The sequence below is a fragment of the Lentzea terrae genome (assembly GCF_003265345.1).
In the GTDB taxonomy this organism is placed as follows: Bacteria; Actinomycetota; Actinomycetes; order Mycobacteriales; family Pseudonocardiaceae; genus Lentzea; species Lentzea terrae.
In genome coordinates this window covers 43437-100193 of the sequence record NZ_QFWW01000033.1, presented here as the reverse complement: position 1 = coordinate 100193, position 56757 = coordinate 43437, and the positions used below count along the sequence as shown (strand labels likewise).

General features: G+C 69.9%; 52 protein-coding genes and 4 pseudogenes (1 of these 56 cut by a window edge). 29 read left to right on the top strand and 27 right to left on the bottom strand.

Annotation, left to right across the window (positions count from 1 at the left end; translation table 11 throughout):
• Positions 1-1759: the 3' portion of a TIM-barrel domain-containing protein gene (locus tag DI276_RS41520; RefSeq protein ID WP_112274260.1), read on the top strand. The gene continues 1193 nt to the left of window position 1, outside the view; only the last 1759 of its 2952 coding nucleotides appear in the window; the start codon falls outside the window, past its left edge; it ends in the stop codon at positions 1757-1759.
• Positions 1760-1774: 15 nt separating this feature from the next.
• Here DI276_RS41520 and DI276_RS41515 read toward each other — a convergent pair whose 3' ends face one another.
• Positions 1775-2476, bottom strand: coding sequence for a FadR/GntR family transcriptional regulator (locus tag DI276_RS41515; protein ID WP_112274258.1), 702 nt, complete (start codon positions 2474-2476; stop codon positions 1775-1777).
• A 126-nt stretch (positions 2477-2602) separates the two neighbouring features.
• Between DI276_RS41515 and DI276_RS41510 the strand changes: the two are divergent.
• The 3 genes and pseudogenes from DI276_RS41510 to DI276_RS41500 all read left to right on the top strand — a co-directional run bounded on the left by DI276_RS41510 (position 2603) and on the right by DI276_RS41500 (position 6653).
• A pseudogene (locus DI276_RS41510) lies at positions 2603-3956 on the top strand (SLC13 family permease).
• A 2-nt stretch (positions 3957-3958) separates the two neighbouring features.
• Positions 3959-5362, top strand: coding sequence for an acyl-CoA synthetase (locus tag DI276_RS41505; protein WP_112274256.1), 1404 nt, complete (start codon positions 3959-3961; stop codon positions 5360-5362).
• Positions 5346-6653 carry a carboxyl transferase domain-containing protein gene (locus DI276_RS41500; RefSeq protein ID WP_198681238.1) on the top strand — a complete coding sequence of 436 codons (1308 nt, stop codon included), beginning with the start codon at positions 5346-5348 and terminating at the stop codon, positions 6651-6653. The genes DI276_RS41505 and DI276_RS41500 overlap by 17 nt, the downstream gene beginning before the upstream one ends.
• Here DI276_RS41500 and DI276_RS41495 read toward each other — a convergent pair.
• Positions 6643-7221, bottom strand: a complete 579-nt coding sequence (locus DI276_RS41495) for a helix-turn-helix domain-containing protein (protein WP_112274254.1) — start codon at positions 7219-7221, stop codon at positions 6643-6645. The genes DI276_RS41500 and DI276_RS41495 overlap by 11 nt on opposite strands.
• 68 nt (positions 7222-7289) lie before the next feature.
• On the opposite strand from DI276_RS41495, the gene DI276_RS41490 reads away from it, so the two are divergent.
• On the top strand, positions 7290-8207 hold the full coding sequence (locus DI276_RS41490; protein WP_112274252.1) for an alpha/beta fold hydrolase: 918 nt from the start codon (positions 7290-7292) through the stop codon (positions 8205-8207).
• On the opposite strand, the gene DI276_RS41485 is transcribed toward DI276_RS41490, so the two are convergent.
• Together DI276_RS41485 and DI276_RS41480 are read right to left on the bottom strand one after the other, a co-directional pair.
• Complete coding sequence (locus tag DI276_RS41485; RefSeq protein ID WP_112274250.1) at positions 8197-9669, bottom strand: amidase; 1473 nt, start codon at positions 9667-9669, stop codon at positions 8197-8199. The genes DI276_RS41490 and DI276_RS41485 overlap by 11 nt on opposite strands.
• A 4-nt stretch (positions 9670-9673) precedes the next feature.
• Complete coding sequence (locus DI276_RS41480) at positions 9674-10618, bottom strand: patatin-like phospholipase family protein (RefSeq protein ID WP_112274248.1); 945 nt, start codon at positions 10616-10618, stop codon at positions 9674-9676.
• A gap of 190 nt (positions 10619-10808) precedes the next feature.
• Here DI276_RS41480 and DI276_RS41475 point away from each other — a divergent pair, with 190 nt between their 5' ends.
• Complete coding sequence (locus tag DI276_RS41475; RefSeq protein ID WP_112274246.1) at positions 10809-12419, top strand: ABC-F family ATP-binding cassette domain-containing protein; 1611 nt, start codon at positions 10809-10811, stop codon at positions 12417-12419.
• A gap of 137 nt (positions 12420-12556) precedes the next feature.
• On the opposite strand, the gene DI276_RS41470 is transcribed toward DI276_RS41475, so the two are convergent.
• Positions 12557-13309, bottom strand: coding sequence for a class I SAM-dependent methyltransferase (locus tag DI276_RS41470; RefSeq protein ID WP_157985298.1), 753 nt, complete (start codon positions 13307-13309; stop codon positions 12557-12559).
• A gap of 56 nt (positions 13310-13365) precedes the next feature.
• On the opposite strand from DI276_RS41470, the gene DI276_RS41465 reads away from it, so the two are divergent.
• From DI276_RS41465 to DI276_RS41455, 3 genes are all read left to right on the top strand, one after another.
• The gene (locus tag DI276_RS41465; RefSeq protein ID WP_112274244.1) at positions 13366-14562 is read left to right on the top strand and encodes a GNAT family N-acetyltransferase; all 1197 of its coding nucleotides are present in this window, start codon (positions 13366-13368) and stop codon (positions 14560-14562) included.
• Between the two features lie 131 nt (positions 14563-14693).
• Entirely contained in the window at positions 14694-16010 is a 1317-nt protein-coding gene (locus tag DI276_RS41460) for a cytochrome P450 (RefSeq protein WP_112274242.1), read from the top strand.
• 136 nt (positions 16011-16146) lie between these two features.
• Positions 16147-17073 carry a hypothetical protein gene (locus tag DI276_RS41455; protein ID WP_112274240.1) on the top strand — a complete coding sequence of 309 codons (927 nt, stop codon included), beginning with the start codon at positions 16147-16149 and terminating at the stop codon, positions 17071-17073.
• Between the two features lie 46 nt (positions 17074-17119).
• Here DI276_RS41455 and DI276_RS41450 read toward each other — a convergent pair whose 3' ends face one another.
• Together DI276_RS41450 and DI276_RS41445 are read right to left on the bottom strand one after the other, a co-directional pair.
• Positions 17120-19600, bottom strand: a complete 2481-nt coding sequence (locus DI276_RS41450) for an ABC transporter permease (protein ID WP_112274238.1) — start codon at positions 19598-19600, stop codon at positions 17120-17122.
• Between the two features lie 3 nt (positions 19601-19603).
• Positions 19604-20335 (bottom strand): ABC transporter ATP-binding protein, encoded by a 732-nt coding sequence (locus DI276_RS41445; RefSeq protein ID WP_112274236.1) that lies wholly within the window; start codon positions 20333-20335, stop codon positions 19604-19606.
• 165 nt (positions 20336-20500) lie between these two features.
• On the opposite strand from DI276_RS41445, the pseudogene DI276_RS41440 reads away from it, so the two are divergent.
• The 3 genes and pseudogenes from DI276_RS41440 to DI276_RS41430 all read left to right on the top strand — a co-directional run.
• Positions 20501-21844: pseudogene (locus DI276_RS41440) on the top strand (serine hydrolase domain-containing protein); the annotation flags it as partial.
• Positions 21845-22951 (top strand): M20 family metallopeptidase, encoded by a 1107-nt coding sequence (locus DI276_RS41435; protein WP_112274232.1) that lies wholly within the window; start codon positions 21845-21847, stop codon positions 22949-22951.
• Positions 22952-22978: 27 nt separating this feature from the next.
• Entirely contained in the window at positions 22979-24496 is a 1518-nt protein-coding gene (locus DI276_RS41430; protein ID WP_112274230.1) for an MDR family MFS transporter, read from the top strand.
• Here the strand turns inward: DI276_RS41430 and DI276_RS41425 are convergent.
• Positions 24479-25615 carry a winged helix DNA-binding domain-containing protein gene (locus tag DI276_RS41425; protein WP_112274363.1) on the bottom strand — a complete coding sequence of 379 codons (1137 nt, stop codon included), beginning with the start codon at positions 25613-25615 and terminating at the stop codon, positions 24479-24481. The two genes, DI276_RS41430 and DI276_RS41425, sit on opposite strands and share 18 nt — an antisense overlap.
• A gap of 202 nt (positions 25616-25817) precedes the next feature.
• Here DI276_RS41425 and DI276_RS41420 point away from each other — a divergent pair, with 202 nt between their 5' ends.
• A complete protein-coding gene (locus DI276_RS41420; RefSeq protein ID WP_112274228.1) occupies positions 25818-27932 on the top strand; it encodes a glycoside hydrolase family 27 protein in 2115 nt (704 codons plus the stop codon).
• Positions 27933-27946: 14 nt separating this feature from the next.
• A complete protein-coding gene (locus DI276_RS41415) occupies positions 27947-30250 on the top strand; it encodes a glycosyl hydrolase family 95 catalytic domain-containing protein (protein ID WP_112274226.1) in 2304 nt (767 codons plus the stop codon).
• Here DI276_RS41415 and DI276_RS41410 read toward each other — a convergent pair.
• Positions 30234-30554: pseudogene (locus DI276_RS41410) on the bottom strand (LacI family DNA-binding transcriptional regulator); the annotation flags it as partial. The gene DI276_RS41415 and the pseudogene DI276_RS41410 overlap by 17 nt on opposite strands.
• A 38-nt stretch (positions 30555-30592) precedes the next feature.
• Here DI276_RS41410 and DI276_RS41405 point away from each other — a divergent pair.
• The 3 genes from DI276_RS41405 to DI276_RS53180 are packed head-to-tail and all read left to right on the top strand — an operon-like array spanning position 30593 to position 31437.
• Positions 30593-31066, top strand: a complete 474-nt coding sequence (locus DI276_RS41405) for an RICIN domain-containing protein (protein WP_112274222.1) — start codon at positions 30593-30595, stop codon at positions 31064-31066.
• Positions 31053-31268, top strand: a complete 216-nt coding sequence (locus DI276_RS41400; protein ID WP_112274220.1) for an acyl carrier protein — start codon at positions 31053-31055, stop codon at positions 31266-31268. Before DI276_RS41405 ends, DI276_RS41400 begins: the two co-directional genes overlap by 14 nt.
• A 34-nt stretch (positions 31269-31302) precedes the next feature.
• Positions 31303-31437 (top strand): hypothetical protein, encoded by a 135-nt coding sequence (locus DI276_RS53180; RefSeq protein WP_269814357.1) that lies wholly within the window; start codon positions 31303-31305, stop codon positions 31435-31437.
• Between the two features lie 89 nt (positions 31438-31526).
• Here DI276_RS53180 and DI276_RS41395 read toward each other — a convergent pair.
• Positions 31527-31957, bottom strand: a pseudogene (locus DI276_RS41395) (DUF2231 domain-containing protein).
• On the opposite strand from DI276_RS41395, the gene DI276_RS52795 reads away from it, so the two are divergent.
• Positions 31875-32402, top strand: a complete 528-nt coding sequence (locus tag DI276_RS52795; protein ID WP_232837280.1) for a hypothetical protein — start codon at positions 31875-31877, stop codon at positions 32400-32402. The pseudogene DI276_RS41395 and the gene DI276_RS52795 overlap by 83 nt on opposite strands.
• A complete protein-coding gene (locus DI276_RS51625) occupies positions 32399-32557 on the top strand; it encodes a hypothetical protein (protein WP_198681236.1) in 159 nt (52 codons plus the stop codon). The genes DI276_RS52795 and DI276_RS51625 overlap by 4 nt, the downstream gene beginning before the upstream one ends.
• 683 nt (positions 32558-33240) lie before the next feature.
• Here the strand turns inward: DI276_RS51625 and DI276_RS41385 are convergent.
• From DI276_RS41385 to DI276_RS41375, 3 genes are all read right to left on the bottom strand, one after another.
• A complete protein-coding gene (locus tag DI276_RS41385) occupies positions 33241-33510 on the bottom strand; it encodes a hypothetical protein (RefSeq protein ID WP_112274216.1) in 270 nt (89 codons plus the stop codon).
• 82 nt (positions 33511-33592) lie between these two features.
• Positions 33593-34183, bottom strand: coding sequence for a DUF3618 domain-containing protein (locus DI276_RS41380; RefSeq protein WP_112274213.1), 591 nt, complete (start codon positions 34181-34183; stop codon positions 33593-33595).
• Positions 34159-34434 carry a phage holin family protein gene (locus DI276_RS41375; protein WP_112274211.1) on the bottom strand — a complete coding sequence of 92 codons (276 nt, stop codon included), beginning with the start codon at positions 34432-34434 and terminating at the stop codon, positions 34159-34161. Before DI276_RS41375 ends, DI276_RS41380 begins: the two co-directional genes overlap by 25 nt.
• 29 nt (positions 34435-34463) lie before the next feature.
• Between DI276_RS41375 and DI276_RS41370 the strand changes: the two genes are divergently transcribed.
• The gene (locus DI276_RS41370) at positions 34464-34775 is read left to right on the top strand and encodes a transposase (protein WP_112274209.1); all 312 of its coding nucleotides are present in this window, start codon (positions 34464-34466) and stop codon (positions 34773-34775) included.
• Positions 34772-35689: an IS3 family transposase gene (locus DI276_RS41365; RefSeq protein ID WP_112274207.1), complete on the top strand. Its 918-nt coding sequence runs from the start codon at positions 34772-34774 to the stop codon at positions 35687-35689. The genes DI276_RS41370 and DI276_RS41365 overlap by 4 nt, the downstream gene beginning before the upstream one ends.
• Before the next feature lie 27 nt (positions 35690-35716).
• Here the strand turns inward: DI276_RS41365 and DI276_RS41360 are convergent, their stop codons facing one another.
• From DI276_RS41360 to DI276_RS41350, 3 genes are all read right to left on the bottom strand, one after another.
• On the bottom strand, positions 35717-35869 hold the full coding sequence (locus tag DI276_RS41360) for a phage holin family protein (RefSeq protein WP_232837279.1): 153 nt from the start codon (positions 35867-35869) through the stop codon (positions 35717-35719).
• Between the two features lie 16 nt (positions 35870-35885).
• Positions 35886-36485: a hypothetical protein gene (locus DI276_RS41355; protein ID WP_112274205.1), complete on the bottom strand. Its 600-nt coding sequence runs from the start codon at positions 36483-36485 to the stop codon at positions 35886-35888.
• A 111-nt stretch (positions 36486-36596) separates the two neighbouring features.
• Positions 36597-36956 (bottom strand): STAS domain-containing protein, encoded by a 360-nt coding sequence (locus tag DI276_RS41350; RefSeq protein WP_112274203.1) that lies wholly within the window; start codon positions 36954-36956, stop codon positions 36597-36599.
• Between the two features lie 262 nt (positions 36957-37218).
• Here DI276_RS41350 and DI276_RS41345 point away from each other — a divergent pair, with 262 nt between their 5' ends.
• Positions 37219-37968 carry an alpha/beta hydrolase gene (locus tag DI276_RS41345; RefSeq protein WP_112274201.1) on the top strand — a complete coding sequence of 250 codons (750 nt, stop codon included), beginning with the start codon at positions 37219-37221 and terminating at the stop codon, positions 37966-37968.
• Positions 37969-37972: 4 nt separating this feature from the next.
• On the opposite strand, the gene DI276_RS41340 is transcribed toward DI276_RS41345, so the two are convergent.
• The 3 genes from DI276_RS41340 to DI276_RS41330 all read right to left on the bottom strand — a co-directional run bounded on the left by DI276_RS41340 (position 37973) and on the right by DI276_RS41330 (position 40261).
• A complete protein-coding gene (locus DI276_RS41340; protein ID WP_112274199.1) occupies positions 37973-38395 on the bottom strand; it encodes a DUF6292 family protein in 423 nt (140 codons plus the stop codon).
• A gap of 75 nt (positions 38396-38470) precedes the next feature.
• Positions 38471-38848, bottom strand: a complete 378-nt coding sequence (locus DI276_RS41335; RefSeq protein WP_112274197.1) for a hypothetical protein — start codon at positions 38846-38848, stop codon at positions 38471-38473.
• A gap of 54 nt (positions 38849-38902) precedes the next feature.
• Complete coding sequence (locus tag DI276_RS41330) at positions 38903-40261, bottom strand: M14 family zinc carboxypeptidase (protein ID WP_112274195.1); 1359 nt, start codon at positions 40259-40261, stop codon at positions 38903-38905.
• A 128-nt stretch (positions 40262-40389) separates the two neighbouring features.
• On the opposite strand from DI276_RS41330, the gene DI276_RS41325 reads away from it, so the two are divergent.
• The gene (locus DI276_RS41325; RefSeq protein WP_112274193.1) at positions 40390-43002 is read left to right on the top strand and encodes a helix-turn-helix transcriptional regulator; all 2613 of its coding nucleotides are present in this window, start codon (positions 40390-40392) and stop codon (positions 43000-43002) included.
• On the opposite strand, the gene DI276_RS53340 is transcribed toward DI276_RS41325, so the two are convergent.
• A complete protein-coding gene (locus tag DI276_RS53340) occupies positions 42995-43798 on the bottom strand; it encodes a Dabb family protein (protein ID WP_112274191.1) in 804 nt (267 codons plus the stop codon). The genes DI276_RS41325 and DI276_RS53340 overlap by 8 nt on opposite strands.
• Positions 43798-44925, bottom strand: a complete 1128-nt coding sequence (locus tag DI276_RS41315; protein WP_232837278.1) for an MFS transporter — start codon at positions 44923-44925, stop codon at positions 43798-43800. The genes DI276_RS53340 and DI276_RS41315 overlap by 1 nt, the downstream gene beginning before the upstream one ends.
• 59 nt (positions 44926-44984) lie before the next feature.
• Here DI276_RS41315 and DI276_RS41310 point away from each other — a divergent pair, with 59 nt between their 5' ends.
• Entirely contained in the window at positions 44985-45734 is a 750-nt protein-coding gene (locus DI276_RS41310) for an alpha/beta fold hydrolase (protein WP_112274189.1), read from the top strand.
• Here DI276_RS41310 and DI276_RS41305 read toward each other — a convergent pair.
• Positions 45725-46708 (bottom strand): TDT family transporter, encoded by a 984-nt coding sequence (locus DI276_RS41305; protein ID WP_232837277.1) that lies wholly within the window; start codon positions 46706-46708, stop codon positions 45725-45727. The two genes, DI276_RS41310 and DI276_RS41305, sit on opposite strands and share 10 nt — an antisense overlap.
• Positions 46709-46817: 109 nt before the next feature.
• On the opposite strand from DI276_RS41305, the gene DI276_RS41300 reads away from it, so the two are divergent.
• A complete protein-coding gene (locus tag DI276_RS41300) occupies positions 46818-47747 on the top strand; it encodes a LysR family transcriptional regulator (RefSeq protein ID WP_112274187.1) in 930 nt (309 codons plus the stop codon).
• The gene (locus tag DI276_RS41295) at positions 47731-48090 is read left to right on the top strand and encodes an HNH endonuclease (RefSeq protein ID WP_198681234.1); all 360 of its coding nucleotides are present in this window, start codon (positions 47731-47733) and stop codon (positions 48088-48090) included. Before DI276_RS41300 ends, DI276_RS41295 begins: the two co-directional genes overlap by 17 nt.
• Before the next feature lie 22 nt (positions 48091-48112).
• Here the strand turns inward: DI276_RS41295 and DI276_RS41290 are convergent, their stop codons facing one another.
• The 3 genes from DI276_RS41290 to DI276_RS41280 are packed head-to-tail and all read right to left on the bottom strand — an operon-like array spanning position 48113 to position 50428.
• Positions 48113-48697, bottom strand: coding sequence for a hypothetical protein (locus DI276_RS41290; protein ID WP_112274185.1), 585 nt, complete (start codon positions 48695-48697; stop codon positions 48113-48115).
• Between the two features lie 26 nt (positions 48698-48723).
• Entirely contained in the window at positions 48724-49986 is a 1263-nt protein-coding gene (locus DI276_RS41285) for an MATE family efflux transporter (protein WP_198681233.1), read from the bottom strand.
• Entirely contained in the window at positions 49976-50428 is a 453-nt protein-coding gene (locus DI276_RS41280; RefSeq protein WP_112274183.1) for a hypothetical protein, read from the bottom strand. The genes DI276_RS41285 and DI276_RS41280 overlap by 11 nt, the downstream gene beginning before the upstream one ends.
• A 156-nt stretch (positions 50429-50584) precedes the next feature.
• On the opposite strand from DI276_RS41280, the gene DI276_RS41275 reads away from it, so the two are divergent.
• Together DI276_RS41275 and tsaA are read left to right on the top strand one after the other, a co-directional pair.
• A complete protein-coding gene (locus DI276_RS41275; protein WP_232837276.1) occupies positions 50585-51985 on the top strand; it encodes a protein adenylyltransferase SelO in 1401 nt (466 codons plus the stop codon).
• Positions 51982-52380 carry a tRNA (N6-threonylcarbamoyladenosine(37)-N6)-methyltransferase TrmO gene (gene tsaA / locus DI276_RS41270; protein WP_112274181.1) on the top strand — a complete coding sequence of 133 codons (399 nt, stop codon included), beginning with the start codon at positions 51982-51984 and terminating at the stop codon, positions 52378-52380. The genes DI276_RS41275 and tsaA overlap by 4 nt, the downstream gene beginning before the upstream one ends.
• Before the next feature lie 249 nt (positions 52381-52629).
• On the opposite strand, the gene DI276_RS41265 is transcribed toward tsaA, so the two are convergent.
• Positions 52630-54462, bottom strand: a complete 1833-nt coding sequence (locus DI276_RS41265) for a transketolase (RefSeq protein ID WP_112274180.1) — start codon at positions 54460-54462, stop codon at positions 52630-52632.
• A 3-nt stretch (positions 54463-54465) separates the two neighbouring features.
• Positions 54466-55542 carry a transaldolase gene (tal, locus tag DI276_RS41260; protein ID WP_112274178.1) on the bottom strand — a complete coding sequence of 359 codons (1077 nt, stop codon included), beginning with the start codon at positions 55540-55542 and terminating at the stop codon, positions 54466-54468.
• Positions 55543-55599: 57 nt separating this feature from the next.
• Between tal and DI276_RS41255 the strand changes: the two genes are divergently transcribed.
• Positions 55600-56757: cbb3-type cytochrome c oxidase subunit I (locus DI276_RS41255; RefSeq protein ID WP_232837275.1), on the top strand; the 1158-nt coding region annotated here is incomplete at its 3' end.

Genomic DNA, 56757 nt, shown 5'->3' with positions numbered 1-56757 from the left:
GCTCGGCGGCTACCGGCGCTCGTTGGACGGCTACACCGGCACCAGCGGCGATCCGCGGCTCTACCCGGGGTTGTTGTACCGCGACGGCTGGTACCTGCTGGACGACACGAACTCCGCGCTCTACAACGGGAGTACGCCCACGCCTCGGGCGGATCGCGGGGCCGGTGCGTACCAGGACGGGTACTTGTTCGGGTACGGGCAGGACTACAAGGCGGCGCTGGGTGATCTGGCGCGGCTGACCGGTGGGCCGAAGTTGTTGCCGCGCTGGGCTTACGGCGTCTGGTACTCCGAGTACATCGACCGGACCGCGGCCGACTACCGCGACCGGATCCTGCCCGCGTTCCGGCAGCACGGCGTGCCGCTGGACGTCCTGGTGGTCGACACCGACTTCAAGGCGCACAACACGTGGAACGGCTGGCGGGTCGACCCGAACAAGTTCCCCGACCCGCAAGGGTTCCTGGACTGGGTGCATCGCGAGGGGTTGCACAGCACGCTCAACATCCACCCGAGCATCCAGGCCGACGACCCGGACTTCGCCCGTGCGCAGGCCATTGCGAAGGGCAAGCTGGCTCGGGGTTCCTGCGCGAACTGCTACGTGTTCGACTGGGGCGACCCGGACCAGCTGCGGGCGTACCTGGAGCTGCACCGGCCCATGCCGACCGATTTCTGGTGGCTCGACTGGTGTTGCGACGGCTCGGGCTCGTCGTTGCGCGGCGTCACGCCGGACTCGTGGATCAACGAGCAGTACGCGAAGCTGGGCGGGTTCGCGTTCTCGCGCGGGTTCGGGTCGTTGCAGGCCGGCGGGTACAGCGGCGCTGGGCCGCTGCAGACCGGGCCATGGGCGGAGAAGCGCAACACGCTGCACTTCACCGGCGACACGTCGTCGACGTGGGGCGCGATGAAGGGGACGATCGGTTACACGTCGGCCGAGGGCGTGTCGACCGGGATGTCCGCGATCAGCCACGACATCGGCGGGCACAACGACGTGTACGGGCTGCGCGGGTCGGAGACGTACCTGGACAACGGCCAGGTCCGGTACACCACCAAGCTGCCGGACGACCTGTACGCGCGGTGGGTGCAGCTCGGTGCGTTCCAGCCGATCACGCGCCTGCACAGCAACCACGGTGACCGGCTGCCGTGGCAGTACGGACCGGCCGCGCAGGCGTCCGCGACGAAGTTCCTGAACTTGCGCGAGCGTCTGGTGCCGTACCTCTACACGTTGGCTGAGCAGGCTCACCGCACCGGTCTGCCGATGGTGCGCCCGGCTTATCTGGAGTATCCCGGGAGCCCAGAGGCCTACTCCACTGTGGACAGTCAGTTCCTGCTCGGGTCGGACGTGCTCGTCGCGCCGATCACTTCGCCCGGCGAGGTCGGCGAGACGCGGGTCTGGTTCCCGCCCGGTCAGTGGACCGACTACTTCACCGGCCGCGTGTACGAGGGCAACACCTGGGCGACGGTTCAGGCCGGCTGGGACACCATGCCGGTGTTCCTGCGGGCCGGCGGGATGCTGGTCGAGCGCAGCGGGAACGTGTCGAACGATCGTGGTTCGGCCGACGCGTTGACCGTGCACGTGACGGCGGGCGCTCGGGGTGAGTTCACGTTGTTCGAGGACGGCCGCCGCACGCGGATCGTCCAGCACAACGAGGTTCTCGTGGTGCACTCGCCGTCCAAACGGGACTGGACGGTCGTGGTCCACGAGGCGGACGGAACCAGCCGCACGATCCAGGCCGGTCGGCGGGCGGTGATCAACCTGCGCTGATCAGTCCGCTGTCGCTCAGTCTTCCGGTACCCAGTCGAGGAGGCGGACCTTGGCGACCGTGCGGACGTGCTTGCGCATGGCCGCCGCCGCCTTCTTCGGGTCGCCGGCGGCGATGGCCTCGTAGATCGCCGTGTGCTGCGCCAGCGAACGGTGCGGGCGACCTGGCTGGCGCAACGACTCGTTGCGGCTCTCGGTGATCTGGCCGGCGATGGTCTTCATGAAGTCGGCGAGCAGCGAACTGTGCGCGGCGGCGGTGACGGCGGCGTGGAAGCGGCGGTCGCCTTCCACGCCGAAGCCGCCGCCGATGATCTCGTCGCGCATGAAGTCCAGCGAGTCGCGGATGTCGGCCAGCTCGTCGTCGGTGCGGCGCTCGGCGGCGAGCTCGGCGAGTTTGGTCTCCAGTGCCTCGCGCGCCTCCAGGACCTCCGGGAGGCGCTTGCGGCGTTCGACGAGCTGCTCGACGGGTTCGACGTCGAGGGTGTCGCGCACGAGGTAGGTGCCGCCGCCGTGCCGTGCCTCGACCAGGCCCTGGACCTCCAGCACGACGATCGCCTGCTTCACCGACGCGCGGCTCACGCCGAGGCTCGCGGCCAGCTCCCGTTCGGCCGGCAGCTTGTCGCCTGCTTTCAGGCCCGCCTCGCTGACGTACGCGCGCAGCCGTTCGAGCACCTGCTCGTACAGGCGGGACTTGACCATCGGCCGCAGTGCCTCTGACATCGGCCCAGGATATCGCTCCAAGTGGCTCAGCCACTAGGCCACCTCTTGACAGCTGGTGGACAGAGGACGGAAAGTGGCTCAGCCACTTAGCCACTGTCTGGGATCGCCCAACGACGGGAGCCCTGCATGTCCCCCGAACTGATCTCGATACTCGTGCTCGTCGTGGTCTTCGTCATCGCCACGACCAGGTCGATCAACATGGGTGCGCTCGCCTTCGCCGCGGCCTTCGGGGTCGGGACGCTGGTCGCGGACATGAAGACCGACGACATCTTCAAGGGCTTCCCCGGCTCGCTGTTCGTCGTGCTGGTCGGCGTGACGTTCCTGTTCGCCATCGCGCGGGCCAACGGCACCACGGACTGGCTGGTGTACATGGCCATCCGCCTGGTCGGCGGCCGGATCGCGTTGATGCCGTGGGTGATGTTCGCGATCACCGGCGTGCTCACGGCGATCGGCGCGGTGAGCCCGGCGGCAGTCGCGATCGTGGCGCCGATCGCGATGGGCTTCGCCGCGAAGTACCGGATCAGCCCCACTCCTGATGGGCGTGATGGTGGTGCACGGCGCGCAGGCGGGCGGCTTCTCGCCGATCAGCATCTACGGCACGATCGTCAACGGCATCGTGGCCAAGGAGGGCTTGCCGGGCAACGAGATCGTGCTGTTCCTGGCGAGCCTGGTGGTGAACCTGCTGATCGCCGGCGTGGTGTTCGTGGCACTCGGCGGGATGAAGCTGGCGCGGCAGCCGCTGGAGACGGATGCGCTGGTCAGGGCCGGTGCCGGGGCAGGCGCAGCGGAGGTGGACGCGCGGTCCGGCGGGGGAAGCGACGTGGTGGGTGGCGGCACGACTTCCGGTAGCGGCGACGCGGCCGACGCCGACGAGCGGGTCTCCCTGACCGCGCCCCGCCTGGCCACCCTGGCCGGTCTCGCCGCGCTCGTCGTGGCCGCCCTCGTCTTCGACCTCGACGTCGGCCTGGCCGCGATCACCGTGGCCGTGCTGCTCAGCATCGTCTGGCCGGAGCAGAGCAAGCAGGCGATCACCCAGATCACCTGGCCGACCGTGCTGCTGATCTGCGGCATCCTCACCTACGTCGCCGTGTTGCAGACGATGGGCACGATCAAGTGGGCCGGCGACTCGGTGGCGGGCGTCGGCGCTCCCCTGCTGGCCGCGTTGCTGATCTGCTACATCGGCGCGATCGTGTCCGCGTTCGCGTCGTCGGTGGGCATCATGGGCGCGCTCATTCCGCTGGCGGTGCCGTTCCTGCTGCGCGGCGACGTCAGCGCGGTCGGGCTGATCGCGGCCCTTGCGGTTTCGGCGACCGTGGTCGACGTCAGCCCGTTCTCCACCAACGGCGCGCTTGTGCTGGCGGGGGCGCAGGACGTCGACCGCGACAAGTTCTTCAAGCAGCTCATGGTTTACGGCGGGATCATGGTCGCGGCGGCACCGCCGTTGGTCTGGCTCGCCCTCGTCGTCCCCGGAATCTGGTGAGCATGTTCCCCTTGTCCTCTGACCGCGTCGCACTCCGCTTCGGCGACCGCACGCTGACCCACGCCGAACTGGCGGCATCAGCGGGAGCTCTGGCGCAGCAAATCGCCGGCCTGCCTCGGGTGGCGGTGTGGGCCACGCCGACCATCGAGACCTGCGTCGCCGTGGTGGCCGCGCTGCTGGCGGGCGTGCCTGCCGTGCCGCTCAACCCGAAGGTCGGCGAGCGCGAGCTCCAGCACATCGTGAACGACAGCGCGCCCGCCAACGTCCTCGCGGCGCCCGGTACGAAGCTGCCGGAGGGCCTGCAGGGGGTGCCGCGCCGCGATGTCACGCTCGACGGCGGGCCGGCGAGCCGGTTGCCGGAGCCCGATCCCGAGGCCGCGGCGTTGATCGTCTACACCTCGGGAACCACGGGCGCGCCAAAAGGTGTCGTGCTGCCGCGGCGCGCACTGGTGTCTACGTTGGACGCCGTGGCCGAGGCGTGGGAGTGGACGGCGAAGGACGTACTGGTGCACGCGCTGCCGTTGTTCCACGTGCACGGCTTGATCCTCGGCGTGCTCGGCCCGTTGCGGCGCGGCGGGACCCTGCACCACCTGGGCAAGTTCTCCACGTCCGCGCTCGCCGGGGCGCTCAACGACGGCACGATGCTGTTCGGGGTGCCGACGATGTACCACCGCATCGCCGAGGAGGTCGGAGACGACCCCGAACTCACCGCGGCACTGCGCCGGGCGCGGCTGCTCGTGTCGGGTTCGGCGGCGTTGCCGGTGCACGACCACGAGCGGATCGCGGCGGCGACCGGACAGCGGGTCGTCGAGCGTTACGGCATGACCGAAACGCTGATGAACACCAGCGTGCGCGCCGACGGCGACCGCCGCCCCGGCACCGTGGGCGTACCGCTGCCCGGCGTCTCGGTGCGGCTCACCGACGACGACGGCGCAGTGCTGGACGAACCCGGCTCCATCGGCGAGATCCAGGTGCGCGGCTCGAACCTGTTCACCGAGTACCTGAACCGCCCGGACGCCACCGCCGAGGCGTTCGCCGACGGGTGGTTCCGCACCGGCGACGTCGGCATGCGCGACCCCGACGGCTACTACCGGATCGTCGGCCGCAAGGCCACCGACATCATCAAGAGCGGCGGTTACAAGATCGGTGCGGGCGAGATCGAGAACGTCCTGCTGGAACACCCGGCCGTGGCCGAGGTGGCGGTGACCGGCGAGCCCGACGACGACCTGGGCGAGCGGATCGTCGCCTGGGTGGTCCCCGCCGGAGCGCCGCCGGAAGCTGCCGAGCTGGTCGGCCACGTGGCCCGCCTGCTCACCCCGCACAAGCGTCCGCGTCAGGTGCGGTTCGTCGAGTCGTTGCCGCGCAACGACATGGGCAAGGTCGTGAAACGTGCGCTCCGGGCCTGAGTCCGCCCGCGAGCTGATCGCCCGCCTGGCGCCGGAGTTCAAGGAGCTACCGGAATCCGGCCCACCGGCGGGCGACGGACCGCTCGACTGGCCCGGCTACGGCGACCTGGTGGCGCGAGCGACCGAACGAACCGGCGAACAAGAGTCCGTCGTGTGCGGGATCGCGGAAATCGGCGGCATCACCGCGATGCTCGTTTCGTTCGAGTTCGGCTTCTTCGGCGGCTCCCTGGGCACCCGCACCGGCGCACGCATCGAACAAGCCTTCACCCAGGCCCGCGACTCAGGAGTCCCGATCGTGTCGCTGGTGCGGACCGGCGGCAGCCGCATGCAGGAAGGCACCCCAGCTCTCCTGCAGCTGCACCGAATCGCGCGTCAGATCGCCCTGACTCGGCAGGCAGGACTGCCCCACATCGCCGTCCTGCGCGACCCCACCACGGGCGGCGGCTGGGCGACGCTGGGCGCAGGCGCCGACGTGGTGCTGGGCCTGCACGGCGCCCAGGTCGGGTTCGCCGGCTCGCGCGTTCGGCCGCCGGGTTACTCGGTCACACAACAGTTCGCGGCCGGCCTGGTGGATCAGCTGGTCCAGCCGGACGAGCTGAAAACCCGGCTCACCCGTTGGCTGCGCCTCGTCACCGCACCCGCGACAGACGCCCCCGCGCCAAAAGCGTTGGGAGCAACGACCCTGCCGGAAACCGGCTGGGAGGCTGTGCAACGCGCCCGCGCACCGGACCGTCCGAAAGCGAGCACCTACCTGGCCGCCTACTTCGACTGGCACGAACCGATCAGTGGCGACCGCGCAGGCGGTGTCGACGACGGAGTGCTGTGCGGTTTCGGGCACCGCGACGGCAAAACCATCGCCTACGCGGCACAGTGCGGCACGGCCACGCAGCCGGCCGGGTTCCGCACGGCCGCGCGCCTCGTGCGGCTGGCAGACCGGCTCGGCATTCCGGTGCTGACCCTGGTCGACACTCCCGGTGCCGCCAACGACGAAGCCGCCGAGAAGGCCGGAGTCGGTGCAGCGATCGCAGACCTGTTCACGGCCATCGCGTCGGCAACGACACCGATCACGACGTTGCTGATCGGCGAGGGCGGGTCCGGCGGCGCACTGGCGTTCGCCGCTCCCGGCCGGCTGTGGGCCACGCCCGACAGCTACCTCGCGGTCATCTCGCCCGAGCTGGCGGCGGCGATCCTCAAGCGCGAGCCGGAGCAGGCGCAGGCCACCGCGGACCAGCTGCGGTTGCGGCCGCAGGACCTCGTCGAGCTCGGGATCGCGAACGGGATCACCGCTTAGGGTCCGGGTGGACGTGCGTGCGCAGCCCCTGCGGATCGAACAGGATCAGCAGCTCGACCGCCCCGCCGTCCGCGCTGCCCAGCCAGTGCGGCAACGACGTGTCGAACTCGGCGGCCTCACCTGGCGCCACGACGAGGTCCAGGTCGTCGAGCACCAGCCGCAACTGTCCATTGAGGACGTAGAGCCACTCGAACCCGTCGTGCGTCTGCAAGGTGGGCTCCAGCGGTGCACCAGACGGGATGAGCATCTTGAACGACTGCACCCCGCCCGGCCGCCGCGACAACGGCACGAACGTCATCCCGAACCGGTGGATCGGCTTGAGGTGGATGCGCGGATCACCGGTCCGAGGCGCGCCTACGAGGTCGTCCAGCGGCACGTTGTAGGTACGTGCCAGCGGTAGCAGCAATTCCAGAGTGGCCCGCCGCTGGCCGCTTTCCAGCCTGGACAACGTGCTCTCCGAGATGCCGGTCGTCGTCGCGAGATCGGCCAGCGTGATCCCGCGATGTCGTCGCAACGTGCGCAGCCGAGCCCCCACGCCGTCCAGGACTTCTTCCGTTTCGCGGTGCACGAGCCGGCATCTTGCCAGACCGGCAAGTTTTCGTGCCAACTTCAGCACGACGCAGCCACGCTGAGCCCATGAAACGCGTCCTAGCTCTGCTACTGCTGATCACGGCCTGCACGCCCACCCCGGAAACGACGCTCGACCAGACCTTCCGGCACGAGTACGCCGGCGTCGACGGCATCCGCATGCACTACGTCAAAGGCGGCAGCGGCACCCCGGTCGTGCTGATCCACGGCTGGCCCCAGACCTGGTACGGCTGGTGGCCGATCATGCCCGCACTCGCCGAACGCCACACCGTCTACGCGATCGACCTGCCCGGCCTCGGCGACAGCACCGGCACGCCGAAGAGCTACGACAAAGCCACGTTGGCGCGGTATGTCCACGCGCTGACCAAAAACCTCGGCAAGCCGGCCGTCATCGGCCACGACCTGGGCGCCGCCGTGGCCTTCCAGCACGCCAGCCAGTTCCCCGCCGACACCGGCAAACTCGGTTACCTCGACCTGCCGCTGCCAGGACCGGCGATCGACGCGCGCACGTACCGGAACCTGAGCTGGCACATCGCTTTCCACTCCCAGCCGGCCGTCCCGGAAGCAGTGGTGGGCGACAACGTCCGCGAGTACCTGAAGCTGTTCTACCCGCAGGTCTCCTTCAACGGCAGCGCGTTCGGCGGCACGAACACGCAATCTCCGTTCAGCGACGAGGAAATCGACGAGTTCGCACGGACCTACCGCAAACCGGAAGCGCTGAAAGGCGGCTTCGACCTCTACCGCACCCTCGACCAGGACGTGAAGGACACCGAAGCGGCAGCACCGACGAGCATCCCCACCCTGATCATGGCCGCCCAAGGCCAGGCAGAGGCGATCCGTGCAACAGCAGCCCCGCGGATGACCAACATCGTGCGCGCGGTCGACGTTCCGCGCGCAGGGCATTGGCTCGCCGAGGAAAACCCTCAGTTCGTCACCGCGGAGCTGCTGCGGTTCCTCAGCGAATGACTGCCATCCGGTCCGCCCACGGCAGCGCTTCCTCCAGCTGGGCGGCGAGCCGGATCAGCAGCGACTCGCCCGCGAGCGGCGCGACGAACTGGACGCCGAGCGGCAGCCCGTCGGCGGTCCAGTGCAGTGGCAACGAGATCGCGGGACGACCGGTGATGTTCGCGAGCTGCGTGTACGGCACCCAGCCGAGGTTGTCCGAGATCATGTCGTCGAGGATCGACGTGTGGCGCAGCAACCGGGCCGTGCGGGTCTTCAGCAGCACGTCGGTCGCCCGCTGCAACGACATCGGCAGGTCGAACGCGCCGACCTTCGGCGGTGGCGTCGCGAGGGTCGGCGTCAGCAGCAGGTCGTAGGACTCGAAGAACGTGCTCAGCCGCCGCGTGTGCTCGTGCCGCCGCTGGACGGCGTCCACGTAGTCGACCGGACTCGTGGCCCGTCCCAGCGCGGCCATCAACAACGTGTCGCGCTCGAACGCGATGTCCGGTGCGCCCGAGACCCGCTTGGCGTCCGCCACCTTCCACGCGAGGTTGACGAACCACGTCAGCAGGAAGTCGCGGGCCAGCGCGGCGTCGTCGAACGGCGCAGCGGGCAGTTCCTCGACGTGGTGGCCGAGGTCGGTGAGCACCCGCACGGCGGCGGAAACCGCCTCGTACGCCTCCGCGTGCGGCTGCGGGTTGATCGCGGACGGCACCCGCACGCCGATCCGCAGCTTCCCCGGATCGATGCCGACGCACGACGCGAACGACTCCGACGGCATCGCGGGCGAGTACGGCCCGGACGGTTCGCCACCGCAGATGACGTCGAGCATTGCGGCCGTGTCGCGCACCGTCCGCGACACGACGCCCTGCACCGCCGCGCCGTGCATCATCTCGGCGGTCTCCGGGCCGAACGGCGTGAGCCCGCGCCCCGGCTTCAGGCCGACGAGCCCGCAGCACCCCGCCGGAATCCGCGTCGAGCCACCACCGTCGTTCGCACCGGCGCACGGCACGATCCCGGCGGCGACCGCGGCCGCGGATCCTCCCGACGAGCCGCCGGGGGTGCGGGTGAGGTCCCACGGGTTGCGCGCGGGGCCCCAGGCGAGCGGCTCGCTGATCGCCTTCGCACCGAACTCCGGCAGGTTCGTCTTGCCGAAGATCACCAGGCCCGCGTCGAGCCACCGCTTCACCACGGTCGAATGCTCGGCGACGGGATGCCGGGCGAGCGAGCGGGAGCCGTTGGACGTCGGCAGGCCCGCGTAGTCCTGGCCGAGGTCCTTGATCAGGAACGGCACGCCGGCGAACGGTCCGGTGAGGTCCTCCGACGGTTCGGCCGGAACGTCCCGCACGATCGCGTTGATCCGCGGGTTCACCGCCGCGGCGCGCTCCCGTGCCACGGCCAGCAACTCGGCCGCGGACACCTCCTTCGCGGCGACCAGCTGCGCCAGCCCGGTGGCGTCGTGTTTCCGGTACTCGTCGAAGTCCATCCGGTCAAGGTAGCTGTTCGACGGCGCCGCGCACGGCCGCCAGTTCGGTCAGCGCCAACCTGATGCCCACGTCGACCACGGCCCGCATCACGGCCGGGCGGCGTTCGGTGCGGCCGACCTCCAGGCTGCCCAGCGGTGGCCGGATCTGCAGGCACGCGGGATGCGTCGCCAGCAGCTCTTCCTCCTCGTCCCGGAGTTCCTTGCGGCGCAACCACGTCTGCACGACTCCCGGTGCGTGGCGGGCGAACCACCGCGACAGCACGACCCGTTCGCCACGAGAAGGGCCGACCGGCAGGTCGTCCTCGCGCGTCGTGCGCAGGGCGACGATGTGCGTGGCCTTCTGCGCGAGCGCCGACCGCACGCAGACCATCTCGCTCAGCCCGGCGTCGACGTACGGGTGGCCGTCGACGACCACGGGCGGGCCGGCCAGCAGCGGCATCGCGGTCGAGGCGCGCAACGCGGTCTGCAGGCTCGGGATGTCGTGGATCATGCCGTGCAGGTCGGCGGCCTTGCCGGTGAGCGCGTCGGTGGCGATGGGGTGGAACTCGACGGGGTTGTCGAGGATGTCCTGGAAACCCATCGGCATGACCTGTGTGTAGATGGTGTGGACGAGGTGTTTGGTGTCCACGACCGGTTGGCGGGTGAACGCGCGCATCGGGTTGATGGTCGTCCGCATGACCCTCGGATCCCACCACGCGTGCTTGGTCTTCTCGGCGCGGCCGCACAACAACCAGGCCGCGTTCAACGAGCCCGCCGAACTGCCGTACACGGCGTCGAACAGCGGCAGCAGCCCGAGCCGCTCGATCGCGACCGTCATGCCGCTCGAGTAGGCGCCGCGCGAGCTGCCGCCTTCGATGAGCAGCACCAGGCGTGCGTCGTCGGAACGCCGTCCCGGCGTGCTCTGTTGCTGCCAGCGGTCGCGCAGCAGGTCCAATGCGGCATGGGTCACCTCTCCATTCTGCTACCGTGGGTGCGGAGATCAACGCCTCGATGAGGAGCTCGACGTGCTGCTGGTGGGTGAAGACGACATCTCCGGGTGAGCCCGGGATGTGACAGGCCATCGATCGCGATGGCCGTTCCGTCGTCCCCTTTTCCACTCGCGCGATCGCTTCACGCGCAGCACATCCCGAGGTTTCACCATGTCCGACGCATGCATCGTCGTCTCGAACCTGTCCTTCGCCTGGCCGGACGACACCCCGGTGTTCGACGGCCTGTCCGCCACGCTGCCGGGCGGCCGCACCGGTCTCGTCGCCCCGAACGGCGCCGGCAAGTCCACGCTGCTCAAGCTCGTGGCGGGAGCGCTCCAGCCCGCTGACGGCAGCGTGTCCGTGAACGGCGTGCTCGGCTATCTGCCGCAGGACCTGCCGCTGACCGCCGACCGCACCGTGGCCGAGGTCCTCGGCGTGGCGGAGGTGCTCGCCGCGATCGCCGCCGTCGAGTCCGGTGACGTCGGCGAGGAGCACTTCACCGTCATCGGCAGCGACTGGGACCTCGAGGAACGCACCCGCGCCCAGCTCGACCGCCTCGGACTCGGCGAGCTCGCGCTGGACCGGCGGCTGGACACGTTGAGCGGCGGGCAGATCATCTCGCTCGGGCTCGCGGCGCAGTTGCTCAGGCAGCCGGACGTGTTGCTGCTCGACGAACCCACCAACAACCTCGACCTGGACGCGCGGCAACGGCTGTACGCGGTGCTCGACGACTGGCGCGGGTGCCTGCTCGTGGTGAGCCACGACCGGGCGCTGCTCGACCGGATGGACCGGATCGCGGAGCTCGACGGCGGCGAGATCCGCTTCTACGGCGGCAACTTCAGCGAGTACGAGGAAGCGGTCGCGGCCGAGCGCGAGGTGGCGGAGAAGAACATCCGCAGCGCCGAGCAGGAGGTCAAGCGCGAGAAGCGGGAGATGCAGCAGGCCCGCGAACGAGCCGCGCGACGGGCCAGCAATGCTCAGAAGAACCTCTCCAGCGCCGGTCTGCCGCGGATCTTCGCCGGCAACATGAAGCGCAACGCCGAGGTGTCCGCGGCCCGCGCCGACGGCACGCACGCTTCCCGGCTCAGCGCCGCCAAGACGCGGCTCGACCAGGCCGAACGGGCGTTGAAGGACGAGCAGAAGATCAGCCTGGAACTGCCGCAGACCGCGGTGCCGGCCGGGCGCACCCTGTTCACCGGCTCGGGCATTCGCGTGCGGGACCTGTTCGACGGCGTTGACCTGTCGATCCGCGGCCCAGAACGCATCGCGCTGGCCGCCCCGAACGGCGCGGGCAAGTCGACGCTGCTGCGCGTCATTCACGGTTCGTTGAAGGCCGACAGCGGTGAGGTCAAGCGGGCCGACGGGCGCGTCGCGTACCTGTCGCAACGGCTGGACCTGCTCGACGACGCCCGCACGGTGGCGGAGAACCTGGCCGCGTTCGCCCCGGCCATGCCACCGGCCGAGCGGATGAACCTGTTGGCGCGCTTCCTCTTCCGGGGTGCGCGGGCACATCTGCCGGTCGGGGTGCTGTCCGGCGGCGAACGGCTGCGGGCCACGCTGGCGTGCATCCTGTTCGCCGAGCCCGCGCCGCAGCTGCTGTTGCTCGACGAGCCCACCAACAACCTCGACCTGGTCAGCGCCGGGCAGCTGGAGAGCGCGCTGAACGCGTACCAGGGCGCGTTCGTCGTCGTCAGCCACGACGAACGGTTCCTGAGCGAGGTGAGGATCGACCGCCGGCTGCGCCTGGACAACGGCAAGCTGCTGGAGGGCTCGCCTGCCTGAGGCAGCTCTGGTCGCTCACGAACTGGTGCGCGTCTTCGGCAACCGGCGGGTGCTCGACGGGGTGTCGCTGACCGCGGCACCCAGGCTGGCGCATCGGCCTGATCGGCGAGAACGGTGCCCACCGTTGCCACCCGCTGTCACCGGGGCGGCGCCGTCGCACTCGCCAGCACGCGCCGCCGCAGATCGAAGCCTTTCAGCACGCGCCGCGCCTCGTCCTGCATCGACTGCATCGCGAGGTCGTCGCCGGCGTCGACGGTGAGCGACTCCTGCCAGAACCGCTGCTCGATCTCCCGCCACTCCGGCTTCGAGGTGACCTCGACGTCGGCGAACCCGGCTTCCGGCAGCTGGTTCGCGAGGTCGACCTGGCGCATCCGCAGCGGCAGGCGTTCGTCCGCGGGGTCCACGGGCTCCCAGGTGGTGATGACCAGGCGTCCGCCGGGGTGCAGCACGCGCAGGCACTCCCGCAACGCGTCCAGCTTCGGGTCGGCGAACTGGAAGGCGTCGACGATCAGCACCGCGTCGGCACAGGCGTCCTCGAGTCCGGTGTCGGTCAGCTGACCCACCTGGAAGTCGGCCGGGATCGCCAGTTCGGCGGCGCGCCGCGTGGCCTGCTCGATCGCGACGGCGGAGAAGTCCACGCCGACGAGCCGGCAGCCGGTGCGCCGGACGATCTCCAGACCGTAGCCGCCGCGGCCGCACGCCAGGTCCAGCAGGACCTGTCCTGGCCGCGGGCCGAGGATCGCCACGACCTCGTCCAGCCCCTGCCCGGTCAGCAGGCTCGTCGACTGCAGATCAGCTGGGAGAGCGAGCACGCGCTGGACGAGCTCATCGGCGACCGGCGACTCGACGCGATCGGCGTACCAGCGATCGAAGTCCTCAGCAGTTGTCACCCTCTCGACCTTAATTCGGTTGATCTCGTCGCCGCGCCCCCGATCCACTGTGGCTCGTGAAGATCCGTGCCACCACCGCCCAGGACCTCGACGTCTTCGTCGACACCGTGCACACCGCGTTCGGGCGGTTCCTCGAGACACCGGACGAGCACGGCGGTGGGGTCTGGTGGTCGGCGCTCGAGCTGGACCGCGGGGTGATGGCGCTCACCGACAGCGGGAAGGCCGTCGGCACGACCGCCGCGTACTCGTTCGAGCTCACGCTGCCCGGTGAGGTCGTCGTGCCCGCCGCAGGCGTCACCTCCGTGGGTGTCCTGCCGACGCACCGGCGCCAGGGCGTGCTCACCGCGATGATGCGACATCAACTCGCTGAGCTGCGCGAACGGGGCGACTTCCTGGCCGTCCTGCTGGCCAGCGAGGGCACGATCTACGGCAGGTTCGGCTACGGGCCGGCGACCCACACGCGACGACTGACGGTCCAGCGCAGCCAAAGCGCGTTCAGGACTCACCAGGACACCGGATCGATCGAGGTGCTGAAGCGGTCCGAGTGCGGCGACGTCCTGGAAGAGGTCTACGACCGCTACCGGCGCACGCAGGCCGGGGCGCTGTCGAGGCCGCACCGCTGGTGGGCGCTGGGCGCCGGGAAGCCTCCGGTGGCTCCGGCACCGCGGTACGTCGCCGTCCACCGGGACGCTGACGGTGTCGCGGACGGGTACGCCAGCTACGCCCTCACCGATGGCAGCCTGGTGATCGACGAGACCATCACGAGCGACGACGCGGTGTTCGGCGCGCTGGCCCGGTTCGTGCTCGGCCACGACCTGGTCACCGAGGTGACGTTCAAGCACTTCCCCACCGAGCACCCGTTGCGCTGGCAGCTCGCGGACTTCCGCGCGGGTCAGCTGAGCGGTGAGACCGACTGGTTGTGGGTGCGGTTGCTGGACGTCCCGAGGGCGCTGACCGCGCGCGGCTACCTCGGCGACGGCGACCTGGTGCTGGAGGTGCACGACCCGTTCCTCGGCGAGCACGGCCGCCACCTGCTGACCGTCCGGGACGGCAAGGCCGAATGCGTCCCGACCGACCGCGCGCCGGACCTCTCGCTCGACGTGCGCGACCTGGGCTCGATCTACCTCGGCGGCACCGCGCCGAGCACGCTGATCAGGGCCGGGCACGTCCTGGCGCACAACCCGAACGCGGTCCAGATCGCCGACGCGCTGTTCCGCGCAGCACGTCCACCGCACTGCCTGCACTGGTTCTGATCGGCAACTGGACCAAAGTATGACGGCGCGTTAGGCCTGGGTATGACGACGTGCGCGCGGTCACGTCGTTATTGTCCGTCTCGGTGGGGACCAGCAGCCACGCCCCCCTTTCCGCCGAAGGGACAGCGGGCATGAAGGAAGTTCTGCGGTCGGCGACGGACGTTCGTTCGCGCCTGACCGGTTGGGTTGGCAAGCAGGTGCTCGCGCACCTCAGCAAGAGCGGGTTCGACCTCGAGTCGTCCTGGCTGGTGCCCTCGCGGGTGCTGGCACCGCTGCGGCGCAACGGGTTGAACCCGGTGCCGGAGCTGGCGCGGATGCACGCCCGCGGGCCGATCACGCGGCTGCCGCTGCCGGTCCCGGTGTGGCTGGTCACCGGGTACGAGGCGTCCAAGAGCGTGCTGGTCGACAGCGAGTCGTTCAGCAACGACTTCGGCCACTTCAAGGACCTCGGGCTGTTCGCGGAGGAGGCGCCGGGCGGGCTCGGGTTCAGCGACCCGCCGGAGCACACGCGACTGCGCAAAGTGCTGACGCCCGAGTTCACCATGCGGCGGCTCTCCCGGCTCATCCCGCGCATCGAGGCCATCGTGACCGACCAGCTCGACCTGATGTCCATGAAGGACGGCCCGGTCGACCTCGTCGAGGACTTCGCCATGCCCGTGCCGGCGCTCACGATCTGCGAACTGCTGGGCGTGCCCGCGAGCGAACGCGAGGAGTTCCAGCGCCGCAGCGTGGCCCGGTTCGACCTCGGTGGTGCCGCCACGGCGTCGCTGTCCGCGGTGTCGGAGTCCGTCGTCTACTTCCGGGAGCTGGTGCGGGCGCAGCGCCAGGCACCCACCGACGGGCTGCTCGGCGAGCTCATCCGCAAGCACGGTGACGAGCTGGACGACGACGAACTGGCCGGTCTCGCGGACGGCCTGCTCACCGGCGGGTTCGAGACGACGGCCAGCATGATCTCGCTGGGCACGCTCGCGATGCTGCGCGACCCCGACCTGCTCGCCCGCGTGCGTGACGACGACGAGGCCATCGGCGGCGTGGTCGACGAGCTGCTGCGCCACCAGTCCGTCGTGCAGGTGGCGTTCCTCCGCGTTGCGCGCAAGGACGTGCTCATCGCCGGCACCCGCGTGCGCGCCGGTGACATCGTGGCGTGCTCGCTGTCGCAGGCGAACCGCGACCCGAGCGTCTACCCGTCGCCGGACGACATCTGCCCGTCCCGGTCTGCTGGCCAGCACCTCGCGTTCGGCTACGGCGCGCACCGCTGCATCGGCGCCGAGCTGGCGAAGATGGAGCTGCGGACCGCCTACCCGGCTTTGGTGCGCAGGTTCCCCGAGATGCGGCTCGCAGTCGATCCCGGTGCGTTGTCGTTCCGCAAGCTGTCCATCGTCTACGGGCTGCACTCGCTGCCGGTCCACCTGGGCCAGCACACCCGTCCGATCCCTCCGGGTCTTTAACAGAGGCGCTTGGGGGATGGTCTGATACACCCAACTTTTCGGCCGTTGGGGTTGAGGGATCATCCCTCATGCGTTCGTGTTCGCGATCCAAGAGTCTTTACCTACCAACGCAAACCGCGAACGGAAGGTAAGGACCATGATCCGCAAGGCCATCATCGCCGCCGCCACCCTCTCGACCATCGCGCTCCCGGCCGTCGCGTCCGCCGACCCGGTCATCGGCCAGCCGGCCCCGTGCGTGAAGGTGACCGACCTGGTGGGCCCCGACTTCTCCGTGAAGCAGTGCGGGGTCAGCGACGTCGACCAGCACCGCGCGGGTCTGGAGAACAACGGTGGCGCGTACTGCGGCCCGACGTCGCTCTACAACGTGCTGCACTACTGGGCGCACGAGAAGAAGGCGCCGGTCGGCTGGCTGACCACCAAGGTCATGAACCTCGACCCCCAGGACCAGGCCGACTACAACGTCATCACCAACTCCATCGGGCGGATCGGTGAGGACGCCCAGTACAACGGCGGCACCAACCTGTACAACCTGCGCACCGCCTGGAACATCGCGACCAAGCCCGCTCGTGACGCCGGCTGGGCCACGGTCGCCTACGGGGTGAACACCGACGGTGCCGCGGACTTCGGCGGTGACCTCGCGAAGAGGCTCGCCCGCGGGCCGGTGCAGATGGTGTACGGCCGCTACTCGGCGGGTCCGAAGGCCGGCAGCCTGCAGCGCGGCGGTGGCCACATCGTCACGCTGGTCCAGGTCGACGGCTCCTTCAACGGCGACACCGTGCAGGTCCGCTACATGGACCCCGGTCGTGCTTCTGACCACGGTGTCGGTGACTACCTGAAGACGCAGTCCGACTACGCGACGATCAACGCGACCCTGACGAAGAAGACCGTCGTCGAGTGGGTCCCGACCAAGAACAACCCCGACAACGACCTGGGTGACATCGCCATCCCCGGCACCTACCGCACCGTCACCCGCTGGCACCTCACGACGCCGGGCTCGACGGCGACGACCACGCAGTTGGTCGAGGGCTACAACTTCTTCGAGATGGCGCCGCCGGTCGGCTGACCGTGACATGCAGAGGCCACCCCTTCCGCAAGGGGTGGCCTCTTCGTCATTCGCGGGTGCCTATCGCGTCGATGGGCTTGGCGCGCAACGACAACCTCGTCGACACGGCGATCGACACGATGCCGAGCAATGCCGCTCCCGCGACGACGGCTCCGTAGACCCAGACCGGACCGGCCGGCCACGGGACTCCGGTGGAGCCGATCGCGAGGAGGGTGAGCGGCAGTGCGGCTACCGCCGAGCCGAGCACGGCGGCCAGACCGACGGTCAGCAGTGCCTCGGTCCGCATCATCCGGACGACCTGGCGGCGTCCGGTCCCGACCAGGCGCAGCAGGGCGAACTCGCGCCGCCTCGCCGCCGTCGACATCACCAGCGTGTTGGACACCGAGATGGCGACGTAGCCGAGGATCACGCCCACTGCCACCAGGTTGAGCAGGAACTGGGTGCGTTCGTCGCCCCGGTCCTGCGCGGCCGCGTTCTCGGTCACCACGAGGCCGGGATAGCGGCTGGTCAGGTCCTTTGCAGTGCCCTTCACGAGCACCGCGCTGTCCATGCCGGAGGTGGTGTGGGCGCGGGCGTCCTGCGCGTTCAGCACGTGGTCGCCGAACGCCAGTTCGTGCTGGTAGATCGCGACGACTTGGAGGCGGGCCGGTTGGCCGTCCGCGTACCAGAGCTCGACGGTGTCGCCGACCTTCTTGTTCGACCAGAAGGCGTGCGTCTTGCCCAACGCCACGGTGCCCGGCTTGAGGTCCTCGAGGCTGCCTGCTGTGACCGCGAGGTCGACCGTGTCGCCGGCGTCCGGGTCGAGTCCGTTGGCGGGGCCGCGGTTCACTTCTACGGTGTCGCCCGACTTCCTGGCGGTGATCACCTGCGTGCGCACCAACGACGTCGCCGTCACGCCTTGGCCTCTTGCGGCTGCGGCGATCTCCGGCGGCACACCCGTCACGCCGCTGATCACCTGGTCGGCCGTGATCGCCCTGGTGGTCTCCTGCTGCACGGCCGCGGTGAAGGTCGTCTGGCTGTAGAAGTTCACCACGGCGAACCCGACGGCCAGCATCAACGGCGTGACGGCGGCGGCCAGCCGGCGCGAGTTCCTGCTGACGTTCGCCGCCGCCAGGTAGCCGCTCGTGTTGAACCTGCTCAGCGCCGGCGCGATGAGCCGGACCGCCTTGCTGATCACCCGTGGTCCGACCAGCGTCAACCCGATGATCAGCACCAGCGTCGCCATGACCGACATCGCCGCGCCGAGCTGACCGGGGATGAACAACGGCAGCGTCGTCGCCACCGTGCCGATCACGATGAGAACCCGTCCGATGGCCAGGCGGACCCTCCCGACGTCGGTGCGTTGGACCGCGGCCTCCCCCAGCGCTTCGACGGGCTTGATGGAGGACGGTCGGCGCGCCGCGCTCCACGCCGCCACCCTGGCCGCCAGCAGCCCGATCAGCAGGGCCGCGACCAGCGGGATCGGGCTGATCGAGAGGTCGAAGTCGTGCGGAACCACGCCGATGTTCGCGAACGCCGTGCGCAGGCCGTGGCTGACCGCGATGCCCAGCAGGCTGCCTGCCGCTCCGGCCACCGCTCCCACGACCAGCGTTTCGATGCCGATCATCTTGCGGATCTGCCGCGGCGTGGCGCCGACCGCGCGCAGGAGGGCGAACTCGCGGCGCCGTTGCTCGACGGTCAGCGCCAGGGTGCTGGCCACGACGAAGATCGCCACGAGGACCGCGTAGCCGCCGAACGAGCCCGCGATGATCGCGAGGATCGCCTTGGTCTGGCTGACGTCGTCGAACTCCGCGGCGCTGCGGTCGGCGCCGGTCGAGACCGTGACGTGGTCGTCAGCGAGGACGTCCTCGATGCGGTCGGCTACGTCGTTCGTGGTCAGCACGCCGATCGCGTCGACCTGGTCCGGTCGGCCGTTGAGCTCGGTGGCCTTGGCGGAGCTGAAGAAGAGAGCCGCCTGCCGGTCTCCGGCGTTCTCCGCGACGCCGGTGACGCGGTACGCGACGGGCACCGACCGGGTCATGACCCGCACCTCGCCGCCCACCCCCACCCCGGACCGAGCCGCCAGCCCAGAGTCGAGCACCACCTCATCGTTGCCGGCGGGAGCTCGCCCTTCCTTCAGCGTGAAGGGCGCCAGCACGGCCGACTCCCAGTTGTGGCCAAGCGTTGGCTTGTCCGCCACGGGTTGTCCGTCCGGCCCCACCACCACAGCCGGGAACGTCAGCTCCGGCACCGCGGCCTTCACCCCGGGCACCGCAGCGACCTTGGCCACCAGCGCGGCGGAAATGGCCGGCTGCTCGGCGGCGTGCTCGAACGCCAGCACGTCACCACCTGGCGGGCGCACCGTCCGATCGCCGGTGACGACCACGTCAGTGGCCGCATAGCGCTGGGTAGGCACGCCGCCGCGAAATCCGGACTCCATGAGAATCCCGCAGGCCGCCACGAGTGCCGTGCCGAAGAGGATGGCGACGAAAGCGCCGAGGAACCCGCTGGTGCGGGCCTTGACCGTCTGCCACGCAAGAGTCAGCACAGCTCACCACTCCCCGAGGTGCGTCATGCGCTCGGCGACCTTCTCCGGCGTAGGCCCGTACAGCTCCCCGGCCAACCGCCCATCTGCCAGGAACAGCACGCTGTGCGCAGCAGACGCAGCAACCGGGTCGTGCGTCACCATCAGCACTGTCTGCCCCATCTCGTCCACAATGGACCGCAACAACGCCAGCACCTGCGCGGCCGTCCGCGAGTCCAAGGCCCCGGTCGGCTCGTCGGCCAGCACCACCTCGGGCCGCGCGACGAGCGCGCGTGCGATGGCCACCCGTTGCTGCTGCCCACCGGACAACTCGGCCGGGAGATGGCCGAGCCGATCGGCCAGCCCGACTCGCCCGACGATCTCCCGCAGCCACCCGTCGTCGGCACGGCGGCCGGCCAGGCGGAGCGGCAACGTGATGTTCTGCTGCACGGTCAGCGACGGGAGGAGGTTGTAGGCCTGGAAGACGAACCCGATCCGGTCACGGCGCACCTCCGTCAGCCGCGCCTCCTTCAGGGCGCCGAGATCGGTGTCGCCGAGCAGCACGCGACCGGACGTCGGGCGGTCCATGCCCGACGCGCAGTGCAGAAAGGTGCTCTTGCCCGAGCCGGACGGTCCCATCACCGCGGTGAAGGTGCCTCGCCGGATGCCGACGGTGACCTCGTGCAACGCCGTGACGGCACCGCCACCCGAGCCGTACACCTTCCGCACCGCTTGCAGTGACAGCGCGTCTGCGCTCATGACCTTCTCCTTGGTCGGCAACAACTTCCGGCCAAGAACGTATGGAAGAAGACCCGTTGGCAACGATCACGCAGGCTGCCCGGAACGAGGTAGAGCCTGCTCCACCTCCGAAAGCACGGCAAGATCGAGGGAGAAGGGCCAACCTGGGGAGGACGTTTCATGAAGCACTGGCAGAGCAGGCTCTCCGCGCTCGCCGAGAAGCACGACGTGCCGGGCGCGGCGCTCGGCATCCTCTACCGAGGCGAGATCGTCCAGGCGCACCACGGCGTGCTGAACAAGGCGACCGGCGTGGAGGTCACCGACGACTCGGTGTTCCAGCTCGGCTCGATCAGCAAGGTGTGGACGACGACCCTCGTCATGCAACTGGTCGACGAGGGGCTGCTCGACCTCGACGCGCCGATCGCCGACGTGCTGCCGGAGCTGAAGCTCGCGGACCCGGTGGCCGAGCAGAAGGTGACCATGCGGCACCTGTTGACGCACACCAGCGGCATCGACGGCGACATCTTCACCGACACCGGCCGCGGCGACGAGTGCCTGGAGCGCTACGTCGAGCTGCTCGCGGAGGCCAGGCAGAACCACCCGCTGGGGGCCACGTTCTCCTACTGCAACTCCGGTTTCTCGCTGGCGGGCCGGGTGATCGAGAAGCTCACCGGCCAGAACTGGGACGCCGCGCTGCGGGAGCGGCTCTGCGCGCCACTCGGGCTGACGCACACCGGCACGTTGCCGGAGGAGGCGCTGATGTTCCGGGCCGCCGTCGGGCACATCACCGAGGACGACAGGACGGAACCGGCTCCGGTGTGGGCGCTGGCCCGGTCGATGGGGCCGGCGGGGACGATCTTCGCCACGACCGCCGACGTGCTGGCCTTCGCGCGGATGCACCTCGACGGCGGTCTCGCGCAGGACGGCACCCGTGTGCTGTCCGCGGCGTCCGCGACAGCCATGACCGAGAAGCAGACCGGCCTACCCGACCCGAACGCGGCGGCCGACTCGTGGGGCCTCGGCTGGATCCGGTTCGGCTGGGACGGGCAGCGGCTGATCGGCCACGACGGCAACACCATCGGGCAGTCCGCGTTCCTGCGGGTGCTGCCCGAGCAGGGACTCGCAGTCACGTTGCTGACCAACGGTGGTCGCGCGCGTGAGCTGGGCCTGGAGCTGTACCGGGAGATCTTCGCCGAGCTCGCGGGCGTCGCCATGCCACCACCACTGGAACCGGCCGCCCAGCCTCCCGTCGTGGACCACGCGCGGTACGTCGGCCGGTACGAGCGTGGCTCCGTGATCTTCGACATCACCGAGGGCGAACGCGGGCTGCGGGTGAAGACGACGGGCACGGGACCGTTGGCCGGAATCCTCCCGGATCCGCCGGAGGTCGATCTCGTACCGCTCGGCGACTCGCGGTTCGTGTGCCGCGACTCGGAGGAGAAGAGCTGGCAGTCCGTCGTGTTCTACGCCCTGCCCACCGGTGAGCAATACGTGCACACGGCTCTCCGCGCAACGCCGAAGGTGGCCTGAATGAACCTGCTCAACGACATCGAGCGGCTCGTGACCTGCGAGTCGCCGTCCACCGACCTGGCCGCGGTCGCCCGCAGTGCGGACGTCACCGCCGAAGTGGGCACCGCGTTGCTGCGCGAGCAGCCGGAACGCATCGTGCTCGACGGCCGCACGCATCTGCGGTGGCGCCTGGGTTCGGGACCGCGCAAGGTTCTGCTGCTCGGCCACCACGACACGGTGTGGCCGATCGGCACGCTCGACCGGATCCCGTTCGAGGTGCGCGACGGCGTGCTGCGCGGGCCCGGCTGCTTCGACATGAAGACCGGGCTGGCCATGATCTTCCACGCCGTCGCGGCGCTCGATGCTCCGGACGGCGTCACGGTGCTGGTCACCGGTGACGAGGAGCTCGGCTCGCCGTCGTCGCGCGGGCTGATCGAGACGGAGGCACGGGAGCACCGGGCCGTGCTGGTCGCCGAGGGGTCCGCGGACGGGGGCGCGCTCAAGACCGAGCGCAAGGGCACGTCCAACTACGAGGTACGGCTGCACGGTCGCGCCGCACACGCCGGCTTGGAACCCGAACGTGGCGTGAGCGCCACGATCGAGGCGGCGCACCAGGTGCTGGCGGTGTCGCGGCTGACCGATCTTGCCGTCGGCACGACCGTCACGCCGACTGTGCTGGCCGCCGGCACCACACCGAACACCGTTGCCGCACAAGGGAAGTTCCTGGTGGACGTGCGCGTGCGGAACCTCGCCGAGCAGATGCGGATCGACGAGGCGATGCGGGCACTGCGGCCGGTCGTCGACGGGGCGAAGGTCGAGGTGGTCGGCGGGCCGAACCGCCCACCGCTCGAACGGGAGATGTCCGCGGGGTTGTTCGAGGTGGCTGCTCGGCTCGGCGCGGAGATCGGCGTCGAGCTGACGCAGGCGGCGGTCGGCGGTGCGTCTGACGGCAACTTCACGGCAGGGTTGGGAGTTCCGACGCTGGACGGGCTCGGCGCCGTCGGTGGTGGAGCGCACGCCGACAGCGAACACGTGCTGGTGTCGGAACTGGTGCCGCGCACGACGCTGCTCGCCGCATTGGTGAGGCAGTTGCTCGTTGAGCAAATTTGCACGACGTGCAATAATTAGAGAGTGGCCAATGTGAAGAGCGAGCCCATGGGACACCGCCAGGTGCTCGAGTCGCTGTCCGGACTGCTGTTGGCGCTGTTCGTGGCCATGGTCAGCTCCACGGTGGTGTCCACCGCGCTGCCCCGCATCATCGGCTCGCTGAACGGCACCCAGACGCAGTACACGTGGGTGGTCACCGCCACCCTGCTCACCGCGACGGCCACCACGCCGCTCTGGGGCCGGCTCGCCGACCTGTTCAACAAGAAGACGCTGGTCCAGGCCGCCATCGTGATCTTCGTGATCGGCTCGCTGCTCAGCGGGTTCGCCCAGGACACCGAGCAGCTGATCGCCGCCCGCGCGTTCCAGGGGCTCGGCGTCGGCGGTCTGCAGGCGCTGGTGCAGGTCGTGATCGCGGCGATCATCCCGCCGCGCGAACGCGGTCGCTACAACGGCTACCTCGGCGCGGTCATGGCCGTCGCGACGGTCGGCGGCCCGCTGCTCGGCGGGCTGATCGTGGACGTCTCGTGGCTCGGCTGGCGCTGGTGCTTCTGGGTCGCCGTGCCGATCGCCGCGCTCGCGTTCGTGGTGCTGCAGGCCACGCTGAAGCTGGAGACCGTGCGCCGGGAGAACGTCACGATCGACTACCTCGGCGCGGCCCTGATCGCCACGGGCGTGAGCGTCCTGCTGATCTGGGTGTCGTTCGTCGACAACTCGTTCGGCTGGCTGTCGTGGCAGACCGGGGCCATGGTCGCGGGCGGTCTCGTGCTGCTCGGTGCGGCGGTGGCGGTCGAGCTGAAGGTCAGCCAACCCGTGGTGCCGCTGCACATCGTCGTCCAGCGCACCCCGGCACTGGCGATCATCGCGTCGCTCGCGGTGGGCATGGCCATGTTCGGCGGCGCGGTGTTCCTCGGCCAGTACTTCCAGATCGGCCGCGGCCACACCCCGACAGAGGCGGGCCTGCTGACCATCCCGCTGATGGCGGGCGTGCTCGTCTCGTCCACGATCTCCGGCCGCCTGATCAGCCGGTCCGGCAAGATCAAGCCGTACATCGTCGCGGGCACGATCATCCTGGTGCTCGGCTTCCTCGGGCTGGGCTTCGTCGATCACGCCACGGCCCTGTGGCTGGTCGGCATCGCGATGGCGGTCGTCGGCATCGGCGTCGGCATGACCATGCAGAACCTGGTGCTGGCCGTGCAGAACAGCGTGCCGTTGAGCGAACTGGGCGCTGCCAGCGCGTCCGTCACGTTCTTCCGGTCGCTGGGCGGCACCATCGGCGTCTCCGTGCTCGGCGCCGTGCTGGCCAACCGCGTCACGGCCGACCTCTCCGCCGCGCTGCACGTGCCGCCCGGCCAGTCGACCGGCGACACCAGCGCGTTGAACCTCCAGGCACTGCCACCCCAGGTGCAGACGATCGTGCACACCGTCCACGGCGACGCCACGGCGCACATCTTCTTGATCTCCGCCGCCGTCGGTGTCATCGGCGTGATCGCGGCGCTGCTGCTCAAGCCGATCACCCTGCGCACCACGATCGACCTGGAGCAGAAGGAGTCAGCCGGCGTGCGCTGAGACCTGGACGTCGAACTTCTCGCCCTGGGGGAACGCGAAGCCCAGCAACGCGTTCCCCTCCCGCTCCAGCACGTCGAGGTCCTTTTTGGACACCCGCACGAACGGCTCGACGATCAGCGTGCAAGCCTTGCCCGCCTTGTCGACCCGCCAGATCCCCTGCAACAAGCCGCCGATCAAGAGGTTTCCGCGCAGCACTCCCCCGCGCACGGTCATCATCAGCCCGTGCTTGCGCGTCCACTCGGCGAACGACAGTCCGTCCGGGATGATCCGCTCCCGGTTGGCGTGCGAGAGGAACACGTTGTCGAACTCGGGCAGGTACCGCGGCGGCGCGGCAACGCCGGAATCCGGCACCACACCCTCCGGAACGTCGAACAGCTCCTTGCCGGCCGAGTCCAGGTACACGCGCAACTCCGGCCGCATCCGCTCGACGACCTCGCCCAGCTTGGTCAGCCCGCACCACGCCTGCACGTCGGCCACGCTCGCCGGCCCGAACGCGGCCAGGTAACGCCGGATCAGCCGCTCGATCGACGGGTTCGAGTCCACCGACCGGTCGAGCCACGTCGACGCCGAAGCGTGCACGGTCCGGCCGGCGCCACCCCACGTGCCGCGCGGCGGGATCTGCACCAGCGGCGCCAGGTTGCGCACGGCGTAGGCCAACGACTCGGGCTTGGCGTCGGGCCAACGCTCGTGCATCGCCTTGCCGAGCTCGCTCGGCGTGCGGGGCTGGACGTCCAGCAACTCCAGGCCGTGCCGCACCACCGCGTCGAGATCGAGATCGCGGACGGTCGCGGCGTGCGCCGAGTTCGTGAACAGGTCGCGGTCCAGAACCTGTTGCACCAAAGGGCGAAGCGTCATGCAGTCGTCCGGCGTGACGAGGTGGATCGTCGACCGCATCAGGGCGGTGCGGACGAGCTCACGAGACTCGATCAGGCGAGACAGTCGCAACGGGTCGTAGCGGCGCAGACGGGACCACAGCGCCATGTACGGCCCGACAGGTATCTGCGCGTGCAGGCCCACCAGGCCGGAGACCACGTCGAGCTCCTGCTCGTCGCACCGCCGCAGCAGGTGCTGGCGGGACAGCAGGGCGCGGTTGAGCTCGCGCGCGCTCAGACGCGTCATGCGGAGATCCTTCCAGATCCACCACACCTCGGATGACTGCCGCCAACTTGTACCGGAACTTCCACAAACCCTGGACATAGATCGGACCACTGCTACGTTATGCGCGGGCGCAGGGACTACTAAACTTAATTTAGTATTTATTCTTGACTCTGTCGGGCGGCCACCGCGATGCTGTGAGCCCTCGACGACGAGAGGTACGGGTATGCCCAGAACCCTGCTGGCCCTGGCCACCATCGCCCTCACGCTGCTGGCGCCCACTGCCGCCGCAGCCGCCCCGCTCGAACACGCAGGCGTCGACCAGGGCGCGCCCACCTACTACGACTCGGGCATCGCGCGCACCCCGTACATGGGGTGGAACTCCTACTTCGCGGTAGGTGCGGCGTCGGAGGAGAAGGTGCTCGGCGTCGCCGACTTCCTCGTCAGCAGCGGGCTCGCCAAGGCCGGCTACGACATCGTGTGGATCGACGGCGGGTGGAACGCGAGCCCGCCGCGTGACGGCAAGGGCGCGCTCGTGCCCGACCCGGCGCGGTTCCCGTCCGGGTTCACCAAGCTGGTGGACACGTTGCACGGCAAGGGCTTGCGAGCCGGCATCTACACCGACGCGGGCGCGTCGGACGGCAAGAACTGCGCGGCCGGCAGTGGTGGCGGCTACTACGAGGCGGACGCGAAGCAGTTCGCGGCGTGGAAGTTCGACGCCATCAAGATCGACTTCCTGTGCGGCATCGCGCAGAACATGGACCCCGCCGTCGCCTTCACGCAGTTCTCGGCCGCGGTGCAGAAGGCAGGCCGCAAGATGATCCTGAACCTCTGCAACCCGGTCACCGACGAGTGGAGCGTGCCGCACCGGTGGGACCAGACGGCGTACGTGGCGTACACGTACGGACCGCGCGTCGGCGACTCGTGGCGCACCAGCACAGACGTCGCGTTCGGCACGCCGTACGAGGGCATCTGGCGTGACGTGCTCCGGAACATGGACCGGAATCTGTACCGGCCCGGCGCCCAGGGACCCGGCCACTACAACGACCCGGACTACCTGATCCCGATGCGCAAGACCGAGCACGGCACGTACGAGCTGAACGAGGAGGAGTCGACCTCCCAGCTCGTCATGTGGTCGGTGATGGCCTCGCCGCTGATCATCGGCTCGGACCCGCGCACGCTGCCGCCGTCGATGATCGAGACGCTGAAGAACCCCGAGATCATCGCGGTCGACCAGGACCCGCTGGCCATCCAGGGCGTCCGGGTCGCGGGCGCGAACAACGTGGACGTCTACAGCAAGGTGTTGTCCGGCAAGGGCGAACGCGCGGTCGCGGTGCTCAACCGCAACGAGCAGCCCGCCGAGTTCACGGTCAACTTCGCCGACGCGGGCCTCAAGGGCACCGTCGCGGTGCGTGACCTGCGGGCGCGCGCGGACCGGGGCACGGCGACCGGCACGTACAAGGTCACGGTTCCCGCGCACGGCACCGCGTTCCTGAAGCTGCGCGCCGAGAGCGCCGTTCCCGGTACCGACGTCGGCGGCGAGACGTCCGCGAGCCCGGCGCTGGTGCGCCACGACGACCAGAACATGTCGGTCTTCGCCCGCGACAAGGCCGGACGTCTGCAGCAGCGGTCGAGGGTCGGCGGCGAGTGGCGCAACTGGGTCGTGCTCGGTGGACCGAAGAACGGCCAGATCCTCGGCCAGCCGTCGGCGTTTGCAAGCCCCAACGGCCGGATCGACCTTTTCGTCCGCGGCACCGACAACGTCGCCTACCGGAAGACGTACGCCAACAACCGTTGGAGTGCCTGGACCTCGCTCGGCGGCACGCTGACCGACTCGGTGTCGGTGGCGTTCACCGGACCGGACAGCTGGAGCCTGTTCGGCCGCGGCGCCGACGGTCGCGTGTGGACGCGCGACCAGAACACCGGCTGGACCTCCGTCGGCTCGCCCGGCAACCAGCAGATCTACGGCAGGCCTTCTGCGGCAACGGTGTCGACGGGCACGTTCGTCACGGTTCGGCTGCAGGACGACTCCGCCTGGTACCGCAAGCGCACCGCGAACGGCTGGTCCGCGTGGACCTCGCTCGGCGGCGTGATCAGCGGCAGCCCGACGGCGCTGGCCAACGGTGACCGGGTCAACGTCTTCGTGCGTGGCAGCGACTACACGTTGTGGCAGCAGGACCTCGTCGACGGTGCCGGCACCTGGTGGTTCAAGCGCGACCAGTTCGCCAGCAACGCGTTGACCGGCGCGGTCGGTGCGGCGGCGGGCAACGGCGGGTCGGCGTGGGTCGCGGTGCGCGGTCCGGACAACGCCGTGCACGTGTCGACCCTGCCCGCGAACTGACCAGGAGCACCACGATGACGACTCGTCGCGCTTTTCTCAAAGCTTCCGGCGCGCTGGGGCTGGGAGCACTCGTCCTGCCCACCTTCGCCGCCCACGCAGAACCCCTGCGCCCCACCGGGAATCCCCTGAACCCGGCGCCGACCACCCTCTGGTACCCCGCGCCCGCCGACGAAGCGATGATCATCGAGCAGGGTCTCCCGATCGGCAACGGCCGTCTCGGTGCACTCGTCGGAGGTGGCGTCGAGAAGGACTTCCTCTACCTGACCGACGTCACGCTGTGGACCGGCGAGCTCAACGACGCGCTGGAGGGCGACGGCCAGTTCCCCTACGACCCGACACGCTTCGGCACGTTCTCGTTGCTGGCCAAGCTCTATGTCGAGATGCCAGGCCACGCGGGCGCCACGAACTACCGCCGCGCACTCGACCTGAGCAACGGCATCGTCACCACCACGTACACGCACGGCGGCAAGCAGTACCGGCGCGAGATCTACGCGAGCCATCCGGACGACGTGGTGATCGTCCGGCTCGTCGGCCCGAACCAGACCGGCACCATCACGCTGAACGGCGCGCACGGCGAGCCGTCCGTCGGCGACGCACCGCACACCGCCGCGCTGTTCACCGGTTCGTTCCAGAACCGGTTGGCGTACAGCGGTGTCGTCACGGCCTGCAGTCCTGATGGGACGGTCAAGGTCGACGGCGCGAAGCTCGCGTTCGAGGGCTGCTCGGACCTGGTGATCGTGTTCTCCGGCGGCACGAACTACGTCCCGGACGCGTCTGCGGGCTTCCTCGACCCGAACGTGGAGCCGGCCGCGATCGCTTTGGGCAAGGCCGCCGTCCGGGCCAAGGGTGATGTCCTGCTGCGCACCCACGTCGCCGACTACCGCAAGCGCTACGACCGGCAGAAGGTCGACCTCGGCCGCTCGACCGACGCCCAGCGCGCGATGGACACGTGGACGCGGCTCAAGGCGCGGGCGTCGAGCGGCACGCCAGATCCTGAGCTGGAGGCGAGCTACCTGCAGTTCGGCCGCTACCTCACCATCACGGGGTCGCGCGACAACCTGCCGATCAACCTGCAGGGTCTGTGGCTGTCGAACAACAATCCCGACTGGTACAGCGACTACCACACCGACATCAACATCCAGATGAACTACTGGCTGGCGGACCGGGCCGCGCTGCCGGACTGCTTCGACGCCCTCGCGGACTACTGCGTCGCCCAGCTGCCTGCGTGGACGAACTCCACGCAGGCGTTGTTCCAGGATTCGCGCAACCGGTTCCGCAACACCAACAACCGCGTCGCCGGGTGGGCGGTCGCCTTCTCCACCAACATCTACGGCGGCAGCGGCTGGTGGTGGCACCCCGGCGGCAACGCGTGGCTGTGCATGTCGTTGTTCGAGCACTACGAGTACACGCTCGACCGCGACTACCTGGCCAAGATCTACCCGTTGCTCAAGGGCGCCTGCGAGTTCTGGGAAGCGCGTCTGGTCGAGACCCCGCAGGGCCTGGTCGACGACTACGACTGGTCACCGGAGCACGGCCCGCAGGACGCGCGCGGTCTCACCTACGCGCAGGAGCTGGTGCACAACCTGTTCCGCATGTACCGGATCGCGACCGACGTGCTGCGCCGCGACCAGTCCTACGGCCGCAAGATGTCCGACCTGCAATCCAGGCTGTACCTGCCGGAGGTCAGCCCCAAGACCGGCATGCTGCAGGAGTGGATGTCGCCGGACGACCTCGGCGAGACCACGCACCGGCACCTGTCGCCGCTCGTCGGCTTCTTCCCCGGTGACCGCGTCAATCGCGACGACTCCCCGGCCGCGCTGATCGAGGGCGTTCGGAGGCTCCTGATCACCCGCGGCATGGAGAGCTTCGGCTGGGGTCTCGCGTGGCGGGCGGCGTGCTGGGCGCGGCTGAAGGACGCGGACCGCGCGTACCAGGCGATCCTGAGCGTGCTGCGGCCGTCGGTGAACTTCGCCAACGGCTCGGCACCGAACTTCTTCGACATGTACAGCTTCGGCGACCGGTCCATCTTCCAGATCGACGCCAACCTCGGTGCGCCGGCGGCGATGCTGGAGATGCTGCTGTACGCGCGGCCCGGTGTGATCGAGCTGCTGCCGGCCCTGCCGTCGGCCTGGAAGACCGGCTCTGTCACGGGAATCGGTGCACGGGGCGGGTTCACCGTCGACCTGGCGTGGCGGGACGGAAAGGTCACCAGCGCGACCGTGCGCAGCGTCGGCGGCACCGACACCGAGGTGCGGTTCGGCGGGTGGTCGAAGCGGATCAAGCTGCGGAAGGGTCAGTCGGTCACGCTGCGCCCGTAGAACCGCGAACCACCAGGGAGGTCGCGAGCTCGAGGTGCAACGCCTCGGGCTCGTGACCGTCCAGCACCCGCATCAACTGCGTGACGGCGATCCTGCCCATCTCCTGCAACGGCTGCTGCACCGTCGTCAGCGGCGGATCGGTCGCCTCGGCGAGGTCGATGTCGTCGAACCCGGCCACGGACAGGTCTTCCGGCACACGCAGACCCCGGGCCCGCGCCGCCTGCAACGTGCCCACCGCCACCTTGTCGTTGAAGCAGACGATCGCGGTCGGGCGCGGATCGAGGTCCAGCAGCTCTTCGGCCGCTCGTTTCCCTTGCGCGGTACAACCTGCCTGGCGGGGCGATGGCGACGTTCACCTGGCCGGGCACGCTCGACTCCGGCCCGATCACCGGGTTGGGCGGCAAGTGCCTCGACGTCACGAACGGCTCGACGGTCAACGGCAACCAGCCGCAGCTGTGGACCTGCTTCTCCGGCAGCGCGAACCAGACGTGGACGCTCGCGGCCGACGGCACCGTGCGCGGGCTCGGCAAGTGCCTGGACGTGACCGGCAACGGCACCGCGGACGGCACACCGGTCCAGTTGTGGGACTGCTTCGGCGGCGGCAACCAGCGTTGGACCGCGGCCGGCGGGACGCTGGTGAACGCCGGCAGCGGCAGATGCCTGGACGTGATCGGCAACAGCGCGGCTGACGGCGCGAAACTGCAGATCTGGTCCTGCACGGGTGGGGCCAACCAGCGCTGGACCGTTCCGGCGCAGGTTCTCGTGGGTACCTCCCGACTACCGACAACCACGGGAGGTAGCCATGGCGACCGGTGAGACCGGCTTCGACGACGTCACCTACGACCTGATCTCCGTGCAGTACCACTCGCTCAAGGCCGGGCACGACTACGGCCAGTACGTCCGGGACGCGGACAACGCGGGCCGCCAGGACATCGCCGACTTCTTCCGGCAGGTCATGGACGAGGACTCGGCCCGCGCCAAGCAATGCCACGAGTTCCTCAAAGAGCTGACGAAGTGAGCTTGAGATCGTGCCGCACGGGTATCCGCGCGGCATGACCGATCCACGCAACCCCGAGGCGCCGCACTCGCCCGGCACGCCCAGCCTCGACGACCTCGAAACGCCGGAACCGCAGATCCCGCCCGAGGACAGCGACACCGAAGACGAGGCCGGCGAGCCACCGGACTGACCGTGTGGCCGGCCGAACGCGAGGACCAACCCGGTGATCACCGCCAGCGCGGTTGCCATGCCCCGCGCTGGCGGACTGGTCGGTGCGGCTCACCTCGAGGCGGCCAGCGAGCTGGGCGCGTCGGGGTTCGCGTTCTCGTCGACGCTGATGCCGAGCCGTTCCACGAGCTCCCCGCCGAGCCAGCCGCCGAGGCCGCCCGCGAGCACCCCGAGCCAGGCCGCCACGAGCGCGGGCCAGCCGGGCGTCCAGTCCGTCTCGGCCAGTCGCATCGCCCAGCTCACCGCGAACAGCACCAGCACCGCGGCGTTCACCAGCCCGTGCAACAACCCGACCCGGCGGGCGCGCGAGCCCTGCGGCGTGACGAGCCACCAGTCGAGCCAGCCGGTGGCGGCGGTGACCACGCCCATGAGGACCCCGCCGCGATCAGGTGCGCCGCCGTGAAGGCGAAGCTGGCGCGCTCCGTGACCAGGTGCAGCACGTCGAAGCCGACCGCGGTGGTCAACAACCCCAACGGGAACACGATGAGGATGGGATGCACGGCGTGGCCCGCCGCACGGACACGACTGCGCATGAGGGATCTCCTCTCCAAGGACAAGAACAGCTTGCGCACCAGGCGTACCCAGCGGCGCAGCGGATACCCCCGTGTCATGGACACCGACCGACTGCGGCGTTACGTGCTGAACCGCCTCGACGAGGACGAACAACGCCTGGCCGAGGAAAAGCTGCCGCTGCTCGACGAGGCGGAGCGCCGCGGCAGGCTGCGCATCATCCGCTCGGACGACGGCAGCGGCCTGCTCCTGCTGCCCGGCCCGATCCAGGCCCCGACCGAACGCGTACCCGTGCCGTTCCCGGAGAAGTTCGCCCTGCTGCGCACCGAGGTCGAGCAGACCAGCGACGAGGCGTTGCTGCGCCTGCTGGCCGCCGCCTACGACACCCACCACGACTGGCAGGAGGAGTGGCGATGACGACGCCGGAGCCCGACCGCGTGACCGCCGAGAGCGAGCTGGAGGACGCCGACCTGGGCAGCGAGCACACCCGCCCGACGTTCGCCGACGAGAACCCCGGAGGTCCGCACCGCGGGCCCGACGAGTCGGAGCCGGAGGACGAGGGCGGGATGTGAGTCAGGCAGGGGCTCTGGCCGGCACGAACCCTGCGGCCCCAAACGCGTCCGGGCCCGGAGGAGGGCGGCACGTGAGTCAGGCGCGAGCCGTAGCCTGGCCCGAAACCGGCAGCTCCAACGAAACCGAGGCCGAAGACGAGGGCGGCGCGTGAGTCAGGCAAGGGCCGCGGACGACACGAGCCTGGCAGCCCCAACGAGACCTGGGCCGAAGGGCGAGGGCGGCACGCAACCCAGACACGAGCCACGGCCAGCCCGAACCCCTGCAGCCCCAACGAGACCGAGGCCGAAGACGAGGGCGGCACGCAACCCAGACACGAGCCACGGCCAGCCCGAACCCCTGCAGCCCCAACGAGTCGGGGCCGGAGAACAAGGGTGGGATGGGTGTCAGGCAAGGGCCGCGGCCGGCACGAACCCCTGCAGCCCCAACGAGTCGGGGCCGGAGAACAAGGGTGGGATGGGTGTCAGGCAAGGGCCGCGGCCGGCACGAACCCTGCGGCCCCAACGAGTCGGAGACCCGGAAGACGAGGGAGGCACGTAAGTCAGTCGTGGGCCGCGGCCGGCACGAACCCGGCAGCCCTACGGGCCCGAGCCCGAAGACCGCAGCGGCACCTGAGCCAGGCACGAGCCGCAGCCGGCGCGAACCCGGCAGAGTCCGAGGCCCGAAGACGACAGCGGCAAGTGAGTCAGGCGCGGGCCGCGGCTCGTCGGCCCGGCAAGAACCCGCGCGCCGCAGTCAGCAGTGTGCGCGCCTCCATCAGCTCGCCGTACTCGAGGTGCTCGTCAGCCGCCGCCACGTGCGCCAAAGCCTGCCGTGGCGCGTCCGGCGCGTCGGTCACGGCCTTGGCCAGGCACTTGCGCGCCTGTTCGGCCTGCAGAGCGAGATCTGCTCCCGCGGTGGCGCGGATGAGCACGAGGGCGTCGCAGATGGCTCGGTCGAGTGCGTTGTGGTTCACGTGTTCGCCGCCTTGAGGACAGTCGGTGAGGACGAGCGCCGACTGCTTGACGCCTGTCCCGACTACCCGTGTCCCAGACAGCTCAAACGTCACGACCCGGTGACCCGCCGACGTCCTGCGCCGCCTGCTTCGTCTCCGAAACCGTGGTCTGCGCGGCGTCCGAGGCGGTTTGCCTGACCTCACCCGCGGCGTCGCTCACGGAAGACTTCACGTCCTCCTTGAGGTGCTGCGCCGACTCGGTCAGCGCTTCCTTGGCCGGTTCGACGACGTCGCCGAAGCTGTCGGAGAGCTGCTGCACCGCTTGTTCCTCGGCGTCGGTGCGGGGCAGCACCGCCGCCAGCAGCAGGCCGCCGCCGAACGCGATCAGGCCGGCCGCGAGGGGGCTGCCCTGCGTCTGCCGGGCTACGCGTTGTGGCATCTCCTGGACGGCCTGCGCGGCCTCCTCCGCCCGTTCGGCTACGGCGTGCCCGGCCTCCTGGCCTTGGTGCCGCACGGACGAAGTGGTGCCCATGACTCGCTCCTTCATCGTTTCCAGGCCCCGCCGCACGCCGCGGACGCGCCGCTGGGCGATGCTGCGGGGGCTGGCGTGGTCGACCAGCCGGTTGGCGTCGGCCCGCAGTTCTGCGCGGGTCGCTTCGATGTCACGCCTTATTTGGTCGGGTGTTTCGCCCATTCCGCGTCCTCCTTCAACGTTTCGACGGTGCGTTCGGGCTTCGGGTTGACGGTGCGCAACTTGGCACGGCCGGTGGAGTACAAGACCGCGCCCGCGATGCCCCACAGCGCGGCGACGATCAGCGCGGCCCAGCCCAGCGGCATGACCGCGCCGAGTGCGAACACCAGCGCGAGGCTGAGCAGCACGGTGGTCAGGTAGCCGGCGAACCCGGCGGCTGAGGTTCCCCCGGTAGCTCGGAGACTTTCAAGCATGGTCCGATAGGGCCTGAAGGGAGTCGTCCGTGGCAGCACCGAAGAAGTACCCCGACGAGCTGAGGGCTCGAGCGGTCCGGCTGTATCGGGAGTCTGATCCGAAGCCGGCGATCCGGCGGCTGGCCGAGCAGCTCGGGGTTCATCACGAAGCGCTGCGCAACTGGATCCGGCAGGACGAGGCCGACCGCGGTGAGCGGGACGACAGGCCGACCACTGGTGAGTCGGAGGAGCTGCGCCGGCTGCGGCGGGAGAACGCGGAACTTAAGCGTGCCAACGAGATCCTCAAGGCCGCGAGCGCTTTTTTCGCGTCGGAACTCGACCCGACCCGGCGACGGTCGTGAAGCTCGTCTCGCAGCTTCGTGGCCGCTTCGGGGTCGAGCCCATCCTCCGGGTCCTCGGAATCGCCTCCTCCACCTACTACGGCTGGGCCCGGCGTCAGGCAGACCCGTCGCCGCGGCAGCGTGAGGATGAGGAGCTGGTCGCGGAGATCGTGGATATCCACACCACCTCCGGCGGCACCTACGGCAGCCCGCGGGTGCACGCCATCCTGCGCCGCCGCGGGATCCGGGTGTCGCGCAAGCGGGTCGAGCGGCTGATGCGCGGCCATGAGCTGCAGGGCGCGTTCCTGCGCAAGAAGTGGCGAACACCCTCCACCCGGCGCGACCCACGAGCCGCACCGGCGCCGGACCTGGTCAACCGGGACTTCACCGCCCCGGCCCCGGACCGGCTGTGGGTCGCCGACGCCACCCGCATCCCCACCGGTGAGGGCGTGTTCTGGCTGGCCGCGGTTCGGGACGCGTTCTCCAACCGGATCGTGGGCTGGAAGACCAGCGACCGCTGCGACACCAGCCTCGTGCTCGGCGCGCTGGAGTACGGGATCTGGTCGCGGGATGTCCGTGACGGGCAGCTGATCCACCACAGCGACAGGGGCTCGACCTACACCTCGATCCGCTTCGCGCAACGCTTGGCGGACAACGGAATCCTGCCGTCGATGGGCTCGGTCGGCGACTCCTACGACAACGCGCTGATGGAGAACTTCTTCTCCACGCTGAAGATCGAGCTGGTGTACCGCAACTCGTGGCGCACCCGTGACGAGGCGGAGAACGCGATCTTCAGCTACATCGACGGCTGGTACAACACCCAGCGCATCCAGAAAGAGCTCGGCTGGCTCAGCCCCGACGAGTACGAGGCCGCCTGGCACACCGACCAACTCGAGCCATCTATCATCCCTGCGTCCCCAACCGGAGCCAGGTAATCAACCCTCCGAGTTATCGGGGGAAGCTCAGGCCGCGAGCATGCCGGTCGCCTTGCCCGCCTTGGCGGCCTCCTGCCGGATCTCCGCCTTGGCGAGCTCGAGCTCCTGCCGCATCAACTTGGACAGGTCACCGGTGAGCTCACTGACGAGGTCGCCGAGCGACTCCCCGGAAGTGTCCACTCGCGACGGTGGCACCTCAGGGCTCGACATGCGGCACCCCCGAGGCCGGCGGCAGTGGTGTGCCGTATGCCGGCGTCGGCGCCTGCGTGTACGACGGCGCCTGCGTGTACTGGGGCGCGCCGGACTCCGGTGCCACATCGGAGCGTTCGGCTGCCACCGGCACAACGCCACCCTGCGGCCGTTGCTGCCGGCTCTGGCCACCACTGGTCGCGCTCTTCGCCACGCGGCCCACCAGGAATCCGGCCACGGCAGCGCCCAGCAGGAACGTGCCCGGCTTGCGCCGCGCGTAGTCCCGCGCCGAGTCCAGCAGACCCTGCGCGCCCCGTTCGTCGAGGAACCGGGCCGCCTGCCGGCTCGTGTCGGCGGCGCTGCGGATCGCCCCGGCCGTCATCGAGCTGGACGGCGCCGCGCCGGCCATCTCACCCAGCTCGTCCGCGATCCGGCCGAGCTGCTTCGACACCCGCACCGCCTGGTCTTCCGCTTCCGCCGCAACGCGTTCCCGCACATCGCGGACGACGTTCCTGGCCTGGTCGGCGGTCTCCTGGGTCACGTGCGCGGCTTGCTCCCGGACGGTGGAACCCACCTGCCCGGCCGCACCCATCTGGTTTTCGGTCACGGCTGACTCCTCAGCTCGTAGTCGTGTCCTGGACTACGAGCTACCCTGCGGAACAAGCCGCAAACGGGGCCATTTCGCCGCAACCGCACCAGATTCGTCGAACTGCGTGCCTCAGCTGAGCGCCCGCAGCGCGGTGGGCACGTCCCAGTAGAGCGGGAGAATCCCGTGGACCCCGCTCAAAGTCAGGACTCGGCGCGCGTAGCCGCCGGCTGCCACGACCGCGAGCGCGGAACCGAGCGAGCGGGCGTCCGCGTGGTTGCGCATCACCAGATGGACGCCGGCCGATCCCATGAACCCGACCTGGGTCAGGTCGAGCACGAGCACACGCGGTTTGGTCGCGAGCTGAGTGGTGACCTCCTGCTGGATGACCTGCTCGGTGCTCATGTCGATCTCGCCGCGCACGTAGGTCACCGGTACCCGGACATCGACGTAGATGGTCTGCACCGCAATGGGCAGCGTTGACTTGTTCATCTTTGGACTTCCCTGGCGCGTGCCACGGGCACAGCAGTGCCCTGGTCACGTAGCCGGGCGACGTCTGTCTGACATCCAGTGCGAAAGCAGCCAACCAGCAGAAAATCTGATCGCAATCGAGCGTTGTACCACGCTCCTGCCACGTTCCGACCAGCATACCCCGTCACCGACCGGCCGAAACCCGCGCGGCAAACGTGACGGTCCTCCTGTTTGGCTGCGGCCACCTGGGCAACTCCCGGACGAACCGATCGGAGACACCACGATGAACCTGCGCGCCCTGGCACGCGAACACGTCGCCGTCGCGGCCTTCACGATTCCGCACCTCCTGCGCCACCAGGTCTGGCGCGACGCCGACCCGCACGAGGGTGCGGGGCTCGGTGTCGTGCTGGTACCCGGCTTCGGGGCAGGCGACTTCAGCCTCACGTTCGCCACGACCTGGTTGCGCGACCGGGGTTATGTGCCGACCGGCGCCGGCGTCGGGTTCAACGTGGGCTGCACCTCCGAACTGGTGGACCGCGTCGAGCAACGCCTGAAGGAACACGCCGAGGCCACCGGCGGACCGGTCGTGCTGCTCGGCCAGAGCCGCGGTGGCGGACTCGCCCGCCTCGCCGCCGCGCGCCGCCCCGACCTGGTGCGCGGTCTGATGATGCTGGGCAGCCCGGTGCTCGACCCGATGGGCGCGCACCAGCACGTGCTGCTCGCCGCCAAAGCACTCACCCGGCTCGCCTCCATCGGTGTTCCCGGGCTGATGGACGACGACTGCTTCGCCGGACCGTGCTTCGACGAGAACACCAAGGCCATCACCGCGCCACTGGACGTGCCGGCGGTGTCGATCTATTCCAAGTCCGACGGGATCGTGCCGTGGCAGCTGTGCCTCGACCCGTCCGCGGAGTGCGTCGAGGTGCACAGCACGCACACCGGCATGGGTCTGGACCCGGACGTGTACCTGGCTCTGCGGCCGCGCCTGGCCGAGTGGGCGGCCCAGCGCTACGACCTGCGCTCAGCGGGATGAACGGTCATGAGAAGTCGTTGGCACGCGGCGTCGGCACGAACGCGGCGAAGTCGCGGTTCGTCGTACCCGCAGTGCGCTCGGTGTGGAACAGCCTCATGACCCAGCGCACCACAGCGGCAGGCGCCGGCCGCGGCTCGCCGTGCATCCGCGCGACCTCCACCAGCTCGCCGAGGCGGTCCTCGACGGCCGCCGACCAGCCGGTCCGCTCGTCCCACAGCAGCGCCACGTCGTGGTCCGGGAAGTCGCGCAACCGCCCGTCGAGCGCCACGTACGCGGCGGCATGCGGTTCCGTCTCGACGAACGAGCTGTCACCGCGCAGTTCGAGTCCCCCGACGACATCGCGCACATAGCGCCGCACGCGGCGCGCCTCCGAGTCGTCGAAGTCGACGGTGAGGTCGATCTCGAAGTCGATCATGTCCCGGTCCATGCAGCGCCTCCGTCGGCCGTGCTACCTCCGTGGTGCACGGCACGGATACCCCTGCAGGGTTTCAGCAAACGCTGTTCAGGGCGTAACGCGCAGGCCACGCACCGAAAGCACGGTCGACGAAGGCGACGCCGGCAGCACGAAGCCGATCTCGTCCCCGACCGCCTCGACGCTCTGGCCGGACGCGGCCCAGCGCACGTCGTCGCGGGCGGTCAGCTCGACCTTCCCGCCGGGCTGCGCGACCGTCGCCGCGAGCGAGTCGCCGGTCTGCTCCAGCAGCACGGTGCCGCCGTCCTCCGGTCCACCGGCGTCGGGCAGGTCGGCGACGAGCCGCAGCCCGGTCAGCCGCACCGTGTCGCCCGCGCGCTCGACCCCGCACTCGCCCTCGAAGTCCAGCACCATCGTCTTGGACCGCAGCGTCACCTCGGCTCGGGCGCTGCTCGCAGTGTTGGCCATGCGGAGCGCGTACCCGTGACCGCGGCGCGGGAAACGCCGCGGTCACGGGAACCGTCAGCTCCGGTACGGGTTCGCGGCCTTGCGCGCCGCGTAGGTCAGCATCGGCTTGACCTTCGCCCAGTGCCCGTCCTGGCAGGAGTAGGCGGGCAGGAAGCCGGCGCAGTCGCCCTCCCAGTTGCCGACCTCCCAGGTGTAGTGCGGAACCCCGAGCTCGCCGTAGACCCAGTCGTCGATCGAGCCGCCCGCGGTGTAGAGCAGCTCACCGGGCTGCCCGTACTTCCAGTCCGGCCCCGCGAGCCGCGCCATCTCGGCCGCCATCGCGCGCAACGGGCCGTCGTTCGGCGACGGGGTCGTCGTGTAGCCCCACGGCAACAGCACGACGTTCAGCGCTGAGTGCATCGTGACGACCATGCCGCGGGTGTCCGGGTCGGCGGGGTCACCCAAGCCAGGCCCGCGCTTGTCCGGGAAGAGGCCGCGGAAGAGCTTCTCCAGCGCCCTGGTCTCGACCTCGGAGTCGGCCTTCGGACCGCGGTAGACCTGGTGGCACGGATCGTTCGACGTGCCGTTGTCACCCCACTGCGCGTCGAAGTTGCGGTTGAGGTCGACCCCGACGTGAGCGTACGGGTCCGGGCCGCAGTCCTTGGGACCGTTGGTGTAGTTGGCGTTCTTGCGCTGCAGCTTCGGCGTGTCGCCGCCCGACTGGACGATCTGCACACCGTCCGGGTTCGCGATCGGCACGACCCAGACCTCGGTCGTGTCGAGCAGCGACGTCACCTCGGCGTCCTTGCCGTAGCCCTGCGTCAGGTGGTCGATCCAGCGCCACGCCATGTCGCCGGTCGTGATCTCGCGGGCGTGGATCTGCGCCGACACGAACAACCGCGGCTTGCGCGCGTTCGGCGTCTGCTTGCAGTCGCCGGGCGTCCTCTTGGTGATGCAGACGGCCTTCAGGTCGTAGCCGCCCGCGCCCTGGGTCTTGCGCCACGAGTCGCCGTAGTCCACGACGGTGGCCAGCCGCGGGTACCGCCAGGAGACCTGGTCGAGGTGCGCGTAGTGCGCTTTGACCGTGCGGTAACCGCCGTAGTAAGTCTGGTTGATGCCCGCGCCCTGGGCCTTCAGCCCCGGTTGCGGCGGCGCCATGACGGACTCGACGGTGCCGGTGAACCCGGCCTCGGCGAGTTTGCTGTGCACGTCCTTGGCGCCCAGCACGAACAGGTCGTCGCCGTCGCGCTGCTCCAGCACGTCGAACCCGCGCTGGAGCAGGTCCTGCGCCTTCTGCCCGAGCGGGGCCGGCACGCGGTAGACGTACGTCGGCCCCTCCTGCACCGGTGCGGCGGGTGGCGGTGCGGCCACCGACGTGCCGACGAGGAAAGCCGCGCTGGCGGCACCCGCCAGGACGAGGCTCAGCTGCTTCATGTCCGAGATCCCCCCTGTGAAGTCACGAGAAAACGCTCTCCCGACACACACCGTAGCGAGGGTGATCATGGCGGTAGCGATTTGAGACGCCCGGAACGACGCCCGGCCCGTTCACCTACTGTGCGGTCATGCCCACTCGCCTGCTCGGCCGTGACGACGAGATCCGTTGCCTGGACGGGATGCTCAAAGCGGCTCGCGACGGTCGTGGCGGAGCACTGGTGCTGCGCGGCGAGGCCGGGATCGGCAAGAGCGCGCTGCTGGAGCACGTGCGGGCGGCGGCGTCCGGGTTCGGAGTGCTGGACGCGTCCGGGTCGGAGTTCGAGACCGAGCTGCCGTTCGCGGCGCTGCACCAGCTGTGCGTCCCGCTGCTGGACCGGCTGGTGGAGCTCGCTCCCGGTCGTCGGGCGGCCCTGGAGGTCGCCTTCGGACTGGTGAGCGGAACGCCGGACGTGCTGCAGATCGGACTGGCCACTTTGGACCTGCTCGCGGCGGCGAGCCCGGTGGTCTGCCTGGTCGATGACGCGCATTGGCTCGACGACGCGTCCGCGAGGATCTTCGCGTTTCTCGGGCGGCGACTGGCGGCGGACCCGATCGTGCTGGTGCTCGCCGCACGAGAACCCGGCAGGCTGACCGCGCTGCCTGCGCTGGAGGTGGCGGGTCTGCCCGATGCCCAGGCACGGGCGTTGCTGGCCGCCGAGTCGGTGGACGACAAGGTGCGGGAGCGGTTGCTCGCCGAGGCGCGCGGCAACCCGCTGGCGTTGCTGGAGCTGCCCAGGGCGGGTGGCTTCGCGCTGCCGGAGGCCGGGTCGGTGCCCAGCGCGATCGAGGCCGGCTTCCAGCGCAGGATCGCTGCTCTGCCGGAGGACGCGCGGGCGCTGCTGGTCGTGGCCGGCGCCGATCCCACCGGTGAACCACGGCTGCTCTGGGCGGCGGCCAGGGAACTCGGGCTGGACGTGACGACGGCCGGCTCGGTGGCGGAAGCGTCCGGCCTGGTCACCCTGTCGACGAGGGTGCGGTTCTGCCACCCGCTGGCGCGTTCGGCCGGCTACCTCGCAGCGAGCCCGGCGCAGCGGCAGGCCGCGCACCTCGCACTCGCCGCGGTGACGGACGCACAGGCCGATCCGGATCGGCGGGTGTGGCACCTCGCCCAGGCCGGTACGGGACCTGACGACGAGGTGGCGGCCGAACTGGAGAGATCGGCCGCCCGCGCGCGGTCTCGCGGCGGCGTGGCGGCGGCCGCGGCGTTCCTGGAACGTGCCGCGGCGCTGTCGCTGGACCCGGAGCTGCGGGCGGAGCGCACCCTTTCGGCGGGGCAGGCGAAGTTCGACGCGGGTGCCGTGAGCGACGCCGCCGAGCTGCTCAGCACGGTCGAGGCCGGGTTGCTCGATGAACCCGACCTCGCGCGGGCCGACGTGCTGCGCGGACGGGTGGCGTTCGTCCGCAACGCCACCAACGACGGACCCGAGTTCGTGCTGAAGGCGGCCCGACGCATGAGTGGTGTCGCCGCGCGTGAGTGCGTGCTCGACGCGTTGGAGATCGGGTTGACGGTCGGGCGGGCCAGTGGCGTCCTCGACGTCGTCGTCCGCGAGGCCCGGCCGTTGCCGGCCGCGCCAGACGTGCTGAACGCGCTCGTCGTGCTGGCAACTGAGGGGCATCAGGCCGCTGTGCCGTTGCTGCGCCAGGCTTTCACCGATCTCAGCTGGACCGGGCATCCCGCGCTGGCGACGATGCTCGCCGGTGAGCTGTGGGACACCGAGGTGCACCACACCGTCACCGAGTGGCTGATGCGGACGGGACGGGAGGCCGGGTCGCCGTTCGTGCTCCGGCTCGGCCTCGCGCAGACGGCGCTGGTGGCCGTGCACGCCGGTGACTTCGGGACGGCTGCCTCCGCCATCGCCGAGGAGGAGGCCGTCGCGGACGCGCTCGGGGTCACTCCCCTGCCCTATCCGCGGTTGCACCTGGCCGCGATGCGCGGGTGTCAGGAGGAGCTGCTGCACCAGATCGAACATGCGACCCGTGCGGCGGCTCGGGTGGAGGGATTGCTGGTGGCCAACGCGCATTGGGCCGCTGCCGTCCTGCACAACGCGCTCGGCGACTACCCGTCGGCGCTTTCGGCTGCTCGCGAGGCCGTTGCGCCGGGCGATCTCTACCTCGCCGGCATCTCGTTGCCCGAACTGGTCGAGGCGGCGATGCGGTGCGGAGAGGAGAAGTCCGCGCTGGCCGCTCTCGAAGATCTCACCGAACGGACGTCGGCCGCGGGCACCGAGTGGGGGTTCGGGGTCGCCGCGTCGGCACGGGCCTTGGTCTGCGGCGACGAGGAGGACTACCGCGCAGCCGTGTCGCATCTCGAAGTCACCACGGCCCGGCCCTATCTCGCGCGGGCCCACCTGCTGTACGGGGAATGGCTGCGGCGGGCCGGCCGCCGGGTCGACGCCCGTGAACAACTGCGGGCGGCGCACGAGCTGTTGTCCGGCATGGGAATGCGGGCTTTCGCCGCACGGGCGGCGCGGGAGCTGCAGGCGACCGGTGAGATCGCCCGCAGCCGGTCTGCACGGGCCGCGGACGACCTCACCGGGCAGGAGCAGCACATCGCCAGGCTCGTGGCCACCGGGGCGACGTCCAAGGAGGTCGCCGCCCGGTTGTTCCTCAGCCCCCGCACGGTTGACGCCCACCTGCGGAACGTCTTCCGCAAACTGGGCATCAACTCGCGGCGGCAGCTGAAGGAGCTCGACCTCAGCTGACCGGGGTGACCAGGCCGAGCTGCTGGGCGGTCCACAGGCTGTCGGCGTTGGCCCAGTACTCGACGATCCTGCCGTCCACGACGCGCAGGATGTCCGTGCCGTAGAAGAAGATCCCGCCGGCTTCGGCCTGCCAGCGCAGCACGTGGAACGGGTCCTGCACGATCGGTCCGACCTGGACGGTGAACTTCAGTCCCGGCAGGTTCGCGTGCGCGCCCTTGACCCACTCGGCGAGGTTCTCCCGGCCGGTGTGGTCCTGCGGCGGACCGCCGAGCAGCGGTGCGGCGTGGGAGACGAAGTCCTCGCTCACCCGGGTCTCGACGAGGGCGAGGTCGCCGTTCCAGAGGTCGGCCCAGGCCTGCGTGACGGTGTCGCTCATCGGTTCTCCACCGTGCTGACCGGGGGCGGCGCTGCCCGTGTACTCGCCGAGGCCGGACACGAGCTCGGTCAGCTCGGGGTCGGCGTCGTAGCGCTTCTGGTGCAGGGCGGCGATCTTCGCGCCCATCTCGGGGTCCTCGTCGTCGGTGATGTCGAACGACACGAACTTGTCCACGAGCGGCAGCCCGACCCGGTCGGTGTTCCGATGCGCCGGGTGGATCAGGTACTCCCAGTACCCCTCGAGGTCCTCGATGACGAACGTGGCGCCCCACTCGTACTCGCCGCCGTAGTCACGACCGACGACGAACGACTTGACCGAGGGAATCACGCGCCCCTGGTTGCGCAGGCTTTCCAGCGCCTCCTCGACCTGCTCGGGCGAGGCGTCCTCGCGCAGGGTGAAGCGGTTGCCGTGGTAGATCATCAGTTCTTCTCCTTGGGTGCCAGGGCGAGGACCGCCCCTGCGACGGTGGTGACGAGTCCGGTCCAGGTGAACGCGGCGGCGATGCCGGCGGTCTGGACGAGCGGTGCGATGACGAGCGGGGACAGGAACTGGCCCAGGAAGATCCCGGCGACCAGCCCGCTGAGCACGCGGCCTCGTTGCGCCGGGCCGGCGGCGTTGGCCAGCTGCAGGTTGAGGTTCGGGACGACCAGGCCGACACCGAAGCCGCCGACGAGAAGTCCGGCCGTGACGAGCGCGATGGTGCTGCCGTAGCCGATCAGCAGCCACCCCAGGCCCAGGAGGGCGATGCTGGCCCCGGTGATCCGGCCCTTCGGCAACTTCGGGAAAACCAGTGCTCCCACGACACTGGTCAGGGTGCTGCCGGCGACGACCACGCCGATCACCGCCGGACCGGCGCCGAGGTCGCGCAGCAGGAACGGCAGCTGCGTCGGCGCCATGTAGAAGACGAGCGTGGCGAGGAGAGCCAGCAGGTAGATGCCGACGGCCTTGGCCGGGAACGCTGTCTTCGACGGCTGCTGGACCGTGCGAGGTTCGTTCTTGAGGCCGATGACGGCCAGTACCGCGATCGCCGCAGCCACGCTGTAGAGCCAGAACGGAAGCCGCCAGTCGACGCCCGCGAGGACTCCGGCCAGTGGCAGGAAGACCACGCCGCCGAGGCTGGCGAAAGCTTGCTGGAGCCCCAGGAACCTGCCGCGTTCCTGGCCGTCGAACCAGTCCGTGATGAGGGCGCTGACCGACGTCATGACGCCGCCGACCGCCAGGCCGAGCAGCGTTCTCGTGCCCAGCAGCACCGGGAGACCGGCCACGAAGTAGCCGGCGGTACCGGCGACCGCGTAGGTGACGAGGCTGGTGACCAGCAGCGGTTTGCGGCCGACCCGGTCTGCCACCAGACCCGCGACCGGTGCGCTGATCGCGATGGCCAGTGAGGTGATGGTGAGGGCGAGCCGGACCAGCACGCCCTCGCCGTACACCTCGCCCATCGCGGGCAGGCTCGGGGCGATGATCGCCGCCGCCATGATCGTCAGCGTGGCTGCGGCGAGGACCACCGCCCGTGCCGTCCGCGTTGGTGCGGTTCGTGTCGTTGTCACACGACTACCTTCGTGGCGGGCGGCGGCCGTTCGCGTCGGTAGGTATTACGTAGATCGCCATGAGAGGATGGGGCTCCGTGCTACCTCTCGTCTTCGTACACGGTCTCATCGGCCCCTTGGCTGATCACCGCACTCTTTCGCTGCTGCGTCCGGCCACCGTCGTCTGCCCCGATCTGCTGGGCTACGGCGCGGAAACCGACGCGGCTGACATCACGATCGAAGCCCAGGTCGACCACGTGCGCGCCGCCGTCGACCGCGCCGCGCCCGACACCCGCGTCCACCTGGTCGGGCATTCCGTCGGCGGCGTCATCGCGATGGCCTTCGCGCACCAGTACCCGAACCGGGTGGCCTCTGTGGTCAACGTCGAAGGCAACTTCAACCTGGGCGACGCGTTCTGGTCGGCTCAACTCGCCCGCATGACACCTCGCGAGGCGCACGACCTGTTGGCAGCCGACCGCGCGGATCCGGCGCGCTGGCTGCGCGACGGCGGCGTCGAGCCGACCGACGAGAACATCAGTTCGGCCGCCGAGGCGCTGGCCCATCAGCCGGCCGGCACGCTCCAAGCCATGGCGCACGCCGTCGTCGAGTTCACCGGGCGATCACAGTACGAGCCGTTGCTGCGGAAGGTTTTCCAGGACGTGCCGGTGCATCTCGTCGCAGGCGCCCGTTCCCGCGCTGGGTGGAACTTGCCGGAGTGGGCGCTCGGCGCGGCGGCCAGCTACACCGAGATTCCGCACGCCGGTCACATGGTGATGCTTGAAGCACCCGAGGCGTTCGGCAACCTCCTGCTCGACCTCGGTCAGCGCTGAAACAACGTCCGCACGGCCACGGTGACCCAGGCCAGTACGAGCGCGCCGTACAGCACGACGGCGACGCCGGTGAACATCGCCGACGGGACCTGTTTCGCGAGCGCGCTCGTGCCGGTCACCAACGTCCCGAGCGGGAAGACGAAGCTCCACCAGGTCAACGCGAACGGCAGCCCGCGCCGGGCGGTCCGCACGGTGGCGGTCGCCGCGATCGCCACCCACAGCAGCGCGAAGCCCCACGTGATCGTGCCGTACAGCACGCCGAACGCGGCCTGACCGGGCAGCACGTGCACGCCCGCCAACAGGTTGGCGGCGGTGATCGACTGGCCCAGCGGCCCGAGCACGATCCACAGCGTCGGCACGGTGGACGCCGCGCCCAGGCCGTGCTGGACGAGCCGCTGCCAGAGTTGCGGCACGATCACCATGGTCGCGAACAGGCTCACGCCGAACAGCGCGTAGCAGCCGAGCACCATCGCCTGCCGGAACTGGCCTTCCGGCAGGTGCTGTGCAAGCAGCGCGCCCGAGGCGGCAGACACCATCGGCGGCACGACGGGCATCAGCCAGCCCGCGAACGCGCGTTCGCCGCTGCCGAACATCCTCAGCGGCACCAGCACGGACGTCGCGAGACCGAGCGCGGTGCCGAGAGTCCACAGTGTCCAGTCGACGGCCAGCGCTGCGGGCAGGCCGATCCAGTCCGAGCCGAGCAGCAACGTGCCGGTGCCGACGGTCATCAACGCCATCGGTGGCGCGCCCCAGAACTGGGCCATCACCGGGTCCGCGAGCTGGGCCCGCACGGTCGCCCACGTCCAGCGCCGCAGCACCGCGACGACGAGAAACACCAGCAACAGAGCGTCCAACGCCCACACGAACGTGGCCGCCGTGTGCAGGCCGGGCATCCCGGCACCGGCCGTGGCGACGATCCCGGTACCCATCACGGAGGCGAACAGGTTCGGGCCGAAGGGCGCCGCTCGTCGCACCTCGGGGGCACGGTGTGGGTGAGGTGCGAGAGCGGTCACGACACGACAATCCTCGCGGCCCGCCCACCTCGGTAGGCACCAATCGCCGATGAACACATAGGCTGTCCCTATGCCTCTGCCGTCCAGGGTCACCGACCTCGCCAGCTTCGACCTGCTGCTGAGCGTGGCCGAGCTGGGCAGCATCGGCCGGGCGGCCAAAGCGCACGGCATGTCGCAGCCCTCGGCGAGCGAACGCCTGCGCACCCTGGAAGGCCGCGTCGGCGTCGCGCTGCTCGAACGGACGTCGCGCGGCGCACGCCTCACCACGGCCGGTCAGCTGGTGGCCGGGTGGGCGGCTCCGGTCCTCGCACGGGCCGTCGACCTCGACGCCGGCATCACCAGCCTGCGGGCGGACCGCCACAGCCACCTCAGGGTCGCCGCGAGCCTCACCGTGGCCGAGTACCTGCTGCCGGCGTGGCTGATCGCGTTGCGGACGGTCAGCCCGGACACCGCGACCGTGCTGACGGCGGGCAACTCCGTCCACGTGGCCGAGCACGTGCTGGCCGAACGTGCTGACCTGGGGTTCATCGAGTCGACTGACGTGCCGTCGGGCCTTACCGGTCGCATCGTGGCGCACGACGAACTGGTACTGGTGGTCGCGCCCGGCCATCCCTGGGCCAGGCGCCGTCGCGTCACGGCCGCGAAGGCCGCCGCCACTGCGTTGGTGAGCAGGGAACCCGGCTCAGGCACCCGGCAAGCCTGGGAGCACGCACTGAAAGCGGTCGGCGTGGACAAGAGCGCGGAAGCGTTGCTGGAGATGTCGTCGACCACCGCGATCAAGGCCGCGGCGATCGGCGGGATCGGCCCCGCGGTGCTCAGCGTGCACGCGGTGGAGGCCGATCTCGCGACCCGCGCGCTGGTCCGCGTCGAGGTGACCGACCTCGACCTGCACCGGGCGTTGCGGGCGGTGTGGCCGGCGGGCAGGACACCCCGAGGGCCTGCCTCCGACCTGTTGACCATCGCGACCCGTAGTCTCAGTCCTCGTGCCGACCGGAGGTAGCAAACAGGTTCGTGCCGCCCGCAAGCGCAAGAAGCGGATGGCGCGGGTCGTCCACGACCTCACCGACGCGCAGTGGGACGCGCTGAAGACGTCCTGGGGTGGTTGCGCCTACTGCGGTTCGCCCGCCGGGTCGCTGCAGAAGGACTGCGTGCAGGCGATCTCGCGCGGTGGGCGGTACACGCTCGGCAACGTCGTGCCCGCGTGCGGGTCGTGCAACGCCAGCAAGTGCAACGCCGAGGTGACCGGCTGGCTGCGGCGCAAGAAGCTCGACGAGCGATCGTTCCTGGTGCGGCACTACGAGATTTCGCGTGATCTGACGACGCAGTTCGCAGACAGCGCTTGACGGTGTTCGGCCCGCTGCCCGGCTAGCCCGTGGGAAACACCGGCTTCGTGCCGTCGAACACCGGCGGCGGCCCGGTGTAGGGCGCCTGCACGACCTTGCCGCTCTGCTCGACGTTGAACGACATGGCCGGGTAGCGCTCCGCCAACTGCCGCGCCAGGTCGCCCGGCGGGTTCACCGTCCCCACCCTGACGCCCGACCCGTCGACGTCCGGGCCGGCGAGCACGATCTCGACGCCACGGCCTTTCCAGTACTCGGTGTCGTCCATGACCCGCTGGACGTGCTCGGCCATCTCGGTCCGCGTGTACCTGGCGTCGCGGAACTCGATCCGCACGTCCGGCGCGGCCTTCTTCACCTCGGCGTCCAGCTCCGGGTCCGGCTTGCGGTAGATGACCATCATCGGCACGTCGTTGCGGATCTCCAGCCCGGCGTAGGTGCTCTTGAACCGCATCTCCAGCAACGGCTGGACCGCGTCGGCCGCCCGCGACAGCGCCGGGTCGTTCATCGGCGTCGGGTCGACGGGCGTCAACGGGCCCTCGACCACGCGCCGGTTGTTTCCGCAGGCCGCCAAGGCCAGCAGCAGCAACATCAGCAGGACAACTCTGCGCATGACACCCCCAAGTGCTTCGTCCCCGCTTAGGACGGTGCCGGGTGCTGCAAAGGTTGCCCGGCCTTCCGGAACGCGATCCCCTGGCCCACTGCTACTGCCAGGTTCGCCGCGGCCAGCGCGACCCACAGCCCGGTCAGGCCGTATCGGGCCGCCGGAATCGCTCCGAACGCCAGCACGCCGTAACAGACCGCGAACACCACGAGGCTCGGCGTCGTCCGCTTGAGCCCGGTCAGCCCGAACCCCAGCACCGCCTGCAGACCGTCCGCGAGGACCACCAGCACGAGCAAGCCAAGCAGGTGCGCGACCGCGTCCACGACCGCCGGATCTTCGGTGAAGAACCGGTGGACGTTCCCGAGGACGACGACCGCGGAGATGGCAGACAGGGTCGTGGCGGTGATCAGGAGGCCTGCGGTGATCACGCGTCGCGCGTCTGTTCGTGTGCTCACGATCGGCACCACGGCCTGTCCGATGGCCACCGCCGCCGTGAACGTCAGGCTGGCCACCGCCGCCGCGATGTTGTGCGCGGCCGCCGCCGTTGCGCTCACGCGTGCGGCGGCGATGGCCAGCACGCCCAGTACGGCGAGCTTGATCAGCACCGTGCCGGCCAGCGGGACGCCGACCTTCGCAAGTGCCGCGATCTGTCCTAAGTGGATTCTCAAGTTGGGGCGGCCTGGCAGTTGCTGGCGCAGTCCTGCAACGGTGATCAGACAACTGACGAGGTTCGCGGTGCACAACGCGATTCCGGCGCCGTTGAGGCCGAGTTTCGCGACCAGCAACGGGGAGAGCACCGCGATGCTGGCGGCGCCCACGAGGCCCGCCCTCAGCACGATCTTGCTCTGGCCCAGCCCGACGAGACTCGACGTCGCCATCGAGCCGAACCCGTTGCACAGCACGCCGATCGCCATCAGCATCGGGAAAGGTCCTAGCTGTCCGACGGTCTCCGGCGACACCCCGCTCGCTTGGGCGATCAGCGGCACGCAGGCGACCGCTCCCGCAGCGGGCACGCCGACGAACACCGCGAGCCAGGTGCCGTCCCGCACCACCCGCACCAGCCCAGGCGGGTCGTCCGCCTTCGCCGCCACGAACGGCATCACGCCGCGCACGGCACCGGTGACCGCTGCCATCGCGGGGAAGTAGACCGCGACCGTGACTGCGAACCCGGCCAGCGCATCGGTGCCGTACCTGCCGAGCGCGGCCGTGTTGACCAGCGCGCTGAGCGACACCGCCACCATCGACAGGTACAGCGGCAGCGCGGTCCTGCCGATCCTCCTGACGTCGCTAAGCAGCATTCCGGACGGCGGAGTAGCTCTTGAAGAGCCCGTCCCACGCCTTGTCGCAGCGCACGTTGAGCTGGGCGTCGGCGCTCTTGCCACCCGCGGCGAACCAGGGCTCGCACGGCGCGATCTCGGCGAGCGCCTTGCGCACCTGCTCGACGGCGGACCGGCCGCCCGGCGGCAGCTTCTCGGACTGCTTCGCCACCTCGTCGATCACCCCGGTCACGTCCGGCATGAGGTGCGCGCAGTTGTCGGCTGTGCCGACCGGCTCACCTTGCAGCCGGGCGATGCAGGCGGTGAGGAGGATGCCGATCGCGTCGAGCCGGGGTTGCAGCTCCGGCAGCGGCGAGGAGGACGACGAGGGCGGTTCCGGGGTGATCGTGGGCAGGGAGGTGGTATTCCCTCCGGTGCCGCAGCCGACCAGCAGGAACACCAGCGCAATGGCGGAATAGCGCATGGCTGGAGCCTATCGCCGACCAGTTCGTCCGCGTGGAGGTGGTCGGCGACTCCCGCACCGTCACCCAGGCGGGTGACGCCGCCGAGAGTCCACTTGGGACGTTCCACAACGCGGGCCGGCACGTGGCTTTTGCCGGCGCCCGGTAACGTTGAGGCCGTGAGCATCAGCCTGAGCAGCGACTTCGCGTCCGCGGTGCCGGAGATGGCCGTCGCGTGGGAAGCCGCCCCGGTCGCGGAGCCGGCTCTGCTCGTCCTGAACGAGCCGCTGGCGAAGGAACTGGGCCTCGACCCGGCCTGGCTCCGCGCGGACGGCCTGCCGTTCCTGGTCGGCAACGAGGCGCCCGGCGTCGCCCAGGCCTACGCGGGCCACCAGTTCGGCGGCTACTCCCCCCGGCTCGGCGACGGCCGCGCGTTGCTCCTGGGCGAACTCCGGCACGCCGACGGACGGTTGCGCGACCTGCACCTGAAGGGCTCCGGCCGCACGCCGTTCGCGCGCGGCGGCGACGGCCTGGCCGCCGTGGGCCCGATGCTGCGCGAGTACATCCTCAGCGAGGCGATGCACGCCCTCGGCGTCCCCACGACCCGCTCGCTGGCCGTCGTGTCCACCGGTGCCGTCGTGCAGCGCGAGGAACCGCTCGCCGGAGCCGTGCTGGCTCGCGTCGCCGGTTCGCACCTGCGGGTCGGCAGCTTCCAGTACGCCCGCAACACCGGCGACCACGACCTGCTCCGCCGCCTCGCCGACCACGCCGTCGCCCGGCACCACCCCGGCAGCACCTACCTGGAGATGTTCGTGCAGGTGGTGGCCGCGCAGGCCTCGTTGGTCGCCCGGTGGATGCTCGTCGGCTTCATCCACGGCGTGATGAACACCGACAACATGACCATCTCCGGCGAGACCATCGACTACGGCCCGTGCGCGTTCATGGAGGCCTACGACCCGACGACGGTCTACAGCTCCATCGACCACCGTGGCCGTTACGCCTACGGCAACCAGCCGATCGTCGCCTCGTGGAACCTCGCCCGCCTGGCCGAGGCCCTGCTACCGCTGTTCGCTGCGGACGAAGACCAGGCGGTGGCCTTGGCGATGGAGGCGCTCGGCACGTTCGAGGGGCACTTCGAACGTGCCTGGATGGACGGCATGCAGGCCAAGCTGGGCGTTTCCGCGGACGTTCAGCTCGTGCAGGACCTGCTCGCGTTGCTGCACGCGAACCACGTCGACTTCACGTCGTTCTTCCACCGGCTGGCCGCGGCCGCCCGTGGTTCCGCGGAGCCCGCGCGCTCGTTGTTCCTCGACCTGGCCGGCATCGACGCCTGGCTCTCGCGGTGGCGCGCGCTGGGTCCGGACGCCGACGCGATGGAGCGGACGAACCCGGTGTACGTGCCGCGCAACCACCTCGTGGAGGAGGCGCTCGCGGCCGGCGCGTCCGGCGACCTTTCACCACTCTCCCGACTGCTGGACGTCGTGACCTCGCCGTACGTCGAACGCCCAGGCCTCGAGCATTACGCGACGCCTGCGCCGCAGGACTTCACCGCCACCTACCAGACCTTCTGCGGGACATGATGAAGCTGCAGCCCGTCGGCCACGTCTCGTCGCCGCTCACCGACCGCGCCTCCGCACCCAAGCAGGGTGACGAGGGTGCGCCGGATGCCTGGATCGTGTTCGCCCCGGAGTACGGGCGGGCGATGGCCGAACTCGCGCCCGGCCAGGACGTGCTGGTGCTGACGTGGCTCGACCGGGCGGACCGGTCGGTGCTCGCCGTGCACCCGCGCGATGACTCGGCACGGCCCGAGACGGGGGTGTTCTCGACTCGGTCGCCGGATCGGCCCAACCCGATCGGGCTGCACCGCGTGCGGATCGTCGCGGTGAACGGTGGGCGGGTGCAGGTCGCGGGCCTGGAGGCGATCGACGGCACGCCGGTGGTGGACGTGAAGCCGGTGCTCGGCTCGGAACGCTGAACCGGCGTCGGGACGGGTTCGACGCTCGAAGGGCTGGTGAGCGGGGCTCGGATCGGGGTACCCGCCGGGCATGACCCAGCCAGTACCGCCACCCGAGCCCGTCCCGCCCACACCGGGACCGGACCAGCCGAGACCACCCGGCCCCGACCCGGATCCGCTCCCGCCGACGCCCGAACCGGTCTGACCCCTCGACCGACGGCGCCACCGCATGCCTCGCCCCGCAGCCACGATGGCCGAGGCGCGACTCACCTACGCCTTCACCAGCTGCCGCGCCGCCTCCACCACAGCCTCCGCGTCGATGTGGGCGGCGTGCAGCAACTCGCCGGGCTTGCCGGACACCGGCATCCCGCTGACCGCGAGCTTCCGCACCACCGGCCGATCAGGGCAAGCAGCCAACGCGTCGAGCACCGCATCCCCCAGCCCGCCCTCGGGCCAGTGATCCTCAACGGTCAGCACCGCACGAGTCTGCGCGGCAGCCAAAGCCAGCGTGTCCCCGTCGATCGGCTTCAGCGAGTAGCAGTCGATGACCCGAGCCCGGATGCCGTCGGCATCCAGCACCTCGGCCGCCTTGACCGCCTCCCCGACGGTGATCCCGCAAGCCACGATCGTCAGGTCGTCGTCATCGCTGTTCCGCAGCACCCGGCTACCACCGACGCGGATGTTCTCGTCAGGCGAGGTGCGCACCAAAGTCTTGCCGCGCAACGTCCGCAGATAGGAAATCCCCGGCAGAGTAGCCATCTCCGCGACCAGCGCGGCGGTCTGGTTGGCGTCAGACGGGTGCAGCACGGTGCTCCCGTGAATCGAGCGGAACATCGAGATGTCCTCCAACGCCATCTGCGACGGCCCGTCCTCACCGATCGACACCCCGGCATGCGACCCGCACAACCGAAGATCCGCGCGCGAGACGGCGGCCATGCGGATGAAGTCGTGCGCACGGGTCATGAACGCGCCGAACGTCGAAGCGAACGGCACCCAGCCCCGCACCTGCATGCCGACCGCGGCAGCGATCATCTGCTGCTCGGCGATGAACATCTCGAAGTAGCGCTCGGGATGCGCCTCGGCGAACAGCGAGGACATGGTCGAGTTCGACACCTCGCCGTCGAGCACGACGATGTCTCCGCGCAGCCCACCCAGTTCGGCCAAGGACTGCCCGTACGCCTGCCGCGTCGCGACTTCGTCGCCGATCTCCCAGCGCGGCAACGCCCCGCCAACAGTGGCGAACCGATGCGCGGTGCCCGGTGTGGGCGTGCGAACCGTCAACGAGACCGACCGCTCCCCACCGAGCTCGGCAATCGCCTCAGAGGGTTCCTCCAGGGGTTTGCCGTGCTTGCCCGGCTGGTCCTCGACGGCCTGCACGCCACGTCCCTTGTGCGTGCGAGCGAAGATCACGGTCGGCCGGTCGGTCACGGAGACCGCCTGGGCGAACGCGGCGTCGAGCGCGTCCAGGTCGTGGCCGTCGACCGGGATGGCCTTCCAGCCGAACGACTCGGCGCGGGCCGCATAGGTGTCGAGGTCCCAGCCGAGCATGGTCTCGCGGGTCTGGCCGAGGCGGTTCACGTCGACGATCGCCGTGAGGTTGTCGAGGCCGGCCCAGCCGGCGTGCTGGAACGCCTCCCAGATCGAGCCCTCAGCCATCTCCGAGTCACCGCACAGCACCCAGACGCGGTACGGCAGCCGGTCGAGCTGTTTGCCGGCCAGCGCCAGGCCGACGCCGACGGGCAGGCCCTGGCCCAGCGAGCCGGTGGCCACGTCGGTCGGCGGGATGCGGGGCGTCGGGTGGCCTTCGAGCCTGCTGCCGAACGTGCGGAAGCTCAGCAGTTCCTCGTCGGACACGGCGCCGACCGCCTTGAGCATCGCGTAGTAGAGCGGTGAGGCGTGTCCCTTGGAGAACACCAGATGGTCGTTGGCCGGGTTGTCCGGGTTCGCGTAGTCGAGCTTCAGGTAGCCGTCGAGCAGCACGGCCATCAGGTCGGCCGCGGACATCGACGACGTCGGGTGACCGGAGCCGCCCGCGTCGCTCGCGCGAACCGAGTCGACCCGGAGCTGCTGGGCGAGTTCGTGGCGGAAGTCGTTGTCGGGCAAAGCTCACCTCCGAGCTGGTTGCAGGCTGTCGAAGAGTTGCTGGTACGAGTCGGCGAACTTCTGCACGCCCTGGCGTTCCAACCCCTCTGTGAGGTCGCGGTAGCTGATCCGCAGCGAGGCGAACCGCTCGAGCACGCGACGCGCACCGTCCAGGCCCCGAGTGAGCGTGTCGGCGACGCGGCCGTGGTCGAGGAATGCCTCGATCGTCTTGCGCGGCATGGTGGTCACGGTTTCCGGGCCGATCAGCTCCTCGACGTACCGGGTGTCGCGGTAGGCCGGGTTCTTGGTCGAGGTGGAGGCCCACAGGCACCACTGCGGCGTCGCGCCCGCCCTGGCCAGCTCCTCCCACCTGGGACCGGAGAAGATCGAAAGGTACTGCTGGTAGGCGAGCTTGGCGTTGGCGATGGCCAGAGTTCCTTTCAGCACCTCGTGACCACGCATCGCGTCGAGCCGCGCGTCCGCCGCGGTGTCCACTCTGGACACGAAGAACGACGCCACAGAGGCGACCGAAGACAAATCGCCACCGTCAGCATGAAGTCTGCGCAGACCGCGGATGTAGGCCTCCGCGGCGGCACGGTGCCGGTCCAGCGAGAACAGCAACGTCACGTTGATCGGGATACCGGCGGCGACGCAGTCCTCGATGGCGGGCAGGCCTTCCACCGTGCCCGGAATCTTCACGAACAGGTTCGGCCGGTCGATCATCGCGTGCAGCCGCCGGGCTTCGTCGATCGTCGCCAGGGTGTCGTAGGCGAACCGCGGGTCCACCTCCATCGACACCCAGCCGTCCTGCGGCGAGGTGCCCTTCCCGGCCAGCAGGTCGCAGGCCTGGCGGATGTCCTCCGCCGCCAACGCGAGAAAAACCTCCTTCGGCGAGGGCGAGGTCTCGGTCAACGAGCGCTTCTGGGCTTCGTAGGAGCTGCTGCTCATGGCGTCCTGGAAGATCGTCGGGTTCGACGTCACCCCCAGCACGCCGGAGTCCACCAAAGCGGCCAGATCGCCTCCCCGCAGCAGGTCTCTGGACAGCTGGTCCATCCACGGGCTCTGGCCGCGCTCGGCCAGGCCGTGCAGTGCGGTGCGCATGGCAGGTCCTCTCTCATGGCCACTTTTCGTGTACCCGTGCGCCGGGTAGCCACACTCATGGCCGCCCTGAAGCCCACTCCGGTGGTGCCGCATCCCGGTGTCGCGCGCCGGCGCCCCAAAGGCTCGGTGTTCCTGAGCCTCCTGCGCACCACCGACCCCAAGCAGATCGGCATCCTCTACCTGGTCACGTCGTTCGCCTTCTTCATGGCGGGCGGGGTGATGGCGTTGCTGCTGAGAGCCGAGCTGGCGCGGCCGGGACTGCAGTTCCTCTCGAACGAGCAGTACAACCAGCTGTTCACCATGCACGGCACGATCATGCTGCTGCTCTACGCGACCCCGATCCTGTTCGGGTTCGCCAACTTCGTCCTGCCGCTGCAGATCGGCTCACCGGACGTGGCGTTCCCGCGCCTGAACGCCTTCTCGTACTGGTTGTTCCTGTTCGGCGGCCTGATCGTGATGAGCAGCTTCGTGACGCCGGGCGGCGCCGCGGACTTCGGCTGGACCGGCTACACCCCGCTGTCCAGCGCCACGCACGCGCCCGGCGTCGGCGGGGACCTGTGGATCATGGGCCTGGCGGTGTCCGGCCTGGGCACGATCCTGGGCGCGGTCAACATGACCACCACGATCGTCTGCCTGCGGGCACCCGGTATGACGATGTTCCGGATGCCGATCTTCACCTGGAACATCCTGGTCACGTCCGTGCTGATCCTGCTGGCGTTCCCGATCCTCACCGCAGCGTTGATGGGTCTGGCGGCGGACCGGCACCTCGGGGCGCACGTCTTCGACCCGGCCAACGGTGGCGTGATCCTGTGGCAGCACCTGTTCTGGTTCTTCGGCCACCCCGAGGTCTACATCGTCGCGCTGCCGTTCTTCGGGATCATCACCGAGATCCTGCCGGTGTTCAGCCGCAAACCGCTGTTCGGCTACAAGGGCCTGGTGTTCGCGACGTTCGCGATCGGTGCCCTGTCGGTCGTGGTGTGGGCACACCACATGTTCGCCACCGGTGCGGTGTTGTTGCCGTTCTTCTCCCTGACGACGTTCCTCATCGCGGTGCCGACCGGCATCAAGTTCTTCAACTGGGCCGGCACGATGTGGCGAGGGCAGCTGACGTTCGAGACGCCGATGCTGTTCTCGGTCGGGTTCCTGGTGACGTTCCTGCTCGGCGGCCTGACCGGGATCATCCTGGCGTCACCGCCGCTCGACTTCCACGTCACC

Coding starts and splice junctions, on each gene's coding strand:
- DI276_RS41405 (WP_112274222.1), top strand. CDS start 30,593: ATGGCGACGTTCACCTGGCCGGGCACGCTCGACTCCGGCCCGATCACC.
- DI276_RS41490 (WP_112274252.1), top strand. CDS start 7,290: ATGAAACGCGTCCTAGCTCTGCTACTGCTGATCACGGCCTGCACGCCC.
- DI276_RS41310 (WP_112274189.1), top strand. CDS start 44,985: ATGAGAGGATGGGGCTCCGTGCTACCTCTCGTCTTCGTACACGGTCTC.
- DI276_RS41430 (WP_112274230.1), top strand. CDS start 22,979: ATGGGACACCGCCAGGTGCTCGAGTCGCTGTCCGGACTGCTGTTGGCG.
- DI276_RS41445 (WP_112274236.1), bottom strand. CDS start 20,335: ATGAGCGCAGACGCGCTGTCACTGCAAGCGGTGCGGAAGGTGTACGGC.
- DI276_RS41475 (WP_112274246.1), top strand. CDS start 10,809: ATGTCCGACGCATGCATCGTCGTCTCGAACCTGTCCTTCGCCTGGCCG.
- DI276_RS41345 (WP_112274201.1), top strand. CDS start 37,219: ATGAACCTGCGCGCCCTGGCACGCGAACACGTCGCCGTCGCGGCCTTC.
- DI276_RS41325 (WP_112274193.1), top strand. CDS start 40,390: ATGCCCACTCGCCTGCTCGGCCGTGACGACGAGATCCGTTGCCTGGAC.
- DI276_RS41280 (WP_112274183.1), bottom strand. CDS start 50,428: ATGCGCTATTCCGCCATTGCGCTGGTGTTCCTGCTGGTCGGCTGCGGC.
- DI276_RS53340 (WP_112274191.1), bottom strand. CDS start 43,798: ATGATCTACCACGGCAACCGCTTCACCCTGCGCGAGGACGCCTCGCCC.
- DI276_RS41420 (WP_112274228.1), top strand. CDS start 25,818: ATGCCCAGAACCCTGCTGGCCCTGGCCACCATCGCCCTCACGCTGCTG.
- DI276_RS41375 (WP_112274211.1), bottom strand. CDS start 34,434: ATGCTTGAAAGTCTCCGAGCTACCGGGGGAACCTCAGCCGCCGGGTTC.
- DI276_RS41515 (WP_112274258.1), bottom strand. CDS start 2,476: ATGTCAGAGGCACTGCGGCCGATGGTCAAGTCCCGCCTGTACGAGCAG.
- DI276_RS41455 (WP_112274240.1), top strand. CDS start 16,147: ATGATCCGCAAGGCCATCATCGCCGCCGCCACCCTCTCGACCATCGCG.
- tal (WP_112274178.1), bottom strand. CDS start 55,542: ATGCGCACCGCACTGCACGGCCTGGCCGAGCGCGGCCAGAGCCCGTGG.
- DI276_RS41415 (WP_112274226.1), top strand. CDS start 27,947: ATGACGACTCGTCGCGCTTTTCTCAAAGCTTCCGGCGCGCTGGGGCTG.
- tsaA (WP_112274181.1), top strand. CDS start 51,982: ATGATGAAGCTGCAGCCCGTCGGCCACGTCTCGTCGCCGCTCACCGAC.
- DI276_RS41335 (WP_112274197.1), bottom strand. CDS start 38,848: ATGGCCAACACTGCGAGCAGCGCCCGAGCCGAGGTGACGCTGCGGTCC.
- DI276_RS41425 (WP_112274363.1), bottom strand. CDS start 25,615: ATGACGCGTCTGAGCGCGCGCGAGCTCAACCGCGCCCTGCTGTCCCGC.
- DI276_RS41435 (WP_112274232.1), top strand. CDS start 21,845: ATGAACCTGCTCAACGACATCGAGCGGCTCGTGACCTGCGAGTCGCCG.
- DI276_RS41505 (WP_112274256.1), top strand. CDS start 3,959: ATGTTCCCCTTGTCCTCTGACCGCGTCGCACTCCGCTTCGGCGACCGC.
- DI276_RS41300 (WP_112274187.1), top strand. CDS start 46,818: ATGCCTCTGCCGTCCAGGGTCACCGACCTCGCCAGCTTCGACCTGCTG.
- DI276_RS41380 (WP_112274213.1), bottom strand. CDS start 34,183: ATGGGCGAAACACCCGACCAAATAAGGCGTGACATCGAAGCGACCCGC.
- DI276_RS51625 (WP_198681236.1), top strand. CDS start 32,399: ATGACGACGCCGGAGCCCGACCGCGTGACCGCCGAGAGCGAGCTGGAG.
- DI276_RS41290 (WP_112274185.1), bottom strand. CDS start 48,697: ATGCGCAGAGTTGTCCTGCTGATGTTGCTGCTGCTGGCCTTGGCGGCC.
- DI276_RS41350 (WP_112274203.1), bottom strand. CDS start 36,956: ATGAACAAGTCAACGCTGCCCATTGCGGTGCAGACCATCTACGTCGAT.
- DI276_RS41330 (WP_112274195.1), bottom strand. CDS start 40,261: ATGAAGCAGCTGAGCCTCGTCCTGGCGGGTGCCGCCAGCGCGGCTTTC.
- DI276_RS41460 (WP_112274242.1), top strand. CDS start 14,694: ATGAAGGAAGTTCTGCGGTCGGCGACGGACGTTCGTTCGCGCCTGACC.
- DI276_RS53180 (WP_269814357.1), top strand. CDS start 31,303: ATGACCGATCCACGCAACCCCGAGGCGCCGCACTCGCCCGGCACGCCC.
- DI276_RS41485 (WP_112274250.1), bottom strand. CDS start 9,669: ATGGACTTCGACGAGTACCGGAAACACGACGCCACCGGGCTGGCGCAG.
- DI276_RS41340 (WP_112274199.1), bottom strand. CDS start 38,395: ATGGACCGGGACATGATCGACTTCGAGATCGACCTCACCGTCGACTTC.
- DI276_RS41285 (WP_198681233.1), bottom strand. CDS start 49,986: ATGCTGCTTAGCGACGTCAGGAGGATCGGCAGGACCGCGCTGCCGCTG.
- DI276_RS41400 (WP_112274220.1), top strand. CDS start 31,053: ATGGCGACCGGTGAGACCGGCTTCGACGACGTCACCTACGACCTGATC.